This window comes from Ferruginibacter sp. SUN106 (assembly GCF_050611765.1).
GTDB lineage: Bacteria > Bacteroidota > Bacteroidia > Chitinophagales > Chitinophagaceae > Ferruginibacter.
Genome location: NZ_JBODJC010000005.1, coordinates 563502 through 621172, shown reverse-complemented (window position 1 = coordinate 621172; position 57671 = coordinate 563502). Strand labels below are relative to the sequence as shown.

Here is a 57671-nt window from a genome sequence, read left to right as displayed (position 1 = left end):
AATCTACTAACAACAAATTCATTGTACAGCTGGTTTATTTAACGGCTTTTGCTACCTGTGCAGAAATCCAGTTGTAAGTTTTGGTGATACCATCTTTTAAAGGTGCAGATGGAGCCCAGTTCAACTTTTCTTTAATTAATTTATTGTCAGAGTTTCTTCCTCTTACGCCTAATGGGCCAGGAATATTGCTGATGTTGATCTTTTTACCAGAGATACCTGCTACCATAGCAGCAAGATTATTGATAGAGATCATTTCATCAGAACCAATATTTACCGGTCCGCTGAAATCAGAATGTGTTAGTTTTAAAATACCTTCCACACATTCGTCGATGTATAAAAATGAACGGGTTTGTTTACCATCACCCCATACTTCAATAGTACCGCCGTCCTGTGCTTCTGCAACTTTTCTGCAAAGAGCAGCCGGTGATTTTTCTTTACCGCCTCTCCAGGTACCTTCTGGCCCAAAAATATTATGGAACCTTCCCACACGGGCTTCAATACCATGGTTACGCTGGTAAGCTAAATACAAACGTTCGCTGAATAATTTTTCCCAGCCATATTCACTATCAGGATTTGCTGGATACGCTGATTCTTCGCTGCATTTTGGATTATCAGGATCTAGTTGGTTATGTTCCGGATACATACATGCTGATGAAGAATAGAAAACTCTTTTTACACCAGCTTTATGCATTGCATCAAGGATATTTAAATTAATGGTTGCAGAGTTATGCATTACATTAGCATCGTTATCACCGGTGAAGATATATCCTGCACCACCCATATCTGCAGCTAACTGGTACACTTCGTCTATACCACCTTGCATAACCAATTTACAAAGACCGGCGTCAGTTAAGTCGCCAATAATAAATTCATCGGCGGCTGTTTGTGAAAATTCCGGGTGTTTTAAATCCACACCACGAACCCAAAAACCGTCTTCTTTTAATTTTCTTACCAGGTGGCTGCCTATAAAACCACCAGCGCCGCATACTAATGCAATTTTCTTTTTCATAATCTAATTTTAAGTATAAAGTTTTACTGTTTTATTTTTATTACAATCAATATTATTGCTTGTAAATAAACTTACTGTTAAGTTGCCGTATAGTTTTTATACCGGCAATTTGGCTATTTCTTTACAAGGGCTTCCTGCTGCCACCACATTTGCAGGAATACTTTTAGTTACTAAACTATTAGCGCCTATCACAGTATTCTCCCCTATTTCCACACCCTTTAAAACCACCACATTAATACCCAGCCATACATTATCACCAATGATCACCGGTTTGGCTTCTCCTACTCTTGTATCACCCGGATGCCAATCAGAATCTGTAATTAAAGTATTGGCACCACAACGAACATTTTTACCAATTTTAATAGAACTGAATGCACCTATTACCGTACCACTAAAGCCGGCATTATCTCCTATTTCAAGTTGCGCCACTTCTGTAAGTGTGGATACCATACAAGGCCTGTCTACCCCTATAAGATTAGAATTAGGCCTTGACAGAAATTCGCAATTATCGCCAATTGTAATAGATGATTTCGGATATCTTTTAAAATAACATTTACCATCAAACCTGGTGTTGCTTCCTATCTTTACACCCCACCACCATGCAGACAATAGATTGCGCTTTCCAAAAAGAAAATGAATTCTCCGGAAAATGGTATCTGTTGTATGAGATAAATTCCTAAATTTCATCCTATGTTAAAATCGGTGGTATAACGACTTAATATTAAAAAATATTGTTGCACTACTTGCTAAATTCAATTCAGCAGGAAGCATTTTCTAAACTCTTCTCTTATTACTACACTATCTTCCCGCTCTACTGCAATTTGTTGAGCCGTAGTTGCTAACTGCTTTCTCAACTCAGTATTGTTGTATAGCTTATTGATGGCATTAATAAGAGTATTCTTATTTTTTTCGGATACAACATAGCCCCATTTGTCTTTAACTGCATATTTTGTTACTGCCGTTTGTGGGTCTCCGTAAACCAATATCGGAGTACCCGAAATCATGTATTCGCTTACTTTAGTAGGAAACGAATACTTTAAGAATTTGATACTTTCCGCATCAAAATCCTGTGGAAGCAATAACAAGTCAACACCTGCAAACTTAGCCGGCAACGCTGCATAATCAATGGGTTTCATCCATCTTACGTTTTCTTTAATTGCAACCAGTTTGTTCAAAGTTTCTGTATCCGGCGTTTGAATTTCAAATACAATGCTTTTATTAGTTGCTGCAATTTCATTTACCGCCCCGGCAATATCTGCAACAGAAGTTCCTATTCCACCACCAATACGTCCGGCATACAGTATGGTGAATTTATCTTTTACAGTATAGTCTTTAGCTACTGTGGGTTTCCAGTAATTAATATCGATAGGGTTATGGAAAGGAATAAAATCTTTACCATACCTTAACTTATATTCATCACTCATGGCCTCGCAAATACTCATCAGGATGGTCGATTTATCCAATAACTTTCTGAATTCTTTATCAATTACATTTTGCCAATAGTTATAGAAGATGCCGGGTTTGTTTATCGTAAGCGGCCAATCGTCCATGATATGTATGGCAATTGGTTTTTTTGTTTTTACCTGCAGGTCATCCACAAAGCGTATCAACTCCAGTGATGCTAATTGCGTATAAATAATATCAGGCTGATACTCACTTATCCATTGCTCAAACTCCGGCGTTACTTTTAATTTATAAAAAAAATTGTACAGGCCAAAAAAGTGCAGCAGTGCAAAAAGTACTTTATATATCGATTGATGATTACCACTTTTTAATTTTTCGGGTGCCGGTGCTGCTGTTGTGGTATGCTCTTTTTTTACAACAGGAATAATACCGCAATGGATCTTTGGTAAAATAATATTTAATGGAAAGGGATGCAGTTTATTATTGTACCCTAACTGGTAATACATTTCACAAACGGAATCATCCAGCCCCTTAAGCAGGTTATCGTTTGAAGCTACTGCCAGCCTGTCTTTTGGCCAGCCTTTAAACAAATTGGATATGGTTACACCGCCGCCGCTTCGTTTATTAAAAGATTGCCCTATGATTAATATTTTAGGATACTGCATTTCTTAATTTCTTTTTGCCACTAGGTGGCTTTACATCGCTTAAATATTTTGTAATATCCTCGTCGGACATGTTCCTTATTTTTTTGGAATAACAAATACCTACAGAGAGCCAAACCCATATATAGAATAACCCGAAACCTGTAACAATTGTAGGATAGGTATACACCATGGCCAGCAGAATATATAAAGCCCCCGCCTTACTGAGAATATTGGAGGATCGGAAAAACCCAAGAAATATTGCCGGTAAAAAAATAAGACAGAATAATATGATATGCACCAGTCCGCCTTTGAGTATGATCTGCAGGTAGCCTGTTTCTATGATATCTCTTTTCATTGAAAGATCATTAGGGTCGAGGATAACAGGGCAATAATATTTACCATTAATACCTTTCCCAAACAACCATTCATTTTGAGTAAGGTCTTCTTTCATATATTTTTCCATAATACTCCTGGTATCTTCATCGCCACGAGACATTAAGAAATCGAACATACTGGGCAATTTTACGTTGGAGACAAAAACACTACCAACAAAAATAAAAATAACTGAAAGCGTTATTACTAAAACCGTTCTTTTAGTATGTACCAGGTAAATCATTCCTGCGCCTGCCAGTGAGGTCAGGCACAAAAACATTGCTCCCCTTCTTGCCCTGAATATTAAAAAGTAAAGGCCAATGAACATTACTGCAAAAGCCAGTCTTTTTATTTTTTTAGGATGATATAAAAAAGTAAGTAAAATAAAACCTGAAGGAAATGCCAGTACCCCAAAAAAGTTTTCAATATAAGACAAAGCTATCAGGCTCTTCCAATTAGAGTCGTGCACAATATTGAAATACACAATGATGTATACGAAAAATAAAATGCCAAAAATAGCAACAACTTTAAATGCTTTTTTATATACCGCAATACTTCTTGGAAATAACATTACCAGGGGGGTTAAATAGCCCATCATACCCATCCCCGGATCAAACATCACTTTTTTTGCAATATCGTAAGTATAGTTAGGGTCACGTATTACTATTGTAACAGAATAAATAATAAAAATAATAAAAACAACTTCCAGGTATTTGTTATCAAACTTAAATTTTACCAGGTTTATCCATGCAAAAATGATCATTGCTAATGCAATTGCCTGAAAACCCTGGCATGCTGCAGGGCTTAGTACCGGGTTATTGGTAACAGCAGTAAGATAACTGAGACAGTTAATAATAAAAGCGGCAAAGAAAAGATTTACACTTGATTGTTGTTTTTTAGATAACACAAATTCATTGCTCACATTTCTGCTGCTTTTAGTTTGCCGGTACAAAGCGGCCCTGTTCATATTTACCTGTATACTCAAAATGATCTATTGTTTACCCGGCGTAATCTTTAGTTTTTAATTAGTTATTATTTTGTTTGATATAGTCAAATAGTTCACTATGCTTTTTCATAATTACTGCAGGTTCAAAATCGGGCAGCATATAACCCCTTAATTTATTTTGCAGGCAGTATTTTACACCGTCAGCAATATCGGCCGAATCTTTATACTTTGCCAGGTACCCGTTTTCTTTATGCCTGATCATATCGGGAATGCCACCAACATTAAATCCAACAACCGGTGTGCCGCAGCATAAACTTTCCTGAACAGTTGTGGGTTGATTATCGGCCATTGAAGGCACGATAAATACATCAGCTGCATTATATACCAGCATAGTAGAATATTCATCGCCCAGGTACCCCATAAATTTTATTTTAAAAGGAATACTATCTGCTATTTCTTTACTGTAACCACTTCCAAAAATAACTACCGATATATTTTTATACGATGCATCCTGCTTTAAAATTTCCAGCGCCTTTTGTAAATAGGGCCAGCCTTTATAAGGACTGCTTACTGATACTGCTCCAAATGCAATTACTGTTTCGTTAGTATCAATATTTAATATTTGTTTTGCTGTTACTTTATCAAAAGGTTTAAACAAAGTATTATCAAGTGCATTGGGTATGTAAAACACTGGTTTGTTTTTTGTAAGCAAGGCTTCTTTAGCACAATTGTACAACCACTGGCTGGGCGACACAAAGTATAAATTGCTAAAACCGGAATACAGTTTCATCTTCTTTTTAAATTCCACTACAGACAAATCGTTTTCTTTATTGCCCATAAACATCTGGCAATTATGGCAACCGGTTTTATATTTATCGCATGTAAAGCTGTAATGGCAACCGCCCGAAATATTCCACATATCATGCATCACAATAATTACCGGCTTACCCAGTGCAGCTACTTTTGTAAAGGATTTAAAATTCATAAACCCATTTAATACCCAGTGTATATAAATAATATCTGCTTCTTGTATTTCGGGCAAATGCGTAACATCGCTACCCAGCAATGGATAAGAAAATAAGCCAAATTCCTTATTCATTTTTTTCAAAAAGAATTTTCTTATTTTTTGATCAAGCCTCGAAATGAAACGCCCTTTTTTTCCCAGGTAACTTACGTTGGGAATACTTGCTGATCCAATTTCAAGTGATACGATCTTTGATGACACATTATTTTTCACAAAAGCATTCTGAAGCCTTAACGCAGAACGTGCGGCAGACTCCATTGAATATTGTATTTGCACAACTTTTGTCATCTTCAAAATTTCTCCTAGTATTTTTTATTTACCTAGTATTAAATAAATAAAATCTCTCCAGAAGCTGGTATTCTTTAAATTAACGTAATGCCTTGCCCATATGGCAGGGTTTTTAGTTTTAGTATATTTTAAACTGTGCATGTCATCAACCTGTATAAAAATTTCTTCCTGCTTAAAATATTGCTGCGGATTAAAATAATTATTTAACACTGCAAACGATGTTTGCTCAGTTCTATGGTCGGGATGTAAAGACAGGTACTTGCACAATTCGTTCCACTGTGGAAATTCTGCAAATTTTCCTCCAGCATAAATCAACCCGGCATTTAATGGTGCATGGTTAAGAATATGCTTTTGGTTTACTGCATTAAGTAATGGTTCGCTATAATGATAGCCTACATCCTGGCACATTTTTACTACCGACCTGCTTTGTAAATCTTCCAGTACCGGTGAAGAAAACCATAGAATATCGGTATCAGAATACAGTATGGTATATTTTTCGGCGCAATAACATATGCCAACAAATTTTTTACCCCATATATCTTTTGCAGCATAGTCGTTTAAATCAGTTTTGCCTTTTGCTTTAAAGTATTCACCACAAAATTCCCAGGTAAAAATTTCTAATTGTTGTGGCCATTTAATCAGTTTTTTCTTAATTACATCCGCAGGTGTGCCGTCAGTAATAATTATTATTTCGGGTACCGTGTCCCAACTTTTATATACCGAAACCATTGATGCATTTAAATATTCAATGCCGGTTTTACCACAAAAGAAAACTAATTTAAAAGGTGATACAGGCCTGTTATCTTTTTTTATTTTACAAAACCGGGAAAGATTTAATTTACATACCAGGGCATAAAATTTGATATACAAACTGTTTTTTAAATTTTTAAAAGCCATACCTGAATCAGTTATTTTTTTATTTTTTTAACCACCATCATCCATGCTGCATTTACAAGAGATACCTCATCAATTTTAAATTTAAATGCCAGCCAGGCATAAGAAGCAACACCCAGCATTAATTCAAACCCTAACTTTAAAAATAGTGGTATGCTGATACCCGAAAAATGTAAAGCATAGTCTGTTGCCAGCACTACGCCGCTCATTATAGCGGTGATGAGTATGTATGGTTTTAGCCATTTAATTTCATCAAACCAGTTTACTTCCAATCTTTTTGACCCTATAACCAGGTAAGTAAGGTACTGCCCTGCACGGCTGATTAACGAAGCAAACACAACGTATAGTATGTCAAATTTAATTACGGCAAATATCAGGGCCATTTCAATAAGTGACGTGGCCACAAAAATCTTAAGCAACAATTTTGCTTTTCCTTGCGACAATAACAGCTCCCGCTGCACCGTAATAAATGGTTCAAATAATTTTACCACACAAAACAACTGAAGAAAAATTATCGAGCCTCTCCATTTTTCTGTAAATAGAAAAATGGTTACATCCTCAGCTTTTACCAGTAATAATATCAGTAAAGGAAAACTTACAAAAGCAATGATCTTATCTGTTTTTTTTACGGCGTCTCTCAGCCTTGCCGGCTCGTCCTGCAACTTTGCAAAAAGCGGCAACGACATTTTCAATACTACACTTTGAATGATGTTCACTATCAATTCAGGAAACTTGTTTCCCCTGTTAAATAAGCCTAATTGGGCTTTGGTATAAAACTTTCCTACAATAAAATTATTGAACTGCTGGTTCAGGAAGAAGAAGATACTACTGGCCAAAATATTCATCCCGTAGGGAATCATCGACTTTACAGAAGCAAATGAAAATTGCAACTGCGGGTACCAGGTAGCCTGAATCCAGAAAAATAATACATTGGTTACCTGGAAAGATAATCCTGAAAAAACAAGTGCCCAAACACCAAAACCATTGTAGGCTAAAAGTAGTCCGGTAGCGGCACTTACAATTGAACTGGCAATCTTAGCGTAGGATATTTTTTTCAGCTGCAGCTCTTTTATTAAAAGGGCTTGCTGGGTTTGGCCGAATGCGGTAATAAGTATACCTGTAGAAACAACCTGCAGTATTAATGTTAACTTGGGCTCGTTAAAAAATGCTGCAATAAATGGCGCCAACCCTATGAATATAACTGTAATGAATAGCCCAAGAAATATATTGATATAAAATATCGTGGTGATCTGGATATCTGTCAGATCTTTTTTCTGTACCAGGGTTTTTTCAAACCCTGCATCTGTAATAGCAGCCGATATAGCTGTAAAAATACCAGTTAGTGCTATCAAACCGTAATCGCCGGGGCCTAATAATCTTGCCAGAATTACCCCTACTATAAATTGAACAATCTGAGTAGAAAAGGTTTCAATTAAAGACCAGATAGAACCAGATAAGGCTTTTGATTTTAAATTCTCGGTATCAGTGGGTTGCAATTGTAATTATATTTTCCTTTTAATAAAAGTTATGCCGTCAATAATCACAGACTGCAGAATATTTATTTAAGTTTTTTATTGGCTGTAACTTTTTGCAGATCGCCTGCCACCATTTCCTTTACCAATCCTGCCAAATCATATTTTGGCTTCCATCCCAATTTTGCTTTTGCTTTAGCAGGGTCTCCAATAAGCAATTCCACTTCCGTAGGACGGAAATAAGCAGGATCAACTTCAACAACAACCTTGCCTACCGGTAACTGGTATTCCGGGTTGTTACATTTAGCCACAGTAGCTTTTTCTTCCACATCTTCTCCTGTAAAATTTAACTCAATGCCTACCTCACCAAATGCCAGTTTAACAAAATCTCTTACACTGGTGGTAATGCCGGTGGCAATTACAAAATCTTCCGGCTTTTCCTGTTGTAAGATCATCCACATAGCTTCAACATAATCTTTGGCATGCCCCCAATCTCTCTGTGCATTAAGGTTACCTAAATACAAAGTGTTTTGCAAGCCATGAGCTATAGCGGCAACCGCCATTGTAATTTTCCTGGTTACAAAGGTTTCGCCGCGTAGCGGGCTTTCGTGGTTAAACAAAATACCATTGCATGCATACATATCATATGCCTCACGATAGTTTACCACTATCCAGTAAGCATACAATTTAGCAACGGCATAAGGACTTCTTGGATAAAACGGGGTTGTTTCTCTTTGTGGCACTTCCTGTACCAATCCGTACAATTCAGATGTGGAAGCCTGGTAAATACGTGTTTTTTTCTCCATACCTAAAATACGTAATGCTTCCATTAAACGTAAGGTACCAATACCATCTGCGTTGGCAGTATATTCAGGTGTGTCAAAACTTACTTTAACATGGCTCATTGCCGCAAGATTATAAATCTCATCGGGCTGTGTTTCCTGGATAATGCGGATTAAGTTAGTGCTATCTGTCATATCACCATAATGCATGATAAACCTTTGTTTATTTTCATGCCTGTCCTGGTAAAGATGATCAATACGGTCGGTATTAATTAAAGACGAACGTCTTTTTATACCATGTACTTTATATCCTTTTTCTAAAAGTAATTCGGCCAGGTAAGCGCCGTCTTGTCCGGTTACACCAGTAATTAATGCAGTCTTCATTTCTTATTTTATTTGGAATATGCCTTTTATCAGGCTAACGAAGGTAATTGTTGTTTCGTTAAATAATCCTGGTAAGCTATTTTTAATCCTTGTTTCAGTAGCGTTGTATGTTGCCAGCCCAATGAATGTAGTTTAGAAACATCCAGTAATTTTCGTGGCGTACCATCCGGCCTGGTGGTATCAAAAACAAGATTGCCTTCATAACCTGTAGCCTCTTTAACCAATTCTGCTAATTCTTTAATACTGATATCTTCACCACAACCAATGTTTACAATTTCTTTTTCGTTGTAATTATTCATCAGGAATAAGCAGGCATCTGCCAGGTCATCTGCAAATAAAAACTCCCGCTTAGGCGTTCCTGTTCCCCATATGGCCACTTCTTTAAGGCCCAACATTTTTGCTTCGTGAAACCTGCGGATCAACGCAGGGAGTACATGGGAATTTTCAGGATGATAATTATCGTTTATGCCATACAGGTTAGTAGGCATTACACTTATATAATTAGCGCCATATTGATCCCTGTAACTTTCACATAATTTAATGCCGGCAATTTTTGCAATGGCATAAGGTTCGTTGGTATACTCTAATGAACCCGTTAAAAGGTATTCTTCTTTAATAGGCTGCGGTGCCATTTTTGGATAAATGCATGAGCTGCCTAAAAAAAGCAATTTGCTTACGTTGTTATTATAAGCAGCATGCACAATATTAGAAACTATCGAAAGGTTATCGTACAAAAAATCTGCCCTGTAAGTATTGTTGGCCATAATGCCTCCAACTTTTGCTGCGGCAAGAAAGACAAATTTTGGACTTTCTTTTTCAAAAAAAGCAGTTACCTCTGCCTGGTTGCGCAAATCCAGCTCTCCGGATGTTTTATATAGCAGGTTAGTGAAACCTCTTTGCTCTAATACCCGCACTATAGCAGAGCCTACCAGTCCCCGATGGCCTGCGATATAGATTTTGTCTCCCAAATTCATCATGACTGTGCGAATGTATAGTTTTGTAACATAGAACGTTCTTTGCCAAAAATGCTGTCTTCTTTCAGCCTGGCAATCATCGCATACCCTAACGAAGGAAGGTTGATCTTTATTGTTTTATTCTTCACAGCAAGGATATTCCCTTCCATCTCATAAGATGAGCGGTAAATATTTCTTTCAATAACATTACTGTTTACGGCAAGCTTCTCCAGGTCAATATTCTGGTAGTCGCTGGTAAATTCTTTAATAGCGTTAATTTCTGTTTCATTTATCACAGCGGGCTTACCCAGCCAGTGTAATAAGTTAATAACGCCATCAGTTTGCATCAATAATGCCGCCTGCTGTTCTGTAGTAAATACAAAAACATAAGATTTAAATAAGGGCCTGTACATTGCCTTATGCCTCCAGGATTTTTGTGCTTCTATACACACAAGAGGAATAAAATGCTCAACCTTCTTCTTTGTCAATAATGTGGCAACCTTTTTCTCGGATTGCGGTCTGGTGTAAAGGACGTACCAATTTTTCTGCATAACCATTTTTTTAAAATTAGAAATGTGCAGTTAATCGGATAATGGAGAGGATGGTTGGTCAGATAATTGGAACAGTTAGTTATTTACAGATAGTGGAGCAATCGTTAGTCTCGTTCATTCATTCAAGCAGGGCTTCGCCAATCTCAGTCACAGCTTAAAATGAATTGAGTTAGTTTGTTTTTCATACTTATTGGATAATTATTTGTTAGTTTGATTAGGATGCTTTTTTTGTTTTACTACCTCTTTCTTTATTGCCATACACATAATCATATCCGTAGCCGTAACTACTTTTAAACATCCCTTTTGTTTTAACACCGTTAAAAACAATTGCAGGATTATTTATTGGATTGATCTGGTTATTTTCATCAATGCGTTTTACCAGCATTTTTGGTGTGTAATTATGCCTGATCACATATAAGGTAGCATCACAAAGTTCGGATAAAATATAGGCATCTGTTACTAATACAATAGGCGATGTATCGATGATAACCATATCAAAATGGCTCTCCAAATAATCAATCAGCGATTTTATTTTACCTGCTGCCAAAAGCTCCGAAGGATTTTCGGGTAAACTACCGGCAGATATAAAATAAAGATTTTCGTGCTGGTCAATCTTATTGATGATCTCAGGTGCTGTTTTTTCTCCGGTTAAAAATTCAGTGGCTCCATCTTCAAAATTCACATCTAATATTTTCGACTGTGTTGGATTGTTTAAATCCAGGTCTACTAATACCACTTTTTTGCCTGTAAGCGATAAGCTTACTGCCAGGTTTGCGGCAACAAAACTTTTGCCTTCGCCTGATATGCTTGACGTAAGCAATATTTTTTTGTGTGAGCTATCAATACCTAAGAAAGATAAAGAGATCCTTAATTTTCTGAATTCCTCTGCTACAAAACTTCTTGTTCCCTTTTCGATAACGATTGGCTGAGTTGTTTTTTCGTAAGCAATTTCGCCAATGATCGGAATAGTGGTCATTTTTTCTATTTCATTCCTGTATTTGATCTTACCGGTTAAAAAATCTTTTCCGATAATGATGCCAACGAAAGCTCCCAATGCACCTATAATGGCTGCTATATAGATCATTTTAGGTTTTGGGCTTACCGGATCCTGCCCGGCAAACGCTTTATCTACAACCCTGCTGTTTGATAATGTTGACGCAAAAGAAAGTTCGCTCTCCTGCTTTTTTTGCAGCAATGATTGATACATAGCGCTTTTATTCTGATGCTCTCTGCTTATCACCAATAACTCACGTTCCTTTTGTGGCACCCTTCTCAGCATTGAATTATACTGGTCGCTGCTGGAATAAACGCTTTGCATAGATGCACTAAGATTAGCCTTTTGACTCTTGATGTTATCTAAAATACTTGGTTTTAGCTTACTGATCTCTTCCTGCAAAGCTAACATACGGGGATTATTAACACCTACCGTTTTACTTAGCTTATCATATTCCGATTCAGAATTATTTAACTTGGTTACTAAAGTAGTAAGTGTAGGATCATTAATGCCTAATGAAGACGGAACAAGACCACTGGTTCCGTCACTTGTTTTGTTGGTTACATACTTTTCCATCTGGTTAAGTACTGCAGATTGCGTACTTAATTCACCCAGTTTTTGTGCAGCCCCTGCAACGCCGTTTAAATATACTGTCCCCTGTTCACTTACATTAACCGCATCGCTACCAGATTTAAATTGTTGTATCTTTTTTTCAATAGAATCCAGGTCTTTACCCAGGTCTGCCAAACTCTCGTTTATAAAAGCCAATGTATTTCTCGACAATACATTTTTATCTTCAATTGATCTTTTTTCATAAAGATCAATCAGGTTATTTAAAACATTCACCGCTCTTTGTGGTATAGGATCTTTATAACTTAAACTTACAAGAGCAGAGTTGGTAGTAACCACAAGACCTCTCAGAATACCTACAGCCATTCCACTTGGATTTACCAATGCAAACGATAGTTGTTTAGAAGATTCAACCGAAGGCTGGTACCAGCGATTAGGCGAAAATTTAAGCAACCCGTATGGCGTACTTACAAACTGGTTTAGCGGATACCTGTCTTTGTTATTTAACAATACAGTTTGTGTAGCTTTATCATAAGCAAAATCAACATGCTGTACTTCCACCATAGAATCCGTATTACTGGCTTCTACTACTATAGGAGACAGCATATACGCATCACCGGATTTGATCTTTCCTTTCTGAGATAAAGGAGCATACAACAATAATTTTTTCACCACACTTTCCATCAATGCCCTTGATTGAATAACCTGTATCTCATTTTCAATATTCTTGCTGGAGGCGATAAGGTTCAGTTCGTCAGTTATTTTTGAATCAGCACTACCTCTTCTGTCATCTTTAATAATGATAGTGGCAGATGCAGCATACATAGGCGTGGCAAAATGCAGGTATATGTAAGCCGCAGTTAATGATAAAAGAACAAATAACAACAATAGAGGCCAGTAAGGCAAATAATGTGATGCTACCTTTTCAATTATATTAGAGTCCTTCTCTTCAATCTCAACATATTTTTGATCTTCTTTCCGCATTTAAGGTTCTTGTTATTCTTTTACTTTATTATTTTATCGAAAACTAAAAACAGAATTGAAATACTGCTGAAAATTAATGGAATTGCCTGCTGAGACCTTCCGTTAACTGCTACTTTAGTTTTATTAGGCTCCACGTATATCAGGTCGTTAGGTTTTAAGTAATAATATTCAGAGTTTAAAAAATCACTGGAATTAAGGTTGATGCGTCTTGTTTTTCTTACCCCATCTTCTTCTCTTACCAATAAAACGTTATCTCTCTTGCCATATATGGTCATGTCTCCGGCAAGCCCCAATGCTTTAACTAAAGTAATTTGCTCGCTGGGCACATTTATTACTGTTGGATGGCCAACTTCTCCCAGTACCGTTACTTCAAAATTAAGATACCGTATCTCTACCTGTGGGTCTACAAGCACCTGTTTATCTAAAATGATCTTGGTTATTTTCTCTTTAAGTTCTTTTTTTGTTAAACCCTCTGCTTTAATGCTGCCTAACATAGGTATTTCTATATTTCCCTCTTTACTAACCAGGTATCCTTTAGGCTCAGTTTTATTATAATCAGCAGAAGCATCCTTGCTACGGCTGGTAATTGCTATCTCTAAAAGATCATTTTTTTGAAATGGGGCGTCGATTGTTCCAAGCGTTTGTCTGTAAGTAGTATCCTTAGCATTTTGAAAATATGCTATTTTATTAGGCGTGGTACAGGATGCACAAAACATTAGACAAATAACAGAAGCGAACAACAGAAATCTAGTTCCCATATTGCGTGATTTTAGAGTTAATACTTACAAATATCGACCTGGGGGGACGTGGCTTTAGCACGAAATATTGAACGATAGTGGTTTTGGCACGGATGACGAATCTCAATTAAGGTAAGCTGATAGACTACTAGGTGGTCTGTTTCAGGTTGTAAATGTACTACAAAAAAAATAATATCAAAATAAAATTATTGTTATCAGCATATTTTTTATGTCACATTAAATAAAAACATAATACTATAGCTTGTTTATCAATTTTTATAGTTTATACTATTATTATACCACAATGTTCAAAAGGTAAATACCCGGATAATACGCTACAGTTCAAGACAGTAAAGATTTTCGGCTATTATTTAATTATTTGTAGAGGGTGCGTTTAAGCTCGTTGATGATATTGATACGTTCTTCATATTCGTTTCCATCTTCCAGGTACCAGGCTTTTCTCTCCTTTATAATTTTTGCAGGAGATCCCCCCACTAACAGATTTTTCCCTTCAATACTTTTATTTACAAAAGAGTTGGCGCTAATGGTAACACTATCACTAATATCAACATTGCCAGCTATAATTACCCCTGTGGAAATATAGGTATTATCACCCAAATTAACCTGTTGTTTTACATTAATACAGGTAGAAGTATGTAAAACACAATTGGCACCCACCTTTGCCAACCTGTTGATAACAATGGTGCCATAATGAGGAATAGTTAAACCCGGGCCAAAAACATTGGGCGGAATACTAAAGCCCAGCTTAAGACTGAGTTTATAAAGCCTGTATTTATAATAGTTGGCTTTTAATTTACCTGATATGCCGGAACTACAGTTAAGATGATATTCTGTTGCTCTCAAAAGAATCAGAAAATTTCCGATATGATCGGGGTTAAAAATACCTTTCAAACGGGTGGCTAACGTTTTCTTAGGTCTCCCCGAGATAATTCTATCGGCCTCTTTATAAAAATAATAATCTGTTTTATTTTGTATCATACAATCAATGCAGCTGGTTTAAACAGGCAGTTCCGTCATCTGTAAAACTCCTGGTATCAAATATACATTATTAGATTATGGCTTATAATCATTTGATAAAAAACTTAAACGCTTCTTTACCTTTAATTGTATTTTTAGTACACAATTTATTTTATGAAGCTATTTTCTTTTACGCTCCTTTTTCTTTTCAGTTCAACATTGCTTGCCCAAACAATTATTCAGAGAGATCCGGATATTGAACAAATGGTGAAAATGGTGTCCCCCGATTCGTTGCAATCTACTATTAAAACATTGGTGTCTTTTGGCACCAGGAACACCTTAAGCAACCAAACTAACCCGGTAAGGGGTATTGGCGCTGCCAGAAATTGGGTATTGCATAAATTTCAGGAAGCTGCAAAACAATCTGCAGGCAGGTTAACCTGTTTTATTGATACTACTACCCTGCCACCGGATGGTAAAAGAGTAGACAGGAAAATTATATTGGGCAATGTGGTAGCTATACTTAAAGGCACCGACCCTGAGGATAAACGTATATTTTTAATCAGCGGCCACCTGGATAATATGCGTAGCAGCCCTACGGATAGTATTGGTGATGCACCGGGTGCTAATGATGATGGCAGTGGTACAGCTGCAGTTATTGAATGTGCAAGGATAATGAGCAGGTACGCTTTTCCGGCTACTGTAATTTTTGTAGCTGTAAGTGGCGAAGAGCAAGGGTTACTGGGTGCAAATTTTATGAGTGAAAAAGCCAAACGGGAGAACTGGAATATTGAAGCTGTTTTAAACAACGATATCATGGGCAGCAACAACAGCAACGAAACAAATATTACCGACAACACCAGGATAAGGGTATTCAGCGAAGGGCTTCCTGCATTTGAAACAGAAAAGAATGCCATTAATATAAGAACGCTTGGATTGGAAAATGATGGCAAATCCCGCCAATTGGCCCGCTATGTAAAAGAAGTTGGAGAGCGATATGTAGACAACCTGCAGGCGGTGATGATCTATCGCAACGACCGCTTTTTACGGGGTGGCGATCATACCCCTTATGTACAACGTGGGTTTGCCGCTGTGAGGATTACCGAGATGAACGAAAATTATACCCGGCAACATCAGAACATACGAACAGAAAATAATATTGCTTATGGTGACCTGGAAGAGCATATTGATTATGAGTACCTGAGAAAGAACACCGCTATGAATCTTGCCAATCTTGCCAATCTTGCAAAAGCACCATCAATGCCCGACTCAGTAAAAATGGATGTGAAAAAGCTTGGCAACTCTACCTATCTTTTTTGGAACAAGCCACAGGTTGGTAAAGTAAAAGGCTACTATATTTTAGTAAGAGAAACTACCAGTGCTGTGTGGCAAAAGAAAATATTTACTGCCGAAACAACTATAAAATTACCCTACAGCAAAGACAATTATTTTTTTGCCGTACAAACTGTAAATGAAAGCGGCAACGAAAGCCTGCCGGTAGTGCCTGCTGTATCTAACCGGTAAATTCTGCAATAAATTGTCGATATAAAAAGATAAGACCCCCGTAATACGGAGGTCTTAATAGCCCAAAACCCTAACAAACTATTTTTTAGTTTTATTTTCTACAACAACATCACCGTTGCTGCTGCATTTAAATCTTACAACTTGTTTACTGTTTTCTGCAGTGATGTAATAACTGGTTTGTCCATCAAATGTCAACTCTGTTGCAGTTTTAGCAAGGGTATAATCATCATACTTACTTGCAAGCGACAAAGAAACATTCAGCGGCAGCTGTGCACTTGTAATTACACGGGAAGTGCCCACCAGTTCGCCATTTTCGTTGTAAGCAGCAGATACTGCTTTTGAATTCAATTCGAAATAGGCAAAGTAAAAGCTCTCGCTTTTTTCCCAGTTAACATTTACTGCACCGGTAAAATTTTTTTCAAATGCTGCTTTTACCTGTTGAGATACTTTTTCAGGACCACTTGTGGCAAATGAGCTTGTTGCAAGCAGCAATGCTGCGGCAGCAAAAATTGTTCTTAACTTTTTCATAACTATACTTTTTTTTGGTTTAAATAAACTGCCTTCATGGCTGGCAGTGGTTAATGATAAAACAAAAGTAATTAGCCTCTGTTGCTTATTAAAGTACTTCTTTACCAATAACGTTAAACAATGTTAAACCCTGTACAAGCGGTAAGCAGCAGCTTTGCAAAAAAATAACCATATCTCATGAAACCCTTTGTGGCAAAGGCATTGCTCTTTTTTCTTAATAATATCTTAAAACTTGTTTTGGTTCTGTTAAAAAGTAAATATGGTTTTCCAAACCCGTTATGCAGTTATAAAAACTACCTTTAGTACTTAAGTAACCGATATGAATTTCCTGGCCCATGCACATCTTTCTTTTAATCAACCGCCGATAGTTGTAGGCAATATGATCAGTGATTTTGTAAAAGGGAAAAAACAATTTGATTATCCCGAAGCGGTGCACAAAGGCATTATGCTGCACAGGGCAATTGATACTTTTACAGATACCCATGCGGTAACACAGCAACTGAAACTTTTTTTTAAGCCGCAATACCGTTTATATGCAGGTGCTTTTACCGATGTGGTGTACGATCATTTTTTAGCTAACGACACCAGCATATTTTTAAACGATGATGCTTTAAAACAGTTTGCCTTATCAACATACACAATACTTAATGATAATTTTGCAATGCTGCCTCCCGGGTTTCAAAGAATACTGCCGTATATGAAAGAATACGACTGGTTATTCAATTATAAAAGCACATCGGGAATAGAAAAAAGTTTTACAGGCCTGGTAAGGCGCTCGGCCTATCTTAAAGAAAGTGCCATTGCCTTTGCAATTTTTAATGAACACTATGAGGCTATGAACCTGCTGTATCATGATTTTTATCCCGACTTAAATAGGTTTGCCGCACATCATTTGCAGCAATTATTAAATGCCTGATTGAATTATCTTTGAAAAAAATATTGGTATGAAAAAATTAGTTCCCGTTCTGGCGTTGTTTATTACATATTCTCTGCTGGCGATTGAGGTAACCGCTCAAACTAAATTCCCTCCCATAGACAAGTCTCCTATGGATATGAGCTACTATCCCAATGGCTATCCTGTATTAAAAATTCAGGATAAAGCCACTGACCCTTTGGTAGCAAGAGTAATTTACAGCAGGCCGCAAAAAAACGGCAGAACCATATTTGGCGATTTACTGGAGTATGGCAAAGTGTGGCGCCTGGGCGCTAATGAAGCTACTGAAATTGAATTTTTTCAAAATGTAAAGATCAATAATACTAAAGTTAAAAAAGGCCGTTACACTTTGTATTGTATTCCTTATGCTGATAAATGGACCATCATTGTTAATAAAGAAAATGATACCTGGGGCTCATTTAAATACGATATGAAAAAAGACCTTTTGAGAATTGATGTGCCCGTTCAAAAATCAACAGAAATTAATGAAGCCTTTGTAATGGCATTTGAAAAAGCAGTAACAGGTGCGTCTTTGGTGATTGCCTGGGACGATGTAAAAGTAAGTCTGCCAATAGTTTTTTAACTTCATATTCGCTATGCAAAAAAATAAAGCCGTTTGTTGGTTAGGTATAATTACCACTACATGTATTTTAATGTCATGTACATCAATTAACAGCAGCAATCCTCCCGAACTTCAAAAACCGGTGATTGAACCCGTTAATCCTTATGCTGCAGTTGACAAGTCACCAATGGATATCAGTTATTACCCCGTAAATTATCCCATGCAATTAATGAGTGGCAACGACTCTGCAGCTTTGGTAGCCCGGGTAATTTATAGCAGGCCGCAAAAAAATGGCAGAACCATATTTGGAAATGAATCGCCGCCAAAATATGTACAACAATATGGCACTTACTGGCGCCTGGGCGCTAATGAAGCCACCGAAATAGAATTTTTTAAGCCTGTAACCATTAATGATAAAAAAATTGCAAAAGGCAGGTATATCATTTACTGTATTCCTTATGCAGATAAATGGATAATTGTTTTTAACAGCAATCTTTTTTCGTGGGGATTACATACTGATACCACAAAAGACATTGCCCATGTAGAAATACCGGCAGAAAAAACAGACCGGCCCATTGAATATTTCACCATGGTATTTCAGCAATCGCCAACCGGTGCCAATTTAATTATGACATGGGATAATGTAAAAGCAGTTTTACCAATTTCATTTTAATCAGCAGCAGAAATATTTATTATTTAGCCTGCACCCGCCCTCAATTTTTTTATTGATATTTACAATATGTGCGGCATTGCAGGAATACTAGCTACTTCATCTGAAATAATACCAGAAGTTCATTTACAAAAAATGACCCGGTCAATTGCACACCGTGGGCCTGATGGTGAAGGTATTTGGAAAAACGAAAAAGGCAATGTATTACTTGGTCACCGCCGTCTTTCTATTATTGATCTGAGTAATGCAGCTGCTCAACCCATGCAGTATGCAGCCCGGTATATCATTATTCATAATGGCGAAATTTATAACTACATCGAATTAAAGGAGGAGCTGGCAGAGCATGGTTATTCTTTTCGTTCAAAATCGGATACAGAAGTAATTGTAGCCGCTTATGATTTTTGGAAAGAAGATTGCCTGAAACATTTTGATGGCATGTTCTCCTTTGCTATCTGGGATGAAAAAGAAGAACAACTTTTTGCGGCAAGAGACCGTTTTGGAGAAAAGCCTTTTTACTACTACCAAAATGAAGGGTACTTATTTTTTGCCAGCGAAATGAAAGCTCTATGGTCTGTTGGAGTGGAAAAAATAATTGAAGAAAAAATGCTGCTCAATTATCTTGCGCTTGGCCATGTTCAAAATTCAGCAGATAAAGAGCAGACTTTTTTTAAAGATATTTATTCACTTCCGCCAGCGCATTATCTTCTTTATCAACCACAGCAGCAAAAGCTTATGGTAAAAAAATACTGGCGTATTGATAAAGAAATATGCATTGATATAAACGCAGCAGATGCTATAGAAAAGTTTAATCAGTTATTCAATACTTCAATAAGCAGGCGATTACGAAGCGATGTAACAGTAGGCACCAGTTTAAGTGGCGGACTGGATAGTTCTTCTATTTTAGCCACCATGCAGGAATTGAAATTTAAACCCGGTGAAATCAAAACTTTTTCAGCCATTTTTCCGGGATTTGAAAAAGATGAATCCTCCTACATCAACCTGCTGAGCAGCGGATTAAATGTGCCGAATTTTACCACGCAACCTGCTGCAGATGGATTAATCAAAGATTTTGAAAAGCTTTGCTATCACCAGGAAGAACCTTTTCAATCCGGTAGCATATATGCTCAATACAAAGTATTTGAACTGGCCAAACAGCAACAGGTAACTGTATTGCTCGATGGACAAGGTGCAGATGAAACCCTTGCAGGTTACCACAAATACATTCAATGGTTTTTACAGGAAGTATTGAGCAGGAACAAACTGGGAGCTGCCCAAAGAGAGAAAAAAGCACTGCATAAAAATAATATCGCTTTCAACTGGAGTATAAAAAATTATTTTGCTGCTTACCTTCCCATGCATGCCGCCATGCAGCTGGAAAAAAATGAATACCTTAAAACCATTCATCAACCCGATATTAATCCTGATTTTTTAAGATTGCAAAGAGGGAAAGAATGGGAAGGCATTCACAAACCGGTGGTGACCAAGTTGAATGATATTTTACATTTTAATACCAGCGAAGCAGGCCTGGAGGAATTATTACGTTATGCCGATCGCAACAGCATGGCTCATGACCGGGAAGTGCGATTGCCCTTTTTAGATCACAAGCTGGTGGAATTTATTTTTTCGCTGCCCTCTACTTTTAAAATTCATGATGGCTGGACAAAATGGCTATTACGAAAAGCAATGGATAAAAAATTACCCCATGAAATTGTATGGCGAAAAGATAAAGTAGGCTACGAACCTCCGCAACAGGTATGGCTGGAAAATAAAACCCTGCAGGAATACATTCATGAAGCAAAAAAGAAACTGGTAACCTCAAAAATTTTGCGGCCAAATGTTTTGCAAAAAAATATAGTGCCTAAAACTGCCCATGCAGATAATAATTTTGATTGGAGATATTTATGTGCCGCTCAGATAATTTAGCCATCTTTGCAGTCTGATTTTTTTCAAAATATAAGATATGAAACTTGCCACAAAATTAATACATGCCGGCGCAGAGCCCGACCCGAGCACCGGAGCCATCATGACGCCGATCTATCAAACATCAACTTATGTGCAGGAAGCACCGGGAGTAAACAAAGGTTATGAATATGCCCGTAGCCAAAACCCTACCCGCAAAGCATTGGAAGATGCTTATGCTATTATTGAAAATGGAAAATATGCCCTGGCTTTCAGCAGCGGCGTTGCTGCCACTGATAGTGTAATAAAATTATTGAATCCCGGCGATGAAGTTATTGCTGCCAATGATATGTATGGAGGCAGCTACAGGTTGTTTACCAAAGTATGGGAGCGCTATAATATCAAATTCATTTATGTGGATACTACCAACCCGGAAAATGTAAAAGCAGCTGTAACAGCTAATACCAAATTGATCTGGGTAGAAACGCCAACTAATCCATTGATGAATATAACTGATATTGAAGCGATGGCTGCTATTGCAAAACAGGCAGGTGCATGGCTTTGTGTAGACAATACCTTTGCTTCTCCCTATTTGCAAAATCCATTAGACCTGGGTGCCGATATTGTAATGCACAGCGCAACCAAATATTTAGGCGGCCATAGTGATGTAATACAAGGCTGCTTAATGATGAATGATAAAGAGCTGAGAGAAAAATTATACTTTATTCAAAAAAGTTGTGGCGCAGTACCCGGTCCGCAGGATTGTTTTTTAGTTTTAAGAGGCATAAAAACTTTAGGCGTACGCATGAAAGCACATTGTGAGAATGGCGAAAAAATTGCCCATTGGTTACGCAATCATGCAAAAGTGGCTAAGGTATACTGGCCCGGCTTTGAAGATAATACTGGTTATGCCATTGCAAAAAAACAAATGCATGGTTTTGGTGGTATGATAAGTTTTGAATTGAAGAACGATAGTGAAGCGGAAGTAAAAAGAGTGTTGTCATCTACCCATTTCTTTTCATTAGCCGAAAGTTTGGGCGGCGTAGAAAGTTTGATCAATCACCCGGCAAGCATGACGCATGCCAGCATACCACGTGAAGAAAGAATTAAAAATGGTTTGAGTGATGGATTGATCAGGCTGAGTGTAGGTATTGAAGATGCAGATGATTTAATAGAAGACCTGGATAAAGCTATTGGATAAACATAAAGATTGTTTAATTCACTTCGTAAATAAAGTTTGCCACGGATTACACAGATTTACACGGATTGGTCTGGCCCATATCTTCTGTGTTAATCTGTGACGATATTATTTTGCTGTAAGCAAAATTTGTATTCATCCGTGTAAATCTGTGTAATCCGTGGCAACAAAAACTACAACGTAGTTTATACGATGATTGAAAATAATTTGAAAGCATTTTTAGATAGTAAGGTTGATTTTTACAATCAACCTTCTTTTATTTCTCTTGATCCCATTTGTATTCCGCACCAGTTTACTAAAAAGCAGGATATAGAAATAGCCGGCTTCTTTGCAGCTGTTTTTGCCTGGGGCAACCGTACTACCATCATCAATAAAAGTAAAGAGCTGATGCAGCTGATGGATAATGCGCCACACGATTTTTGTATGCATGAAGATCTTAAACGGTTAAAAAAAATGCTGGGGTTTAAACACCGCACTTTTAATACCACCGATCTGTTGTACTTTATTGAGTTTTTACAATTTCATTATACACATCATAACTCTTTAGAAAGTGCTTTTACTAAAGGATTACATAAAAAAGATATTACCATCGAAAACGGGCTCAAAGGATTTTACAATTACTTTTTTTCATTGCCCGATGTACCCGAAAGAACAAAAAAACATATTGCATCACCGGAAAAAAAATCTTCCTGCAAAAGATTAAATATGTTTTTACGATGGATGGTACGTAATGATACAACGGGTGTGGACTTTGGTATCTGGAAAAAGATATCTCCTTCTCAACTGGTGATACCAATTGATGTACATGTGGCAAGAGTAGCCAAAAGATTTAATCTTTTACAAAACAACAAAACCGATTGGCAGGCCGCTTTGGAATTAACCGCCTATTTACGAACTTTAGATGCCGCCGATCCGGTAAAATACGACTTTGCTTTATTTGGCACAGGTGTAATGGAAAAGTATGATTGAAAATACAGCGCTTATACAAGACATTAATAGTACACTGGCAATTGCTTTGCCCGACAAAATTTCTTTTGAAGAACTGCAGCGCCAGTTAGCCAATCATATCAATCAGCTAATAAAGAATAATTTTGAAAGCCTTGTAGCTTTACTGTATAAAATTGATGTTGATGAGAACAAACTAAAGTTGCACCTGATTGACAATCCCAACGACGATGCCGGCAATGTGATTGCCCTGCTTATTACTGAAAGGTTACAGCAAAAAGCCGTATTTAAAAAACAATTCTCTGACAAACCTTCTGCTACTGACAATGAAGAAAAGTGGTAATTTTGTACTTTCTATATTTATCCATTTATGTTTCACATTTCAGAAGTTACCGGGGCTGATGAAAATCAGTTCATCGGGTTTCCGCATACATTATATAAAAATGACCCTTCATTTATAGCCCCGCTGCAGGTAGAAATCAAAAAAATATTCAACCCGTCTACCAATTCATTTTTTCAACATGGCCATTGCACCAGGTGGCTTTTGTACGATAATAAAAAATTGATAGGCCGTATTGCTGCATTCGTAAATTTAGAAAAAGCTAACGCTACCGGCACACCAACCGGAGGCATTGGATTTTTTGAATGCATCAATAACCAGGAAGCTGCCAACACTTTATTTAACACGGCAATAAACTGGCTTAAAGATAAAGGCATGCAAGCGGTGGAGGGCCCAATAAATTTTGGTGAGAATGATAGCTGGTGGGGTTTATTGATCCAGGGCTTCAGGCCCCCGTCTATGGGCATGAATTATAACCCGCCTTATTACCAGCAATTGTTCGAAAACTTTGGCTGGCAAAAAGCTTACGATCAGTTGACCAATGTTATCGACCTTAGAAAACCTGTACCGGAACGCTTTACAAAAATTGCGGAATGGGTGGTAAAAAAACCTGGCTATAGTTTTATACATTTCAGAAAGAGGGATTTTGAAAAATTTTCAGAAGATTTTAAAGCGATATACAACGATGCCTGGCAGGATTTTGAAGGCTTTACACCAATCACTTCTGCTTCCATCTCCGATACATTTAAAAGGATGAAACCCATTGTTGATGAAAAAATTGTTTGGTTTGCCTACTATAACAACGAGCCTATCGCATTTGTGCTTTGTTTGCCCAATACCAACCAGATCTTAAAATACGTAAATGGCAAGCTTGACCTTTGGGGTAAATTAAAATACCTGTGGTACAGCAACATTAAAACGGTTGACAGGGCTAGGGCAATTGTGATGGGTGTAAAAAAACATTATCAGAATAAGGGCATCGAAAGTGCTTTGATCTATTTACTTAAACAGGAGGTGTTACCCCGTAATACATTTAAAGAAGTAGAACTGGCCTGGGTGGGAGATTTTAATGAAAAAATGCTGGCGGTGCATTATGCTACCGGTGCTACATTAGAAAAAGTACATCGTACTTACCGCTATACTTTTTAAAAGACTATTGCAAAATCATTTGAACATCAGTTCCTGCACTTTCTCTTTGTCTTCTTTTTCTTTTTTCAGATCGAACATAGTGCCAAACACATGATCCCATAAGGTAGAGCTGACGCCAAAACCCATATGATCATTTTTATAATGGTGCAGGTGATGATTACGCCACAAAGGTTTCATCCATTTAAAAGGAGGATTCCATGCATGAATGGCATAGTGCATGGTACCATACATTAAATATCCTAAAATAAATCCGGGAAAAAATGCAAACACATAAGCACTGGTGTTAAACAAACTGAATACCAGGTACTGCAGTGAGAAAACCACGGAAGCAAGAATTAAACTAGGTACAGGTGGCATAAACAACCGTTCCCTGTCACGGGGATATTCATGATGATTGCCGTGTATGAGATAAACAAATTTTGTAGCTCTTTCACTTTCCGCCACAAAATGAAAAGCAAAACGGTGAATGCAATATTCAAAAAAGCTCCAGAAAAACATACCACTTAAGAAAGTAACAATCAACTGTACAATTGCAATATGCATTACCGCACTGGTGTAATAAAGCATTAAACTGATGATGGGAATATATAATCCCCAGATAACTAAGGGATGTGTTTTGGTCAGGTATTCAAGATATTGATTCTTAAATAGCCGGGCTTGCCCTTTATTATGAATCTTCTCGAACTTCATGATATACTCTTTATTATACAAAATTAATGTTTCACTCTAAAAAACAATACTTCAATTGTTAATTTAATCGGTATTTAATTATCTATTTTTGGAAATAATTTTTTTTTCATGCAATTAGTAACTTATTTAAAAGAAGAACAGCCGCAATTGGCCATTTTAGTTAATGGTGTTTTATACGACACTGATTCCCTGCACCCCGACCTTCCCGTAAGTATGAATATGTTTTTAAACTACTGGGACGATGTAGCACCTGTGGCAAAAGCTGCTGAACAACGTATTAAAGACGGTTCTGGCAGAACAGCTTTTGGTACACCTTTCACAGACGCAATAATAATGGCGCCCGTTCCACACCCCAGCAGCTGCAGAGATGGTTATGCGTTTCGCCAGCATGTGGCAGCAGCCAGGCGTAACAGGAAAGTAGACATGATTCCGGAGTTTGACCAATACCCGATTTTTTATTTTACCAACCATAATAGTATACAAGGGCCGGGTGACATTATTTGTATGCCTGATCATTTTAAAAAACTGGATTTTGAACTGGAAGTAGCAATTGTTATAAGTAAATCGGGAAGAAATATTAAAGCCGAAGAAGCTGATGACTATATTGCCGGGTTGATGATTATGAATGATATGAGTGCAAGAACATTGCAGATGGAAGAAATGCTGCTGAACCTTGGCCCTGCTAAAGGAAAAGATTTCAGCACTGTAATTGGTCCCACACTGGTAACTTTAGATGAACTGGAACAATATGAAGTACCCTGTAAGGAAGGCCATACCGGCAAGGCCTGGAATTTAACCATGAAGTGTTGGGTTAATGGTGTTCAGGTAAGCGAAGGTAATGTGAGCGATATGGATTGGACCTTTGCAGAAATCATCGAGCGTGCCAGCTATGGTGTTAATCTTTATGCAGGTGATATTATTGGTAGTGGTACGGTTGGCACAGGTTGTTTTTTAGAACTAAATGGTACCGGAAAATTAAACGACCCTGGTTACCAGGAGCAATGGCTGCAGGAAGGCGATGTAGTGGAAATGGAAGTGGATGGATTAGGAAAACTGAGTAATACTATTGTGAAGGAAGAAAGTGATTTTTCGATATTGGCGTTAAAGAAGATTACTAGTTAGAAAAGTTACGGGTTAAAAGTGTTACGGGTTTGTTGATTGTTTGCGGATATTTTGACGCAACCTTTAAGTGGTTATCTACAACTAACAAAACAAACCCTTAACTCGTAACTTTCTTAACCCGTAACAAAAACGTATGGCCACAATAACATCATTCGAAGATTTGGACATTTGGAAAAAAGCAATTGATTTGGGAGTAATGGTTTATGAACTATCAGATAACAATTCAAAAATTGCAAAAGATTTTTCTTTTAAAGACCAGGTAAAAAGAGCAGCACAATCTGTGTCAAATAATATTGCAGAAGGTTTTGAGTATAGCAATAACAATGATTTTTGGAGATTTCTGAGAATTGCAAAAGGTTCATGTGGAGAAGTGAGAAGTTGCTTACTATTTTCAGTTAGAGTTAAATACACTACCAACGAAGAAGTAAATGTTATGATTGAGTTTGCCAGGTTATTGGGCAGCCAGATCGGGAATATGATGAAATACTTAAGAGCAAATAAAGCACAACAATCAAAAAACAAAACTAACCCGTAACACGTAACTCGGAAATTGAAATGCTACTAAAATTAAAAGATCTATCCTCTGCAGATATTCAAAATTACCTGCAGCACGCCATTGCCCCAAGGCCGATATGCTTTGCATCAACAATTGATAAAGAAGGAAACATTAATCTATCTCCATTTAGTTTTTTCAACCTATTTTCCTCTAATCCGCCGATCGTTATTTTTTCTCCTGCAAGAAGAGTAAGAGACAATACTACCAAACACACTTTACAAAATGTTGTAGAAGTACCCGAGGTGGTTATCAATATTGTGGATTATGACATGGTACAGCAAACATCGCTGGCCAGTTGCGAATTTGCAAAAGATATTAATGAATTTGAAAAAGCCGGCTTTACAATGGAAACCGCTACAGTTGTAAAGCCCCCCATGGTAAAAGAGAGCAAGATAAAATTAGAGTGCAGGGTGAATGAAGTAAAACCATTAGGCACAGAAGGTGGTGCAGGAAATTTAGTAATTGCCGAAGTGCTGGTAATGCATATTGACGAAAGTATTTTAAATACCGAAGGAAAAATTGATCAAACCAAAATACACCATGTGGCAAGGCTGGGTGGCGATTGGTATTGCAAAGTAGATGCAAACAATTTATTTAAAGTAGAAAAACCAAATACACAATTGGGTATTGGGGTAGATGCTTTACCAGCATCAATAAAAAACAGTACTATACTCAATGGTAATAATTTAGGCCAGCTAGGTAATATACATGAAATGCCTTTTGTTGATCCTGCATTTAATGATGACAAACTTAAAAATATCATTCAATACTATTCCATTAACCCGGAAGAGATGGATAAGGAACTGCATCGCTATGCAAAGGAGTTGCTGGATGCAGGTAAGGTAAAAGAAGCATGGCAGGTATTGCTGGCGGATTATTAAAGAATTATTTCAATCCTAACCTTGCCATCAGCATTTCTTTTTTGGCTTTGCTTACAGAAAGTTTTTCGCCGGTTTTTAAAACCACATAGCCGCCATCTGTTCTTAAAAACTGGGCAATACAAGTTACATTAACCAAAGTGGAATGATGTATTCGCTGAAATATTTCAGAGGGTAGCAATTCTTCCACATCTCCCAATGTTCGGGAAATAAGCATGGTTTTTTTATCGCTGATAAAAACTTTTGTATACGCACCTTCGGCCTGGCAATAAATAATAGCCGATACATCAATAAACTCATACCCTTCCCGCTGTGGCAGCGCAATTTTATGCTCAGCAAAAGGTTGCCGGATATTACGCAGCAGGTTGCTGATATGGTGACCACTGCTACCCTCATTCATTTTCCATTCCACTTTTTGCACTGCATCTTTCAGGTCGTTGGCATCAATGGGTTTTAATAAATAATCAACAGCGCTGATGCGGAAAGCCTTGGCTGCAAACTCATCATGTGCGGTGGTAAAGATGATAGAAAAATTTATCTCCCCTAAAATTTCCAGCATTTCAAATCCATTCATCCATGGCATTTCCACATCTAAAAAAACCAGGTCAGGATTTAATTTCTTTATCGCCATCATACCTTGTTTTGCCGAAGCGCATGCTTCTGCCACTTCTATATTGGGGCAATGTTGTTGCAGATCGCTTAATAATGCCCGGATACAATGTTGTTCGTCGTCGATAATTACTGACCGTATCATGTTAGTTCTTCTTTAATTGTGATTATAACAGTAGTTCCCACCGCAGTGTTATGCTCATTTTTCTTATCAATAATATACAGTTGTGCCTGCCGTTGCTGCAACAGGTTATTCAATTCCAATCTTGATTGGGTAAGATTAACTCCTTTGGATTGATGCGCTATTCCGCTGGCAGATTTATTCTGTAACGATGATGCTCTTCCAATACCATCGTCATCAATGATCACTTCAATAAAAGTTTCTTTTTTAATTACCTGTAAAGACACATGGCCCCCATTATTGTGCGGTACTATACCATGCCATATCGCATTTTCTATAAACGGCTGAATGATGAGTGCCGGAACCTGTATCGATTTTAAATCAATATCTTCATCTATATGTACTGCATAAGAAAACTGCGTATCAAAGCGCATGGCTTCCAGTTGCAGATAGTACCTGCAGGTTTCAATTTCATCAAACAGGCTGATATCTTTTTTATCGGCATTATTAAATAGTGTTCGTATTAATTTGGAAAACGTAGTAAGATACATTACCGATTTTTCTTCCTCATGTTGCTGAATAAGAGATTTAATAGAATTTAAGCAGTTAAAAATAAAATGCGGATTCATTTGTGCACGAAGGGCTTTTGCTTCCAGCTCCATCAGCGCTTTTTCGTGTACTCTTGTTTGTTGCTCTTTTTTCCTGATCCCTTTTATCCTTCTGCGGTTAAAATAAAAAAACAAGCCAAACAGCAATACCCCACAGGCAGCTTTAAAAAAAATTGTTTGCCACCATGCCGGAACAATTGCGATAATATATTCCACCGGCTTTACATCCCAGCTACCACCCTGTAGTTGCGCTTTTAACAGAAACCGGTATTTTCCCGGATCCAGTTTTGTATAAATGATCTTGCGGTTAAAATAATTGGTATAATGCCATTCTTTATCAACCGGTAATAATTGGTAGGCATACTCGATCCTTTCCGGAAAGAAAAATTCAGGAGCCGAAAAAGAAAAAGTTAATGTGTTTTGCTCATGGGATAATTTTATATTTTGTTGATCCTGAAAGCCGGTGCGGATAAAAACTGTAGCTGTATCAACAGTAATAGTATTAAGATAGGCTGCAACTATTGAAGAGTAATCATCCAGGTTAGACAGTTTAAAATATTCAAACCTGCTGCTTTGGCCTATAAACATATAACCATGGCAGTATAAAAAAGATTTATTATCGGGGCTTGATAATCCATTGGAATGATCGAACAGAAAAGATTGTTGTTTTAAATAATCATAAACTACAATGCCATTTTGAGAACGCAATAAAATGTAATGACCTGATGCACCAATAATAGCTGTGTAATCTCCCCTGATAAGGCCCCGGCTGCCATACGGCATAGAATCTACGCAGCTGAGTGATACCGGGTCAATAATACGCATCCCATATTTAGTGGTCATCAACCACAACCTTCCTGCTGCATCCAGCGCAGGTGCACAAACACCCTGGTGAGAAGGCAATCCTCCAAATAAAGACGAGTATGGTATAATTCTCATCCTCTTTTTATCCAGATTAAATTGTGCAACCCCTTCCTTACTGGTTAAATACAGCAGGTCTCGTTCATTATCATACCAGGCAGATGCACTTTTAATCTCAACCCCATCAGCTTTAATAGCCGGGCAACGGATAGTGTCAACCGCCAGCGTAAAATGATTGATAAGATAAATAACCCCATCAGTTTTCTTTATCAGTATATTGCCAGTACGGGTTGTAGCAATATCCGTAAACCTGTCTTCTGCTCCAAGCCATGCAAGTGCCGGTATTTTTTTTTCTACTTTGGTGAAAAATTTTTCTCCGGGTTGCAGCACATGTACTTTCCACCCTGCTGTCCATAACCTGCCGCTGCCATCTTTGGTAACTTTATTATCAATGCACGATCCGTAATTATAAAAATTGTTGATCAAAGAAGTATTGAGTACTGCTTGCTGTATAAAATTAGTATCGTACACATGAATACCAGTTGAACCTAAAAAAGCAGCATTAAAAAAATCACTGCTGCTATCAAAATACATACCCCTGATTTTTGGTGTATGAAAATTATATTGGGTAAGGTTAGGTACATCTACTGTTTGCAGACGGAATTTTTCCGGAACGCTTACATAAAGTATTCCCTTTTGAAGCAGCCATATATTATTATGCTGATCCGTTGTTGTGTACCTTGTTTCGTCTTCCGGATAATTAACTCCCGATGCATTAAAATAAATCACACCATTTGTTTTGGTATCAAACAGGGCTGTTTTACCGTTATAAATACCAATCAGGTATTTACCGGTTGTTAATTTTACAAATTCGGGGATGATGTAACCATAATATACATTTCCTGATTTGTAAACTGCATCCCGTCCAAAAACAATTGCAGCCTTTCCTGTTTGTGAATTATACTTCACAAATCCACCGCTCCAGGAATTAAACCAAATGATACTGTCATTTGCCACATCCATACGTTGCACATCAATCTCGTTTTTATTGGTGGTAAAATTAGGATTGTATTTATGTGTGATGTCAGTAACGATGTCAAAGTTGCGGCTAAATGTTTTATTTATTTTATCCAGTAAATAAATACCATTGTATGTACCCACCCATAATTTAGCGGTATCTGTAGCATGTGCTGCAAAACTTATTACGGAGTTTAAACGATTGTCTTGCCAGCTATCTGGTTTTGTAGCATCCAGGTTGTAGTGAGATAGTATATTTTTATACGGATCATATATCAATAACCCTCCAAGTCCGGATCCTGCATAAACAATACCATTATTATCAAGATACAAAGCATTAGTGCCCGGGTTAAACAGCTGGTTATTATCCAGGTAAGTATAAGTAAAACTGGTATAGCTTTTTGCCAGCCTGTTATAGTAATAAAAACCTGTTGGGGTGCCGATGTAAAAATTATGTTGCTTGTCTTCTGCCATTGCCGATATCCTGCTTAATCCAAAACCATTTGCCTGTGGCAATGAGGGGTGATAAATAATATCCGATCCATCAAAGGAAGTTAAACCCCTGCCGGTAGAAAACCACATTAATCCATCTTGCGAAAAAAAGAAATATTCTGAAGTAATGGGCGGCATAAAAGGATGCGTTACCTGCTTAAACACGGGTAATTTATTGCCCGGAAAATTATCCTGTGCCTTTATAAAAAAAGCAAACAATAAAAATATTGCTGTGGCAACGTATCTCATCAATTAAATTAAGTCTCTAAATCTACTTTATTCCTGTTGCTTTTTATAATTCAGTTTGGCTGTTGGCAGGTTTGTTCTGATAACCAACACTATTGATTATACAACCCTCAGCCTGCAGCAGCTCATCCTTATTTTTTTCTGCTCCCATTTTCCGGCAACGGCTTAATATTTACAATTGCCAACTCATAAAGGCCAACTGCAAATTGTCTGTTTGAATACTATACTATTAAAAATAGTTTAGAGGAAGAAAAACCTGGCCCGAGTACAACAATAATTAACAACATTCTCTTTAACCTTAAACCGCTTTTATGAAAAAGCTACTGTGTATAACACTGCTTCTTTTTTTTAACTCCGGCGTATACTGTCAAAAGATAAACACCTTAAAATTTGCAATTCAATTGGGAGCTGCCTTTGCAAACAGCAGGCAGGATGAAGTAAACCAGTCTTATAGCGTAACAGAAAAAACAAAAACCGGTTTATTGGCAGGTTGCTTTTTAAATTATACTGTACGCAAAAGCTTGTTATTGCAACCTGCATTATTGTATGTACGTAAAGGCGCAAAACAACATTTTCAAAATACGTATGCCAACCCATTGGTGTATAATTATATCGAGATACCATTGAATATAGTTTATACAACCAAAACCGGTAACAGCATTTTTGGTTTAGGTGGCGGGTTATCTCCTGCTTTTAAACTTAATACTATACTAGCAACAAACGAAACAAAAAATTTCGACCTAGGAGTTAATGCACTGGCAATGTACCAATGGGCAATCGGGTTTTCAGCAAATGTGCGCTATACTTACAGCCTTCTTAATACAAGTGCTGTAAAAACTAATATCAGTAAAATACAAAATTCATATTTCAGCATTACTGCCGGTTACGAGTTTTAGAAATTTTTCAACAATGAAATAGCATACAGCAATCATTTTTTAACCGCCTAAATATTTTTTTATGCCCGTCTTCAAAAACAACTTGTCTTGTTTACTGGCCGCATTAATCTCAATCGGTTTATTTGCCGCCTGCCACAATTATTACAAAGCTGTGCCTACACCAGCCACTAACAGCAATGAAAAAGCTGCAACTGTTGACAGCCTTAAACTGCAGAGCAGGTATTTTGTTTTACGCAACGGCAGTTTATCTTACCTGATGAATAATATTGTAATAAGTGAGGATAAAAAATCACTTACCTGTAACCTGCAAACACTACCAGAGAATCACCAGCTACATTTAGTAAAAGGCAGAAGGGGAAAAATGCAATACAATAAAAGCAATACCAACGACCTAACGGTTTTAAATGAAGTGCATTTTTATATTGCATCAAACGAAGCCACTGCAACAGGCAATTATACCCTGCAGCTGGATAAAGTAGAAAAAATAGAAGTGATTGAAAAAGATAAAAAAAGAACTACCAGCAGTTATGTAATTGGTGCCCTTGGATACACTGCAGGCGGATTGGCAATAGCATTTATTATAGCTGCGGCATTAAAAAGTTCCTGCCCGTTTGTAAGCGCATACGATGGTAACGATTTTACATTACAGGGTGAAATTTATGGTGGTGCCATCTATCCGCAATTAGCAAGGCATGATTATATGCCATTGAAAATGGCGCCGCTGCAGGATGGTTCTTTACAACTTAAGATAAGTAATGAATTACATGAGCATCAATATACCGACATGGCAGAGCTTTGGGTGATCACCCATGATAAAAACAGCAAAGTATTTGCTGATGAAAAAGGAAATTTATTTACTGTTACTTATCCGCAAGCGCCTGTTACCGCAAGCCTGAATACAAAAGCAGATGTTACCGGGGCTTTACAAAATGCAGGTGACAATGCCTTATTGCATATGGATGATACTGCAGCCAACGCCACTAACGAAGTGATAATGCAATTCAATAAACCGGCAGGCGCAAAAAAAGCAAAGCTATTATTGAGCTTAAAAAATTCCTATTTTCTCGACCTGCTGTATGGTGAGCTGGCAAAAGGTTTTGGAAATTATTATGGCACTTACATTAAACAACAGCAAAAAAAACCTGTAGCCGAATTATTACAATGGACCAAAGAGCAAAAAATACCTTTAGAAGTTTCGGTAAAAACAACTACTGGCTGGAAAATAATAACCGATATCACTACCATTGGCCCACTGGCCACCAGAAATATAGTGGTACCTGTTGAACTACCTGAATCTGCTGAAAATTTTACTGCAATAAAATTATCCAGTGGATTTATGTTTTGGGAAATTGATTATGCAGCTATTGACTATTCGCAGGAAAATACTTTCAGTGTACAAAAAATAACAGCCCAAAAAGCAACTGATGAATTGGGGAAAAATGTTTTGCCCGATCTGCAGAAAGAAGATGCAGTGTATTTAGCACAACCAGATATCGGCAATACCGCTACTCTCACTTATACAGCTACCCCTTTAAATGATGCTGCCAAAACACGTACATATATCCTGCACACAAAAGGTTATTACGAACATGTAAGAGATTTTAAAAACAAACCCAATATCAGTTTCTTAAACCAGTTTAAAAAGCCTAACGCATTTCCTTTATTTGGTATGCAGTTGTATAAAAAAATAAACATTGAGAATATGAAGACACTGGCAAAATCTAACTAAACTGTTTTACTACTAACAAAAAACATTCAGCCGATAAACATTAATAATTATGGAAACAGCCATCAGTTTACAACAAATACCAGGTACAAAAACATTTAACCTTACACCAAAAATTATCAATCAGCCGGCAGTGGATTCTTTTCAGCCGGGCAGTATTGAAAAAGGGTTGATATGGATGCTGATAAAACTGCGGATCTTTTATTTTGCCTGCATTATCTTAAAGCAGCCCGGTAAAGTATGGAATACCTTTACAACAATGATCCGCCTGCGTAATAATGTTTGGGCAGGCGATTTAAAAAAGATCTATAAGATAGATGGCAAATATTATTTTAACCAGTACACACCCGGCTGGCCATCTAAGGCTTATGATAATCTTATAAAAAGCGAATTACGGCGGCATGCTTCGCCGCTTACGGTTACAGAAAAACTGTCTTTTGTTTTTCTTGCCATTACAAGAAAATGCCCCATGCGTTGCGAACATTGTTTTGAATGGGACAACCTTAACCAAAAAGAATCTTTTACCAAAGAGAATCTGTTTAAAGTAGTGGACCTTTACCAGCGTGAAGGGGTATTGCAATTTCATTTCAGCGGTGGCGAGCCTATGGTTCGTTTTAAAGATCTGTTACCATTGATTCAATATACCAGTAAAAAAAGTGAATGCTGGGTACTTACTTCCGGTTTTAATTGTACAGCCGAAAATGCAAAACTATTAAAGAACGCAGGCTGCAAAGGAGTGGTAATAAGCATTGATCATTACATACCCGAACTACACAATATGTTCAGGGGCAATGCTGCTGCATTTGATAGCGCCATAAATGCTGTAGCAGCTGCACGCCGGGCAGGCATGGTGGTATCACTTAGTGTATGTGCTACAAAAGCATTTATAGATGGTGGCCATTTAATACCATATATGAATTTTGCAAAAAAGCAGGGCGTGCAATTTGTTCAGGTGCTGGAACCAAGGAGCGTAGGCCACTACGAAGGAAAAAATGTATTGCTTGATGAAAAGCACATTACAGAGCTGGAACAAATATTTAAAATGGTTAACCACTCTCCCTTATATACAAAACACCCTACCATGCTGTATCATGGTTATCATCAGAGAAGAGTAGGTTGTTTTTCAGGAAGCCGTAGTGTGTATGTTGATTCTGCAGGTGATGTGCATGCCTGCCCTTTCTGCCATACCAAATCGTACAACATTATTCAACTCATTCGTTGCAATCAAAAAAAATTACCGGCTAAAGAAAATAAATGTCCGCAGTTTGATAAGATCGCTTAAAAGAAATCCCTGCCTTCAAACTACTGCTATTGCTTCTTAGGCAGATTAAAAAATTAATCTGCCTTTAACTTTTATTGCAGCCGCAATTTTCTATTTTCACCAAATGAAAAAACTAATCGCTGTACTTTTATTTCCTGCGCTTTGCTTTGCCCAAAAAAAATATGATTATAAAAACCTGGTGCTTGAAGGCGGGGGTGTACGGGGATTGGCCTATGCAGGTGTATTCAGCGTGCTGGAAGAAAAAAATATTTTACAACATATCGAAAATGTAGGCGGTTCTTCTGCAGGTGCTATTGCTGGCATGATGGTGAGCATTGGTTATTCTGCCGAAGAGATTGACAGCCTTATGATAGAACTGCCTATACAAAAATTTAATGATGGCAAAGGAGGCGTTGTAGGTAAGTATAAAAGATTTAAAAATGCATACGGTATTTATAAAGGAGAAGAATTTGAAAAATGGTTACAGCAACTGGTAGCCCATAAAACAGGCAAACCCTTATTAACTTTTGGTCAATTACATCAACTGCATTTAAATAACAACAATTATAAAGACCTGTACTGTACCGGCACCAATCTTAGTAAACAGCAGCTGGAAATTTTTTCCTATGTTACTGCTCCGGATATGCCTGTTACACTTGCTGTAAGAGTAAGTAGTACCATTCCCATTTATTTTGAACCGGTAGCTTTAAACAATAATTTGAAAAAAATAAAAAAATCAGATTCAAGTTCGTTTGTAAATTTTTATGTGGATGGAGGCATGCTATGTAATTACCCCATCAATTTCTTCGATACTTCCGAAAGCAATCTCAATCCTTTATTATCTGATAAAGTAAGATTCAATACACAAACTATTGGTATTAAATTAGAGCGCCCGCAGCAAATAGATTCTTTAAATAATAACAATACTCAAATACCGGCTTATGATATCAATAAGCTTTCAGAATATTTTTCAGCCTTGGTTAACCTTCTTATGGAAACCATTAACAGAAGATATCCTAACCTTGAGAATGAAAAAGGCAGAACAATATATGTGAGCCAGGGCAATATCTCATCCAAAATAAAAAAAACAAAGCAGCAGGATAAACTGCTGCTTTATAACAACGGCGTTAAGGCCGCTAAAGATTTTTTTTCAAAACAAAATAAATGACCGTATTTGCGAAAAGGCTAACTCCCGCTTAGCAATTCACAATTCACATTTTTACTAATTCCACTTTTGCCCAAATACCTTCTTTAAAATATCCGTTGTTCTTGCGGCAATATTGGTGCGGATATTTTTTTCTTCAATAGCTACCAGGTCAAATAATGCATCTGTTGCTTTTCCGGTTACAAAATTGGCCAGGTCGGGATTTATTTTTTTAATAGTAGTAGGGAAATTATTGTACTTGGTAATTACATCGCCGTAATATTTGGTAGCATCTACTTTATCCAACGAAGTTTTTATCACCGGTAAAAAAGCTGCTGTCAATTGATCTAAAGTTTTCTCCCTGAAAAAATGTGTAGCACTGGTATCGCCATTTTTTACTAATCCAATTGCATCCTGCAAAGTCATACTTTTAATAGCATTAACAAAGATGGGTTTGGCATAACCTGCTGCATCTTCTGCGCCACGGTTAATTTGTAAAATAGCTTTATCCACCAGGTTATTAAAGCCCAGGCTACGTAATGTATTTTCTACTTTTTTGGCATCAGGTGGCATTAAAATTTTATACAGGGCATCTTTAAAAAAGCCATCTTCCTTATTTAGTTTCAATACCGCTCCCGCCAATCCCTGGCTTAAAGCTTCTTTAATACCCTGGCCAGCTTCTGCTTCGGTAATGCCGCCAAGCCCGGTTGCCTGGGGTAATTTGCTTAAAACATCACAGCCACTTAACATTGCCACACTCATTAATACAAGTAATAATTTTTTCATTTTTTATAGAATTTTATTTTTTAAAGGTAAACCAATATAGTGCCAGTTTACTTATTCTGCTATTACAGACAGCAAATATGGACGATTGGGTTGCATAAAGTATCTTTGCCGCCCTGAACGGTTTATAACCGGCAGGTATATTTAAAATAAATTATGAGCACACAACATTTATCAGAACAGGAGATCATCCGCAGGGAAAAATTAACAGAACTGAAAAAACTGGGTATTGATGCCTATCCGGCACCATTGTATCCAGTTAACGCTACTTCAGTTTATATAAAAGAAAATTATAAGGGGGAAGAAAATAAAGCTGACTTTGCTGACGTGTGCCTGGCAGGCCGCATTATGAGCGTACGTGATATGGGCAAGGCCAATTTTGCAGTAATACAGGATGCCGTAGGAAAAATTCAGTTGTATATTAAACAGGATGATATTTGCCCCGGTGAAGACAAAACTATGTTTCAAACCGTTTGGAAAAAATTGCTTGACCTGGGTGATATCATCGGTATTAAAGGATATGTATTTACTACCAAAACCGGCGAAACATCGGTGCATGTAAAAGAATTCACCTTGCTTTCCAAATCATTAAAACCTTTACCGGTAGTAAGAGAAAAAGAAGGCGAAACTTTTGATGAAGTTACTGATCCCGAATTCCGTTACCGCCAGCGTTACGCCGATTTAATTGTAAACCCGGGTGTAAAAGAAACTTTTATCAAGCGAACTAAAATGGTAAATGCCATTCGTGAATTTTTAAACGAACGTGGCGCATTGGAAGTAGACACACCAGTATTACAATCAATTCCGGGTGGTGCTGCAGCAAGGCCTTTCACCACACATCATAATGCATTAGATGTACCTATGTACATGCGTATTGCAAACGAATTGTATTTAAAAAGATTGATCGTGGGTGGTTTTGAATGGGTGTATGAATTCAGCCGCAACTTCCGCAATGAAGGTATGGACCGTACGCACAATCCTGAATTTACTGTGCTGGAATTTTATGTGGCCTACAAAGATTATGAGTGGATGATGGATACTACAGAACAGATGTTGGAAAAAGCTGCCCTTGCTACCAACGGTGCTACCAAAGTTGTTGTAGGCGATAAGGAAATTGATTTTAAAGCGCCGTACAAAAGAATTACCATGTACGATGCTATTAAAGAATATACCGGTTTTGATATCAGTGAAATGGATGAAGCAGGCATTAGAAATGTTTGCAAGGAATTAAAAATTCATGCTGATGAAAAATGGGGTAAAGGAAAATTGATTGATGAAATTTTTGGTAGTAAATGCGAGGGCAATTATATACAACCTACTTTCATTACCGATTATCCTGTGGAAATGAGTCCGCTTACAAAAAAACACCGTAGCAAACCCGGATTGGTTGAACGTTTTGAGCTGATGTGTAATGGTAAAGAAATTGCCAATGCCTATAGCGAATTAAATGATCCGTTAGAACAAAGAGAACGCTTTGAAGAGCAGGTAAAATTAATGGAACGTGGTGATGATGAGGCCATGTTTATTGATCATGATTTTTTACGTGCATTGGAATATGGTATGCCACCAACAAGTGGTATCGGTTTTGGTATCGACAGGATTGCGATGCTCTTAACCAATCAACACTCTATACAGGATGTATTATTTTTCCCAATGATGCGGCCTGAGAATATGGAGTAATACAGCTCATAATTTACCACTTGTAAAAGCCGGTTTTAAGTATTAATTTTCATATAACTAAAAACAAGCTATATGAAACAGTTAATATCTTCCAGGATAGCCGGCATTATTTATGCCCTTGCCATTGGTAGTTTTGGTGTATTGCATTTTGTAAATGCTGAAGAAATGAAAAGTGGTGTTCCTGATTATATACCTGGCGGAATAGTGTGGATCTATATAACAGGCACTTGTTTAATTCTTGCCGCTATTGCCATCATTATAAATAAAGCTACCCGCCTGGCCTGTTATTTATTGGCAGCTATGTTATTGATATTTGTTTTTACCATTCATTTAAAGCATTTGGTAAACGGCAATTATACTAACATTTTAAAAGATACAGCAATGGCTATGGCTGCAATTCTGGTTGGTAATACTGCCTCGGAATAACTTATACAACCAGCCTTGTTTATTTTTATTATGTTGCTTCATTAACCAGAATGCGATAGGGTATTTTTTTGCCGAAGATAAAATCTGTATGCTGCTGTTATATTTGCCTTGCACAAATACACTAAAACTCTTGCAAAGCCCGTTATTAAATACTATTTTTCTATTTGAACCAAAAAACTATATAATGAAATCAATTATTCCAACAAGAATTGCAGAAATGATTTATGGTCTTGTAATGATTGCCTTTGGCCTTTTACATTTTAAATATGGAAAAGGAGGCATGGGCGTTCCATCCTTTATGCCCGGCGACCCATCAATATGGATGTATATTACCGGCGCAGGATTTCTGCTTGCAGGAATTGCAATTCTTATAAATAAATTTAAAAAGCTGGCCTGTTATTTACTGGCATTAATGCTGTTTATATTTATTCTTACTATTCATCTTATGCCTGCTATTAATGATCATAATTTTGCCCAGCCTTTAAAAGATGCAGGATTGGCAATGGCGGCTATTATGATAGGCAACGCTTCTAAATAAAGTCATTTTATGTTATAAAAAAGGGGCAATTAAAATTGCCCCTTTTTATTCCTATGCTTTTTTATGATGCCTGTTTTTTACCGTAAGATAATCCAGGAAATAAATTACTCTTAGAGATAAGCTATTAAACTGTGTGGAGTTATTATAGTTATTTCCTTTTGCAGTGTAATTCAGGTTATCAAAATAATTTTTTTCAAAATCCCTGCGGAAGTTTTCGCCAATATTTTTCCAAACCACATTAATAAAACTGCCTTGTGCAAACTGCCAGGTATACACCAGGTCGGTACTTAAGTAATTATAATTTTGATTGCAGTTGTTGTGATAGTCAAAATTAGGGGTTTCCAAATCACCATTCAGGTTTAACACATAAAATTGCAATGGTGCTACTTTACTCCAGGAATGCCTGCTGTTTAAAGTAATACCCATTTTATTGGTAAAATTGTATTTAACTGTTAAACCGGTGGATACATTGCGGTTATCTCTCCGGCTGAATATTACAGTATCCATTGCTGAAGTATTGGATGCATATAAAGTTTCTGCCCAGCCTGGTTGATTGGTATTATTTTCATCATTTGCCTGTATGCTTACAGAGAATTTACTATTGAACCTGATCTTACCAAACAATCCCCAGGCAAAAGTTTTACGTTTGGTAACAGCGCCTTCGCCTACATAAAAGTTACCACCCCATGATAATTTTTTGGCCTCATTACTATTCCATTCTCCGTTAGCACCTACCCTGCCTTTATTATGAAATACCCTTCCATAAACTCGTGGTTCATAAAAATCATTATAGTTTGAAGCGGCATTTAAGTTTAAGCCAAACTGCCAGAGATTTTTAAGCTGCCCGTATAAATTATAATTAAAACGAAATGATTCAAACATCATCGATTTACGTTTTAAGATATCAATCGGCGAAACTAAGCTCAACACATGTGCATTGATATTTGAACCCAACCTGTTGTACCATTTAGTAGGTTTGGTCCAGTTATAACCCATCCAGATACCATTATGCATCTCATTATTGTTGGTAAAATAAGCAAGATCACTGTTATCGTATTTACTGTTGCTTAAATCCTGCCAAACATTAAAATTAAAATGGCCACTTGTTTTTCCGAAATAAACGCTGTGGGCATAGCCGGTTTTTGTTTTACCGTTTTCAAAAATTTTACTCATGCTCACATTACCACCCACGTTCCATTTATTTTTTTTGTCGTTAAAATCAAATAACAATGCGCTTACATTAGCGTCTCTGTCTTTCCCACTCCTTAAAGTGCTGGTATTAATAAATGAGATGCTGCTGTTGTGTTTAAATGTTTGGTCAAACACTAAAACATTATAATTAGTTAATGGATTGGTTTCCACCTTACGGGTTTTTTTACTATTTAAATTTTCAATTTCGGCAAATTGCGGACGGGTGATAGCATTAAGCATACCAATACCTAATCCTTTTTGTGTGCGGCCGCTGATCTTTGTAGCATTATACAATTTACTTTGAGATGGGTTTTTATTAATCTGTTCATTACCGCCAACACTAAAATCGTAGCGGTGTATCGGCTCCCCGCCAATGCGCCTGCTGTAAAATAAACCACCCTTATTAAACAACTCGGTGCCTTCTGTAAAAAATGCCCTGTTCTCTGTAAATTTTTGTTCAAAAGGAGTAAGGTTTAGGGTAAGGTTATCCGATTGTACCTGTCCAAAATCGGGTATCAAAGTCATATCTAATGTAAAAGCCTGGTTTAAGCCGTATTTAATATCCATACCACCGTTGATGCTGGTAGAATTTTTTGAGGTTCCGGGAATTACCAGGCCATCATGATTTTGATAGGTTGAAAAATAAGGAGAAAATTGTAAGCGCATTGGAGGTTTAATATCCTGCAACCCCAATAACATACCTTCCTGCGTTAAAAAGCCATTGGCATTAGGGTCAATAGATTGCCAGAATAATTGTTCGCCACTCTTTTGTCTGCGTCGAACAATATTTAAACCCCAATCCTGTATTTTTTTATTACCGAAGCGAATGGCTGAATAAGGCAGGAACATTTCAAAACTCCAGCCATCGCTGTGAATCTGTGCACCGCTTTGCCAAACGGCATTCCAGCTAAAATCTTCACTGTTACCGTTGGGGTTGGGTGCTTGTTTGGCATCCATCTGTTCGCCAAGTGGTGTAATAAAATATTCAAAGCCGTTGATCTTATCGTTATAGGTATCAAAGATCACGCCTACAAAATCGTTATTACCAAAACCGTCACGGCCGGTCAATTCAGAGGCAATACTGTCTTTATATTTTTCATGAAAATAGCCGCCGATATAAAGGCCTTCGTCATTGTACAAAAAATACACTTCACTCCGGTTATCGGAATTTTCGGGTTTAAACGGTGTAGGACGTAACGCTACAAATTTATCTGCTACCTGTGCGGTCTTCCATTCAGGCTCATCCAGGTTACCATCAATTTTTAATGATTTTGAAATGCGTTGTGCAGTAATTTTTTTCTTTTCAGTCTGGCTGAAAGCGGTAGCTGTAAAGAGCATGCAGCAGCACGCTACTTTAATGTTAAAGAAGTTCATGGCTATACTTTGGTTTTGTTGAGCGAAGCACTATTCATGGCGAAATAATGCCGGTACGAAATTAAACGTACAACCGGGCAGAAATGTTACCGCTCATCAAAACAAAAAAGTATTTAGGCTTTTTTTAACAGGAAAAAGGGGAAGAGGGGGAAAGCTGCAAGGGCGAAGCAAACAGGTACAAACAGCATGCTCATCCCTTGCAGCTATTCCCCTTGAAGCTATTCCCTTGTAGCTTGTTTATACAAACAAATCATTATACAATTGTGCGCCAGGCACTACTGAGTATTTACTTAAATCTGTAATACCTTCTTTGGCAAGCACTTCTTCATCAATAAAACTATTGCCACTACAGGTAGCAGCTGCTTTACTTAAAATGTAAAAAGCAGCATCGGCAATAATATCCGGTGTGCGGCTCATCTTCATCAGCATTTCACCACCCAATAAATTATTTACTGCTGCTGTAGCTATAGTGGTACGTGGCCATAAAGTATTAGCAGCTATATTATATTTTTTTAATTCGGCAGCCAGGCCAAGTGCAATCATACTCATATCATATTTGCTGATGGTATAGGCCAAATGGTTAGCAAACCATTTCATATCCATATTTATTGGTGGCGATAAATTTAAGATATGTGCATTGGTAGATTTTTTTAATAGTGGAATACAAGCCCTGCTTACCATAAATGTTCCTCTTACATTTATATCATACATAAGGTCAAAACGCTTGGGTTCTGTTTGTTCTGTAGGTGTCAGGTTAATTGCCGATGCATTATTGATCAGTATATCAATGCCGCCAAATTTTTCCACTGTTTTATCCACCACATTTTGAATCTGGTCTTCAAACCGGATATCGCATTGTACTGCTAAAGCCTTTCCCCCTGCAGCTTCCATTTCTGCTGCTGCAGAAAATATAGTGCCTCCCAGCTTAGGATTTTCTTCCACGCTTTTACTGGCTATTACAATATTGGCGCCGGCTGCGGCTAACTTTAAGCCAATGGCTTTACCAATGCCTCTTGATGCACCGGTAATTATTACTGTTTTATTTTCAAATGACATGCTTCGTTAATTTCCTCAAATCTAATTAAATAAGGCATTGCCTCAGCTAATCGCTGCCATTAATACATTTTTTTCTGCTTTGCAGAAAAGTTGGCCACGAATTACACTAATTAGCACGAATGAAGCAATTACGGTTTTATCACTAAAAAATTTATGGGTTACCAAATCTGTGATAATCAGTGTAATCTGTGGCGGAGGAAAAAAAAGTTAAACAAATGTTTGATTAATATTAAACGGTTGTTTAACTTTGTGTTTTAATACAACAAACATCATGGATTTCAACGATAAGCAAATACAGATAATGGAGACTGCAGAAGAGCTTTTTGCTGAAAAAGGTTTTTCGGGTACTTCAGTAAGGGATATTGCCGATGCAGCCGATGTAAATGTGGCAATGATCTCGTATTATTTTGGTTCCAAAGAAAAAATGCTGGAATCGCTATTCAATTACCGCTCGGCCAGCACCATGTTAAAGCTGGAAAGCATGTATAACAATACTGCACTTAGCCCGATGGAAAAAGTGCACCAGATGATTGACTATTATATTGACAAGTTTTTGAACCAGCAATGTTTTCACAAAGTGATGATGAGGGAACAGGTGGGTAATCACAGGCACACCATAGCTGGCCTGATACAGGATTATAAAAAACGTAACCAGGGTTTAGTAAAACAATTGATACATGAAGGGCAGAAAACCGGAGCTTTTGTAAAGAACGTAGATATTCCTTTATTGATGACCACACTCGTTGGTACGGTAAGCCATATGGTAACCACACAGCATTCTTACAAAGAGATCAATAACCTGCAGGCTATGCCTGATGACCAGTTTCAGAAACTGATAAGAAAAAAATTAAGCACACACCTAAAATTTATTTTTAAAGCCATCTTAACTCATGAAGCATAAACTAGTATTAATTATTCTAAGCCTGCTGAGCCTGCAAACATTACAGGCACAGCAAAGCAAAACACTTACCCTTAAAGAAGCTATTGACCTGAGCATTGCCAACAGTAAGCAGCTTAAATTAAATGAAGCCAAAATACTGGAAGCAAGTGCCAGTATAAAAGAAGCTGAAGAAAAGCGTTTACCCGAAGCTGGTATCAGCAGTTCTTATTTGTATTTGCCTGTAAAACCAAATATCAATCTGAAAAGCGGTTCCGGTAACGGCAACGGCAGCCCCAGTGTATCGCAGGCATTTTATGGTATTGCATCAGTATCTGTGCCTTTGTATAACAGTGGCAAATTAAAATACGGTATCGAATCGGCCCGGTATCTGCAACAGGCTTTAAAACTGGATGCTGATAATGACCGCACGGCCGTAATCATGAACACGATCAATGCCTGTATCAATTTATTTAAAGCAAGGGAAGCTATCAGCCTGGTTAAAGAAAACCTGGAGCAATCTAACCAGAGAGTAAAAGATTTAAGCAACCTGGAGAAGAACGGTTTGCTAGCCAGAAACGATCTGTTGAAAGCAGAACTGCAAACTTCTAATATTGAACTGACCTTATTAGATGCAGAAAGTAATTACAGGCTGGCATGTGTAAATATGAACCTGATGATTGGTTTACCTGAGCAAACAGATTTGATACCAGACAGAAATGGTTTAGCATTACCCGAATCAGTAAAAACAATTGAGGAATACGAACAGGATGCTTTACAAAACCGTAATGATATTGCCGCCATTGCTATCCGTAAAAAAGCTGCAGACCTCAATATCAAAACTATAAAGACAGATTACTATCCCAGCGTTGCCTTCACCGGAGGGTATATTGCTGCTGATATTCCAAAATTCTTAAGTATTACCAATGCAGTGAATGTAGGTATTGGCGTAAAGTATAATCTTTCTTCGCTTTGGAAAACAAAAACCAAAATACAAAGTGCCGAAGCAAAGGTGAAACAAATACAGGCCAGCCAGGAAATGCTGGGTGATAATATCCGCCTTCAGATCAACCAGGCATACCAGGGTTATTTAGTAAGCCGCAAAAAAATTGAAGTGTTGGAAAAATCGGTACTGCAGGCTACGGAAAATTACCGCATCACTAAAAATAAATATGATAACAGCCTTGCAACAACTACAGAACTGTTAGATGCTGATGTGGCCTTATTACAAAGTAAATTAAGTGTAACCAACGCAAAAGCAGATTCCTTTTTAGCTTATAATAAAATTTTATACGCTGCAGGATTATTAAAAAATTAATTCATTACCACAACAAACATAAAAGCGACTGATATGGCACAGAACGAAACACCAACCCCGCAAGTAGCTACGGCACCGGAGGCTCCAAAAAAGAAAAGTAAAGTATTCATCATTGTACTGGCATTATTAGTTATTGCCGGTGGATGGTTTGGCTTTAGTAAATACAATCATGGTAAGCACCACGAAGAAACTGATGATGCACAACTGGAAGCAAACATCAGCCCGGTAATACCACGTATTGCCGGCTATGTAAAAGAAGTTCGTGTAAAAGATAACCAGCTGGTAAAAAAAGGTGATACCCTTTTAATACTGGATGACAGGGATATGGCATTAAGGGTACAGCAAGCCGAAGCGGCTTTAGCAACAGCAAAAACCAATTTAGGGTCTGCTGAAGCCAACACTACGGCTTCCAGAGCTACCATCAATAGCTCTCAGGCTAATATTGGTATTGTAGATGCACAGATAGAAGCGGCTAAAGTAAATGTGTGGCGCACAAAACAAGACTACGACCGCTATGCCAATTTAATAAAGGACCATTCTATTACACAACAACAATTTGAACAGGCACAGGCTGCAAAAGAAACAGCAGAACGCCAGTTGAATGTATTGGTACAACAAAAAAACCAGGCGGCGCAACAAACGAATACTGTAGCATCTCAAAGCAATGCTACTTCTTCACAAATTGGTGTAGCCGGAGCCGTTATCAAACAAAGGGAAGTAGAAGTTGCAGAAGCAAAACTGAATCTTTCTTATGCTGTGGTAGTTGCACAAGAAGGTGGATTGGTATCTAAAGTAAATGTACAGGCCGGCCAGTTTTTACAGGCAGGGCAACCTGTTTTCAGTATTGTATTGAGCCAGGATATTTGGGTGATTGCTAATTTTAAAGAAACGCAATTAGAGAAAATGAAGATCGGCCAGCATGTTACCGTACACGTAGATGCTTTTCCTGATCATTCTTTTGAAGCTACATTAAGTTCCTTTGCTGCTGCAACGGGCTCACGCTTTGCTTTATTACCTCCCGATAACAGCAGTGGCAACTTTGTAAAAGTGGTACAACGTTTACCTGTAAAAATTGAATTTAATAGTACTGATGCTTTGGTTAAACAACTAAAAGCGGGTATGAATGTGAGCGTGGATGTGCATCTGGATTAAAGCCGGGCACACGGATTACACAGATTAAACGGAGTATCGGGATTTTTTATTTTGATTTAAAAATCTTTAACGCTCTTTTTACCAGAGCAATGAAATATTATATATGCAACAGATGGAATCTTTAGTGGAGTATGGTTCAAGACGGGTAATTATTACCATAACTGCAATTATATGCGCCTTGCTGGAAATTGTAGATACCACCATTGTGAATGTAGCGCTTAATGATATGCGTGGCACATTAGGTGCCACACTTACCGAAGTAGGTTGGGTGGTTACTGCCTATGCCATCGGTAATGTAATTATTGTGCCTATGACAAGTTGGTTATCGCAACAATTTGGGCGAAGCAATTATTTTGCGGCTTCTATTATTTTATTTACCGTATGTTCTTTTTTATGCGGTAATGCTACCGGCATTGTAGAGTTGGTATTATTCCGCTTTTTGCAAGGTTTAGGTGGAGGTGCTTTACTGGTAACTTCCCAAACCATTATTACAGAAAGTTATCCTCCTGAAAAAAGAGGCATGGCACAGGCCATCTATGGTTTAGGTGTAATTATCGGTCCTACACTGGGGCCGCCATTAGGTGGTTATATTGTTACCCATGCATCATGGCCATTAATATTTTATATCAATATTCCAATTGGTGTAATTGCCACTTTACTTACGTTACAGTTTGTACGCAGTCCTAAATACGGCGAAAAAACTGCTGTGGCAGATGTTGACTGGCTGGGTATTGCCCTACTGGCAGTTACAGTAGGTTCGTTGCAATATGTTTTAGAAAAAGGGCAGGATGATGATTGGTTCAGCAGCGGCCTTATCGTTACCCTTGCCATCACTTCTTTTTTAGGTTTGTACTTTTTTATATGGCGTGAACTGACGGTAAAGAAACCCATTGTTGAACTGAGGGTGTTGAAGAATGGTAATCTGAGGGTAGGTACAATTCTTTCTTTTATTATGGGCTTTGGCTTATACGGATCCACATTTATCATCCCCCTGTACACCCAATCTATTTTAGGGTGGACGGCACAGGAGGCAGGCATGCTGATGGTGCCGGCAGCATTAACCACAGCATTTATGATGCCCATTATTGGTACACTTTTACAGAAGGGTGTACCACAACAATACCTTGCTGCATCCGGTTTTATTCTCTTCGCTGTGTTTACTTTCTGGGGGTATGTTATTCTTACGCCTGATACCAATGCGGATGATTTTTTCTGGATGCTGATTGTACGTGGCGTTGGTATGGGCATGTTGTTTATACCTATTACCACACTTTCATTATCTACTTTAAAAGGACAGGAGATCGGGCAGGGTGCAGCCTTCACCGGTATGATGCGCCAGCTGGGTGGTTCTTTTGGTATTGCTTTGATCACCACATTTATATCAAGACAGAATGTGGTACACCGTACCAGCCTGGTAAGCCATTTAGATATTAATAATCCTTCGGTACAGCAAACTGTGCAGACTATACAGCAAGGATTAATGAGACAGGGCAGATCAGCTGCCGATGCACTTAAAACCGCTTACGCAGCACTTGATGGCAGGGTTAGCAAGCAGGCGGCCGTGTTATCTTATATGGATGTGTTCCTTTACCTGGGTATTGCATTCCTGCTTTGTGTACCTTTTATAATTATGGCAAAGGGAACTAAAAAGAAAAAAGTAGATCTGTCGGAAGCCATGCATTAATTGATTCTTATGCTAAACTAAAATACAAAAGCCGTCGCCAGCAAGTTTGGGGACGGCTTTTACTTTACAGCTGAAAATATTATTTTAAAGTTGCTTCGTGTGTAATGTTTGTGTTCAGCAATTTTGAAATAGGACAATTTGCTTTTGCATCTGCCACACATTCTTCAAATTTTTCTGCACTGATACCGGGTATACTTGCAACCACAGTTAAGTGTGATTCAGTAATGGCACCTGCGGCCGGATCTAAAGTAATTACGCATTGTGTTTCTATACTGTCTGGCGTAAAACCTGCGCCGCCCAAAACAAAACTCAGTTTCATACTAAAGCAACCGGCATGTGCAGCAGCTACTAATTCTTCAGGATTGGTACCTACGCCTTCTGCAAAACGGGAGTTGAAGGAGTATTGTGTTTTGTTTAAAGTGGTGCTTTGTGTGGTAAGGCTACCATTACCTTCTTTACCAGAGCCGTTCCAAACGGCAGTTGCGTTACGTTTCATAAATTTTAAATTGTTTTGATTGAGTGTACTTAATTTATTTTAAAGCCCTTTATAGTCTGTTTCGTTAAAACCTACAACCAGTTTGCCTTCTTGTTCAATGATCGGCCTTTTTATAATGCTGTTGTTGTTCAGCATTACTTGTATTGCTGCAGCCTGGCCTGTTACTTTTTTTTGCTCTGCTTCCGGTAATTCCCGCCAGGTGGTACTTCGTTTGTTAAAGATAGTCTCCCATCCTTTTATATCGCACCATCCGGCTAATTTTTTGTTGGTTATTCCCTGCAATTTATAATCATGAAAGGTAAAAGCAATATTATTTTTGTTTAACCAGGCCATGGCTTTTTTAGTGGTATCGCAATTGGGGATGCCGTAGAGGATTGTATTTTTCATAATTAAAATTCCGGTAAGGTTGGTTTTGTTTTCATAATACCTTCAATCTTTTCCATTACATCAGGTGTTAATTTTTCCAATGCTTCCAAAGCTTTTAAGTTATCTAACAGCTGTTGTTTTTTTGTAGCACCTAAAATGGCGGTACTTACATTAGGGTTTTTAATACACCAGGCAATACTTAGTGCAGCAGTAGTAACGCCTGATTTAGTGGCCAGTTCGCTTAGCTTTTTTACTTTCTTTACTTTTTCATCCATCACCCAACGCTCTTTAAGCCAATCAAATCCTTCCAATGCAAAGCGGCTGCCTTTAGGAATACCATCATTGTATTTACCACTTAAAAGCCCTGATGCCAGCGGGCTCCAGATGGTAGTGCCCATACCAACTGTTCTGAAAATATCCAGGTATTCCTTATCTACTTTTTCTCTTTCAAATAAATTGTATTGTGGTTGCTCCATGGTAGGGCCGATCAATCTTAATTTTTCTGCTACACGGTGGGCTTCCATAATTTCCACGCCACTCCATTCGCTGGTGCCCCAGTATAATACTTTGCCTTGCTGTATCAAATGGTTCATGGCCCAAACGGTTTCTTCTATGGGAGTGTTTTTATCGGGGCGGTGGCAGAAGAACATATCGAGGTACTCCACCTGCAAACGTTGCAAAGCTTCGTCACAAGCTTCCAGTAAATGTTTGCGGTTGTTACCGGTCTGGTTGGGTTTATTGGCCTTGCCTCTCCAGCCCCAGAATGCTTTGGAAGAAACCGTGAAAGAAGTACGGTCCCATTTTTTCTTTTTAATTACCCGGCCCATCATTTTTTCACTTTCGCCCAGTGCATATACTTCTGCATTATCGAAAAAGTTGATGCCGTTATCGTAAGCGATGCCCATTAATTCATCGGCTACCTTATCATTAATTTGTTTACTGAAACTTACCCAGCTGCCAAAGCTTAGTACGCTAACCTGTAAGCCGGATCTTCCGAGGCGACGGTATTGCATAAAATGTAGTTTAAAAATTGAGGTGTGAAGTTAGTATAAGAGAAGGAAATGAAATTTTCGAGATTGGTTAAAATAATGGGGTGTCTTTGTTGGAAGTTGTCTGATACAATACCACTTTATACCACTACACTATTATTTTATCTACTTCCTTCTCAAAAAAATGCAGCGTGCCCCTGCTATCCAATTGATACAATTTTGCATTATCAATCCTGGGGCCCTCAGATAAAGTAGTCCATTGCCCCTGGCTGTCATCAAACACATATTTCCAATCTATTTTTAAAGTTTGCCGGTTAATGGCTACAATTGCGCCTATGTGGTGATCAGGTTCATCTGGTATTTTCATATCTGCAGCGCAGAAAAAATGAGCATCAGTTACACCATATATATTCAAATCATTTATACCTCTTACATTCTGCTTCATTAATTCTTCTGAAAGGTAAGTTATAGTTAGTTCATTAGTCTTTAAGTCGATTTCCCAATAACCTATGCCGCCTAATCCTACAAGTTTTTCCTCTGCCGAAAAAAGAAGTGTTGTACCAGGATTTATTTTATCCCATTTATTTATCACTTTTCCGTTTGTAATATCCAAAGAAACAATTAAGCTTTCCGACAACCCTACAAATAATTGCCCTCTCCACTCACCAATAAATTTTTCGAAACCATATGGAGTCTCAATGGAAAGCACATCTTTATAAGTGCCCAATTCTTTTAAATCAAATTGCCAGAGCAACTCACCATTAATTTTATTGTAACAAAAAATTATAGATAGCTCCTTTATAATATCAATGAAACAAATAAAAAATTGATTTTTACCGATATAGTTAAAGCCAGATGATTTATCTACACGCCATATTATTTTATTTTTCCTGAAATCGAACTTAATAGTACTTTTTTGATTAGTCACTTTATCCCTTTCCATACAATAAGCAAGGTATTGTCCATCTTCAAAAGAAATAACGTTAAAATACAAATCAAATCCCTCTATTTTTTTATTGTCGATGACTATTTCTTTTCCATGCAAAGTGTTTACATAAACAATATCATCAATTGAATATACTTCTTGAAATTTATCTTCATCAGACAAAATACATAACGAATTATAATTCTTGTCTACATAAAAAAGATCATTTTTATTTGTGTCTTTTTTTATATAATAAAGGTTTTCATTAAAACAATAGCTTTTGATTGCATTTATTGAATGCTTTTTTAAATACATGTTATTCAACTTTTACAATATTGTTAATAATATTACCTCTTGTCGCAAGTGTTCTTCCGAAGGAAGGCCACTTCTGTCTTCTGATCTTAGCGTTGCTGAGCGAAGTCGAAGGACAAACGCAGTATAAACTTACTTAAAATAAAAGCACCAGTGATTTAAAGCAGCTTCACTACTCTCCCCTAAGATATTTCTCAGAAAAATAACCCCTTTGTGTATTGTCTGAATAATTATAAATAGTCCAGTCTTCTATATCTTTTTGATTCACCCTTACCGTATCGCCTGTTTTTACATTTTGTACATTGTAAGCACTATCAACAAAAACGCAGGTGAACACACCATTTGTAAATGCAATGGGTGCCGACCACATGTGTTCGTTAATCTCTTTATCGGAGTAATTGGATTTTATGGTAAAGGCATAATTGTCGTTGTGACCGTTTATTTTAAACCCGGTAATAAATTCATCCATATATTTTTGAGCAGTATCTTTTAACGCTAAAAATTTTGCATCGCCGGCAGGAAGTGTGGTAATATGCTTTTCGTGGTCCACAATTCTCTGATCTTTAGGTTTACACGATGCTGCCAGTAAAAGGATACAACAAATAGGATACAACCTGGTTTTCATAATAAATTTTTTTTCCTCATTGAAAATACAACTTTTACTATTGCTAAAACCGGGGCAATAGCTATCTATATCGAAAATAACAGGAAAAAGTAAGTTGAAAAATTACAGCACTGCACTGCCCTGTATTGAAATTTTATACATCTTTTGCAGGTGCACTATTCTTTCCAGCAGAATAGCTGCATCATGCTTTGTTATCACAAATTCCTGCTTATGCTTTACATAGGCATTGGCCTGCTGCAATAACTGAAAGAGCCGCAATTCCTTCTCGTTATCTTTAGGAAACAGATCGGTTATTCTATGAGTAACCAATGAACAATAGCGCAGCAATTTATCCAGGTTATGCGTAGGCATGTGCAGGCCCGAGTGTTTTTTAAAAATACTGCACAGTAACAGCACCGCTGCCTGCTGCAGCATAAACAGGGCCATTTTATTCTGCCGCCTCAGCAGGTACCATTTTGTGCCTTCTATAAACTCGTTTGCCCGGTTATAGACCTCCGTCCAGTAATCATCATTGCCTTTTTTTTCACCGGTTTCGTTCAGGGTATTCTTTGTTGTTACCATCCAATCGTCAACGCCGTACAACAATTCGGCATTTGCCAGTACAGTGGCAACAAAACGGTGCCCTTTAGCATGCCAGCTGGTGAACTGGTTGATACTTAAAATTATTACCGTAACAGGAACAACATTGCGACAGGTATTTTCTATTCTGTCCTGCAGATCGTTATGGCCATAGCAGGTATCTTTATTTACCAGTACCAGCAGGTAATAATGCCCTGCCCTGTTACAGCCTGCTGCAGGATGCCCGAAAATACTTTCTGTGCGCTGCCGGCACATGCTTGCGCCAAGCAGGTAAATCTTTTCCACAGTACTGATTTTCAATATCAGTGCTGTCAGTACTTTTTTGTGGTTGCCGCAATTTTCTATCGTTGGTAAATTCATGCTATCCTTTTAATAAAGCAGCGGTTTATTTTTTGCGTCTTTGTTTTCCATGCCCCTGTTTTTTCAGAACCTGTATCCGCACTTCGATAAGGTGGCAGGCCTCTATTAATTGCAACAGGCAGAGGCGTATTTTTAATAACTGTCCGCTGGTATACTCCCCGTCAATAGCGTTCCTGCTTAGTGCATACGCCTGTATATCGCCAATAATTTTTGTACATAAAGCCACAGGCATCCGGGCAGCAAATTTTTCAATCACTTTGCAGGGATCCTGATATTGCTTTATCGTAAGGCTGCGTGGGAAACAACTCCAGCCATTGCCGTGCTGCAGGCTGTTTACAAAATCGCTTTGCCGTAAAATACCAGGTGCCGGTTGCTTTTCTGGTTGCTTCACCACAACAGCTGCATGTATAGTGTAATCCTTGCTGATAGTTACAGCTGCCGTACATAATTCCTGCAGCTTTTCCATAAACAACAGCAAATGATAGGGAGCTTCCTTATCCCAGGGCTTTTTATTGCCTGCGGCTTTAATAATAGTTTCCCAATACCAGGTAGCATCAGGCAGCCCGTAACAATCAAAAAAATCGTGTATGGTGCTGCAGGCAAATTGTATTGCTTTATCTTCGGAAAGACAAGTCATCATAAAAAAGATTTCGGGTGATGATTATGGGAGTGTCTTTTACTGGTACAGATCGTAGTTTAGTGCAGCTGAAGTAGATTGATGTATATTTTTACTATACCTTTGTTAAATAGAACTCCTGCACAAATATTTCAAAATATTTTTGAAATAGACAAATTATTTTGATTCTTTTTATGCACAACTGTTGATATTTATGAGTTTCTTTTCAAAAAACATCTTGTTCTTACGCAAAAAAGGTAAACATACCCAGGCCGCAATGCCAGGTTTTGTTGGTATTGGGCGTGCCACATGGTCAAATTATGAGAATGGGCTTACCGAGCCCGATTTTGACAAGTTAATTGGAATTGCTAAATTCTTCAAGGTTTCTATTGATGATTTGCTGACTACAGATATAGAGCTAAATGCCGCCCATGGCGAAAATAACGTGGTAAATGACCCACAGGCAGATTATGCAAAGAAGGAACAGGTAAACTGGCTTATTCTGCAGGGTTTAAATACTTTAGGAGAGGATATTGGTAAGATCAAGGAAAAGCTGGGTGTGTAAGGTTTTATCCGCACCTGTTTTAAATAATAAAAGCTAATAGTATTGCAATTAATTTTCCGGAAACTGCGATGACGGCACTTTTATAATAGTGTTGGTAGGATTGATCACATGCTTGTCTTTAAAATCCTGGCTGGTTTCGAAACCGGTACCATTGATGATCTGCATTTTGGTTCTTATCTGCACCGGCTTGTCGGTATAAAACTGGTAGGTAGGGCGGCTTCTGTCCCAGTATAATTCATCGCAGTACAGTGTATCGCCGTTAGTGAGGCCAATAAAACGTACACTATCTCTCAATAAAATTTTACTCTGGCTTTCGATATACTTAGCGTATTTGGCATCCAGTATACTTTCAATCTTTGCAGTCTCGTTATAAAAATCTACGTGTAATGTTTTAGGAAATTCTACATAAGGTAAGGTATCCTGTACTCGAAGCATTAATGGCGATTGCAGTATGGCCTTGGTTTTGCCATTGTTGGTGTAGTTAACATTTACTTTTGCAGCTTCTTCTACACCCAGTTTTTTTTTGGTAAGATCGTCAATTTCTTTGGCGCTGTTTTCGCAGGCCGATAAAAAAATGCAGCCTGTAAGGAAGACTGCACTTAATAATATGTACATTTTTTTAAAAAACATTCTTAATTGTACTTGCGTTTAATAAACCAACTGGCATTCATAGAAACACCAATACTAAAGCGTACGGTAGTTTCTTTAAGGTTGGCATTTTTGTCGCCCCTGTTGCCTATTTCCAAAGCCGTATTCAGCACCACGTATTCAGTAGTATAATAACTTACTCTTTGCAAAGAAGTTAATGGCATACCGGTTCCTAAAGTAATAGCATACTCGGGTCGGCTGTTATTGGTTTTAATATAATCAGGGCCATAATAAAAACCTGCCCTGTATTTTACATAATTAAAATATTTTTTTACAGGAGTGTTTATTTTGGCAGGATAGTATTGTCCGCCAACTCTTAATGTCCAGTTACTCTGCACCTGGTCGGCCTGGTCGTAGTAACGGTATTTGTTCCAGTTGGTCCTTTCAAAATCGGCACCTAATATCCAATGCTGATCCTGGTAGGTAAAACCTGCACCAACGGAAGCCGGGTATTGTATCGTTCCTTTTACGTTTTTATTTTCATACACACTATCAACACGGAAGCTGGCATTGTTGGCATCATACTCAAAAGTTTCCCTGATATCGTCTCGTTTTGCTTTCAGGCTTTGCTGTAAGTTACCGTAGGCGCCTATACGCAAACGGGGAAACAACTGGTCCTTATCTTTATTTAACGGAATCTCGTATTGAAAACCGCCGGTTACCAGGATACCGCCAAAAGTGGTTTGGTTGGCAGAATTAGATTTATAGTAAGTAACGGTATCGTTAATAAAATTCAATCTTGTGCTGTAGTCTTTATTACCAAACATGTAGCCGGCATTAATACCTATACTAAGGTTTTTTATCTTTATACCGGTACCGATAAACGCTTCGTTGGTGCCCCCGCTACCTTCGTATAAAGTATTTAAACTATCAATATTATTCAGGCGGCCAAACTTTTCAATTTTGTAGTTTACTTTGGTAACCGGTTTAAGGCCCAGGCTCATGCCCCAGTATATTTTCTTCTTGCGCATTTTTTCTGTAGTAAGCGGAAAGCCTAACTGCAGGTAAGAGAATATGGTGTTGGTGGAACTGAATTTTTTAACCGGGTTGGTACTTTTTAAATTCCGGATATCTACCTCACCGCCAATATCAAAAATGGTAAGCGGCAATGTACCCAATGTTGCAGGGTTTACAAAGTTGATACTGCCAAAGCCTTCCAGGCTGCTTTTGATATCTAAAAGACCGGCCGCAATACCACCCATTGCCCGGGATGCAATATTATGATTGGGTGCCAGATCGCCTAAGCCATATCTTGAATAGGGAGAATTTTCCTGTGCAACAACCGCTGTAGAAAAGCCACATGCCACAAAAAGTACGGGTATAAATTTAGTCATTGTTAGTTTCGCTGAGTGCATAAAGTCCTTTAAATAAAAAATTACTGTCGGCAAATATCCTGTTTTTAAGCCGACGAGCAAAATAGGCCGCATCACCCCCGGTTAAAACGACGTTAAAGTTGCCGTATTTTTGGGCATATTCATCAATAAATCCGTCCATTTCATAGGCAATTCCGGCTATTACGCCGCTTTGCATATTTGTTTTGGTATCGTAGCCAATTACCGGAAAATTCCATTCTGCCTGCACTAAAGGCAGCTTTGCTGTAAAAACCTGCATGGCTTTAAAGCGCATTTCCATACCAGGTGATATGCTACCGCCTATAAACTGGTGGTATTGATTAATAAAATTATAAGTAATGCAGGTGCCCAGGCCTATTACCAGGTTATTCATCCCGGGATAAAAATGCACTGCAGCAGCACTCAACGCCAGCCTGTCTGCCCCGATAGTTTCCGGCTTACCCACAGCCGTGGTAAAATTGGCCCTGGTAAGATGGGATAGCTTGTGAAATTTTGTTTTGGATGCCAGGAAAGTTTCCAGTGCCGGGTTATGATTAATAACCGAAGACAATATTGTTTTTTCTGGTTGATGAACAGTCATTAGCCTTTCTATAGTAAACATCTCATCATTAGGCAGCACAATTTCTTCTTTAAAGTTATCTCCTTCAAAGATGGCTGCCTTAAGGCGGGTATTTCCAAAATCAAGACACAATGTTTTCATTTTTTTTGGTTTAGAGGTTCAGGAGTTTAAGGTTTAGAAGTTTAGGGTTTAGTTGCTGGTAGTTTAGTTTGTTATTACCTTGCAACGCAAATATTTT

The 57671-nt window shown here is 37.8% G+C and carries 55 protein-coding genes (1 of these 55 only partly in view); 24 read left to right on the top strand and 31 right to left on the bottom strand.

Going from position 1 to position 57671, the window contains the following annotated elements:
* The 14 genes from ACQ334_RS22190 to ACQ334_RS22125 form a co-directional block, all read right to left on the bottom strand.
* Positions 1 to 22, bottom strand: the beginning of a protein-coding gene (locus tag ACQ334_RS22190) for a glycosyltransferase (protein ID WP_430990471.1). It extends 1214 nt beyond the left edge of the window; the window shows 22 of its 1236 coding nt (coding positions 1-22); it begins with the start codon at positions 20 to 22; the stop codon falls past the left edge of the window.
* Between the two features lie 12 nt (positions 23 to 34).
* A complete protein-coding gene (locus tag ACQ334_RS22185; protein ID WP_430990470.1) occupies positions 35 to 1009 on the bottom strand; it encodes an NAD-dependent epimerase/dehydratase family protein in 975 nt (324 codons plus the stop codon).
* Between the two features lie 96 nt (positions 1010 to 1105).
* A complete protein-coding gene (locus ACQ334_RS22180) occupies positions 1106 to 1696 on the bottom strand; it encodes an acyltransferase (RefSeq protein WP_430990469.1) in 591 nt (196 codons plus the stop codon).
* A gap of 65 nt (positions 1697 to 1761) precedes the next feature.
* Positions 1762 to 3078, bottom strand: a complete 1317-nt coding sequence (locus ACQ334_RS22175; RefSeq protein ID WP_430990468.1) for a glycosyltransferase — start codon at positions 3076 to 3078, stop codon at positions 1762 to 1764.
* A complete protein-coding gene (locus tag ACQ334_RS22170) occupies positions 3065 to 4414 on the bottom strand; it encodes a hypothetical protein (protein ID WP_430990467.1) in 1350 nt (449 codons plus the stop codon). The genes ACQ334_RS22175 and ACQ334_RS22170 overlap by 14 nt, the downstream gene beginning before the upstream one ends.
* Positions 4415 to 4454: 40 nt before the next feature.
* On the bottom strand, positions 4455 to 5687 hold the full coding sequence (locus tag ACQ334_RS22165; RefSeq protein ID WP_430990466.1) for a glycosyltransferase: 1233 nt from the start codon (positions 5685 to 5687) through the stop codon (positions 4455 to 4457).
* 24 nt (positions 5688 to 5711) lie between these two features.
* Complete coding sequence (locus ACQ334_RS22160; protein ID WP_430990465.1) at positions 5712 to 6584, bottom strand: hypothetical protein; 873 nt, start codon at positions 6582 to 6584, stop codon at positions 5712 to 5714.
* A gap of 11 nt (positions 6585 to 6595) precedes the next feature.
* Positions 6596 to 8077 (bottom strand): lipopolysaccharide biosynthesis protein, encoded by a 1482-nt coding sequence (locus ACQ334_RS22155; RefSeq protein ID WP_430990464.1) that lies wholly within the window; start codon positions 8075 to 8077, stop codon positions 6596 to 6598.
* 62 nt (positions 8078 to 8139) lie between these two features.
* On the bottom strand, positions 8140 to 9219 hold the full coding sequence (gmd, locus tag ACQ334_RS22150) for a GDP-mannose 4,6-dehydratase (RefSeq protein ID WP_430990463.1): 1080 nt from the start codon (positions 9217 to 9219) through the stop codon (positions 8140 to 8142).
* 29 nt (positions 9220 to 9248) lie between these two features.
* On the bottom strand, positions 9249 to 10196 hold the full coding sequence (gene fcl, locus ACQ334_RS22145; RefSeq protein ID WP_430990462.1) for a GDP-L-fucose synthase: 948 nt from the start codon (positions 10194 to 10196) through the stop codon (positions 9249 to 9251).
* Positions 10193 to 10723 (bottom strand): transcription termination/antitermination NusG family protein, encoded by a 531-nt coding sequence (locus ACQ334_RS22140; protein ID WP_430990461.1) that lies wholly within the window; start codon positions 10721 to 10723, stop codon positions 10193 to 10195. Before ACQ334_RS22140 ends, fcl begins: the two co-directional genes overlap by 4 nt.
* 214 nt (positions 10724 to 10937) lie before the next feature.
* Positions 10938 to 13271: a GumC family protein gene (locus tag ACQ334_RS22135; protein ID WP_430990460.1), complete on the bottom strand. Its 2334-nt coding sequence runs from the start codon at positions 13269 to 13271 to the stop codon at positions 10938 to 10940.
* A 20-nt stretch (positions 13272 to 13291) separates the two neighbouring features.
* A complete protein-coding gene (locus tag ACQ334_RS22130; protein ID WP_430990459.1) occupies positions 13292 to 14029 on the bottom strand; it encodes a polysaccharide biosynthesis/export family protein in 738 nt (245 codons plus the stop codon).
* 354 nt (positions 14030 to 14383) lie between these two features.
* Positions 14384 to 15007, bottom strand: coding sequence for a hypothetical protein (locus ACQ334_RS22125; protein ID WP_430990458.1), 624 nt, complete (start codon positions 15005 to 15007; stop codon positions 14384 to 14386).
* Between the two features lie 153 nt (positions 15008 to 15160).
* Between ACQ334_RS22125 and ACQ334_RS22120 the strand changes: the two genes are divergently transcribed.
* Positions 15161 to 16510 (top strand): M20/M25/M40 family metallo-hydrolase, encoded by a 1350-nt coding sequence (locus ACQ334_RS22120; protein ID WP_430990457.1) that lies wholly within the window; start codon positions 15161 to 15163, stop codon positions 16508 to 16510.
* A gap of 78 nt (positions 16511 to 16588) precedes the next feature.
* Here the strand turns inward: ACQ334_RS22120 and ACQ334_RS22115 are convergent, their stop codons facing one another.
* A complete protein-coding gene (locus ACQ334_RS22115; protein ID WP_430990456.1) occupies positions 16589 to 17038 on the bottom strand; it encodes a hypothetical protein in 450 nt (149 codons plus the stop codon).
* A gap of 319 nt (positions 17039 to 17357) precedes the next feature.
* Here ACQ334_RS22115 and ACQ334_RS22110 point away from each other — a divergent pair, with 319 nt between their 5' ends.
* From ACQ334_RS22110 to ACQ334_RS22075, 8 genes are all read left to right on the top strand, one after another.
* Complete coding sequence (locus tag ACQ334_RS22110; protein WP_430990455.1) at positions 17358 to 17954, top strand: ACP phosphodiesterase; 597 nt, start codon at positions 17358 to 17360, stop codon at positions 17952 to 17954.
* Positions 17955 to 17982: 28 nt separating this feature from the next.
* Positions 17983 to 18555, top strand: coding sequence for a DUF2911 domain-containing protein (locus ACQ334_RS22105; protein ID WP_430990454.1), 573 nt, complete (start codon positions 17983 to 17985; stop codon positions 18553 to 18555).
* Positions 18556 to 18625: 70 nt separating this feature from the next.
* Positions 18626 to 19207: a DUF2911 domain-containing protein gene (locus ACQ334_RS22100; protein ID WP_430990453.1), complete on the top strand. Its 582-nt coding sequence runs from the start codon at positions 18626 to 18628 to the stop codon at positions 19205 to 19207.
* Positions 19208 to 19273: 66 nt separating this feature from the next.
* Positions 19274 to 21127: an asparagine synthase (glutamine-hydrolyzing) gene (gene asnB, locus ACQ334_RS22095; RefSeq protein WP_430990452.1), complete on the top strand. Its 1854-nt coding sequence runs from the start codon at positions 19274 to 19276 to the stop codon at positions 21125 to 21127.
* A gap of 37 nt (positions 21128 to 21164) precedes the next feature.
* Positions 21165 to 22304 (top strand): cystathionine gamma-synthase, encoded by a 1140-nt coding sequence (locus ACQ334_RS22090; protein WP_430990451.1) that lies wholly within the window; start codon positions 21165 to 21167, stop codon positions 22302 to 22304.
* 204 nt (positions 22305 to 22508) lie between these two features.
* Positions 22509 to 23270 (top strand): TIGR02757 family protein, encoded by a 762-nt coding sequence (locus ACQ334_RS22085; RefSeq protein ID WP_430990450.1) that lies wholly within the window; start codon positions 22509 to 22511, stop codon positions 23268 to 23270.
* Entirely contained in the window at positions 23263 to 23589 is a 327-nt protein-coding gene (locus ACQ334_RS22080) for a hypothetical protein (protein ID WP_430990449.1), read from the top strand. The genes ACQ334_RS22085 and ACQ334_RS22080 overlap by 8 nt, the downstream gene beginning before the upstream one ends.
* A 27-nt stretch (positions 23590 to 23616) precedes the next feature.
* A complete protein-coding gene (locus ACQ334_RS22075) occupies positions 23617 to 24735 on the top strand; it encodes a GNAT family N-acetyltransferase (protein WP_430990448.1) in 1119 nt (372 codons plus the stop codon).
* A 15-nt stretch (positions 24736 to 24750) separates the two neighbouring features.
* Here ACQ334_RS22075 and ACQ334_RS22070 read toward each other — a convergent pair whose 3' ends face one another.
* The gene (locus ACQ334_RS22070; protein ID WP_430990447.1) at positions 24751 to 25425 is read right to left on the bottom strand and encodes a sterol desaturase family protein; all 675 of its coding nucleotides are present in this window, start codon (positions 25423 to 25425) and stop codon (positions 24751 to 24753) included.
* Positions 25426 to 25533: 108 nt separating this feature from the next.
* On the opposite strand from ACQ334_RS22070, the gene ACQ334_RS22065 reads away from it, so the two are divergent.
* The 3 genes from ACQ334_RS22065 to ACQ334_RS22055 all read left to right on the top strand — a co-directional run bounded on the left by ACQ334_RS22065 (position 25534) and on the right by ACQ334_RS22055 (position 27984).
* Positions 25534 to 26547 carry a fumarylacetoacetate hydrolase family protein gene (locus tag ACQ334_RS22065; RefSeq protein WP_430990446.1) on the top strand — a complete coding sequence of 338 codons (1014 nt, stop codon included), beginning with the start codon at positions 25534 to 25536 and terminating at the stop codon, positions 26545 to 26547.
* 133 nt (positions 26548 to 26680) lie between these two features.
* A complete protein-coding gene (locus ACQ334_RS22060; protein WP_430990445.1) occupies positions 26681 to 27082 on the top strand; it encodes a four helix bundle protein in 402 nt (133 codons plus the stop codon).
* 20 nt (positions 27083 to 27102) lie between these two features.
* Positions 27103 to 27984, top strand: coding sequence for a flavin reductase family protein (locus ACQ334_RS22055; RefSeq protein WP_430990444.1), 882 nt, complete (start codon positions 27103 to 27105; stop codon positions 27982 to 27984).
* 4 nt (positions 27985 to 27988) lie between these two features.
* Here the strand turns inward: ACQ334_RS22055 and ACQ334_RS22050 are convergent, their stop codons facing one another.
* Both ACQ334_RS22050 and ACQ334_RS22045 read right to left on the bottom strand, forming a co-directional pair.
* Positions 27989 to 28735, bottom strand: a complete 747-nt coding sequence (locus ACQ334_RS22050) for a LytR/AlgR family response regulator transcription factor (protein ID WP_430990443.1) — start codon at positions 28733 to 28735, stop codon at positions 27989 to 27991.
* Positions 28732 to 31938 (bottom strand): sensor histidine kinase, encoded by a 3207-nt coding sequence (locus tag ACQ334_RS22045; RefSeq protein WP_430990442.1) that lies wholly within the window; start codon positions 31936 to 31938, stop codon positions 28732 to 28734. The genes ACQ334_RS22050 and ACQ334_RS22045 overlap by 4 nt, the downstream gene beginning before the upstream one ends.
* 308 nt (positions 31939 to 32246) lie before the next feature.
* On the opposite strand from ACQ334_RS22045, the gene ACQ334_RS22040 reads away from it, so the two are divergent.
* The 4 genes from ACQ334_RS22040 to ACQ334_RS22025 all read left to right on the top strand — a co-directional run bounded on the left by ACQ334_RS22040 (position 32247) and on the right by ACQ334_RS22025 (position 36986).
* Positions 32247 to 32831: an outer membrane beta-barrel protein gene (locus tag ACQ334_RS22040; RefSeq protein WP_430990441.1), complete on the top strand. Its 585-nt coding sequence runs from the start codon at positions 32247 to 32249 to the stop codon at positions 32829 to 32831.
* 61 nt (positions 32832 to 32892) lie between these two features.
* On the top strand, positions 32893 to 34560 hold the full coding sequence (locus ACQ334_RS22035) for a hypothetical protein (RefSeq protein WP_430990491.1): 1668 nt from the start codon (positions 32893 to 32895) through the stop codon (positions 34558 to 34560).
* Between the two features lie 49 nt (positions 34561 to 34609).
* Complete coding sequence (locus ACQ334_RS22030; protein ID WP_430990440.1) at positions 34610 to 35839, top strand: radical SAM protein; 1230 nt, start codon at positions 34610 to 34612, stop codon at positions 35837 to 35839.
* Between the two features lie 103 nt (positions 35840 to 35942).
* Entirely contained in the window at positions 35943 to 36986 is a 1044-nt protein-coding gene (locus ACQ334_RS22025) for a patatin-like phospholipase family protein (RefSeq protein WP_430990439.1), read from the top strand.
* Positions 36987 to 37040: 54 nt separating this feature from the next.
* Here the strand turns inward: ACQ334_RS22025 and ACQ334_RS22020 are convergent, their stop codons facing one another.
* Positions 37041 to 37748 carry a DUF4197 domain-containing protein gene (locus tag ACQ334_RS22020; RefSeq protein ID WP_430990438.1) on the bottom strand — a complete coding sequence of 236 codons (708 nt, stop codon included), beginning with the start codon at positions 37746 to 37748 and terminating at the stop codon, positions 37041 to 37043.
* 153 nt (positions 37749 to 37901) lie between these two features.
* Here ACQ334_RS22020 and lysS point away from each other — a divergent pair, with 153 nt between their 5' ends.
* The 3 genes from lysS (at position 37902) to ACQ334_RS22005 (ending at position 40389) form a co-directional block, all read left to right on the top strand.
* Positions 37902 to 39425 (top strand): lysine--tRNA ligase, encoded by a 1524-nt coding sequence (gene lysS / locus ACQ334_RS22015; RefSeq protein ID WP_430990437.1) that lies wholly within the window; start codon positions 37902 to 37904, stop codon positions 39423 to 39425.
* A 72-nt stretch (positions 39426 to 39497) separates the two neighbouring features.
* The gene (locus ACQ334_RS22010) at positions 39498 to 39851 is read left to right on the top strand and encodes a hypothetical protein (RefSeq protein ID WP_430990436.1); all 354 of its coding nucleotides are present in this window, start codon (positions 39498 to 39500) and stop codon (positions 39849 to 39851) included.
* A 184-nt stretch (positions 39852 to 40035) separates the two neighbouring features.
* Complete coding sequence (locus ACQ334_RS22005; RefSeq protein ID WP_430990435.1) at positions 40036 to 40389, top strand: hypothetical protein; 354 nt, start codon at positions 40036 to 40038, stop codon at positions 40387 to 40389.
* 51 nt (positions 40390 to 40440) lie between these two features.
* Here the strand turns inward: ACQ334_RS22005 and ACQ334_RS22000 are convergent, their stop codons facing one another.
* Positions 40441 to 42954, bottom strand: a complete 2514-nt coding sequence (locus ACQ334_RS22000) for a DUF5916 domain-containing protein (RefSeq protein WP_430990434.1) — start codon at positions 42952 to 42954, stop codon at positions 40441 to 40443.
* A gap of 237 nt (positions 42955 to 43191) precedes the next feature.
* Positions 43192 to 44010, bottom strand: coding sequence for an SDR family oxidoreductase (locus ACQ334_RS21995; RefSeq protein ID WP_430990433.1), 819 nt, complete (start codon positions 44008 to 44010; stop codon positions 43192 to 43194).
* A 271-nt stretch (positions 44011 to 44281) separates the two neighbouring features.
* Here ACQ334_RS21995 and ACQ334_RS21990 point away from each other — a divergent pair, with 271 nt between their 5' ends.
* The 4 genes from ACQ334_RS21990 to ACQ334_RS21975 all read left to right on the top strand — a co-directional run bounded on the left by ACQ334_RS21990 (position 44282) and on the right by ACQ334_RS21975 (position 49041).
* Positions 44282 to 44911 (top strand): TetR/AcrR family transcriptional regulator, encoded by a 630-nt coding sequence (locus tag ACQ334_RS21990; RefSeq protein ID WP_430990432.1) that lies wholly within the window; start codon positions 44282 to 44284, stop codon positions 44909 to 44911.
* Entirely contained in the window at positions 44901 to 46205 is a 1305-nt protein-coding gene (locus ACQ334_RS21985; protein WP_430990431.1) for a TolC family protein, read from the top strand. The genes ACQ334_RS21990 and ACQ334_RS21985 overlap by 11 nt, the downstream gene beginning before the upstream one ends.
* 33 nt (positions 46206 to 46238) lie before the next feature.
* Entirely contained in the window at positions 46239 to 47357 is a 1119-nt protein-coding gene (locus ACQ334_RS21980) for an HlyD family secretion protein (RefSeq protein WP_430990430.1), read from the top strand.
* 103 nt (positions 47358 to 47460) lie between these two features.
* On the top strand, positions 47461 to 49041 hold the full coding sequence (locus tag ACQ334_RS21975) for a DHA2 family efflux MFS transporter permease subunit (protein WP_430990429.1): 1581 nt from the start codon (positions 47461 to 47463) through the stop codon (positions 49039 to 49041).
* Between the two features lie 79 nt (positions 49042 to 49120).
* Here ACQ334_RS21975 and ACQ334_RS21970 read toward each other — a convergent pair whose 3' ends face one another.
* The 7 genes from ACQ334_RS21970 to ACQ334_RS21940 all read right to left on the bottom strand — a co-directional run bounded on the left by ACQ334_RS21970 (position 49121) and on the right by ACQ334_RS21940 (position 54333).
* The gene (locus tag ACQ334_RS21970) at positions 49121 to 49537 is read right to left on the bottom strand and encodes an OsmC family protein (protein WP_430990428.1); all 417 of its coding nucleotides are present in this window, start codon (positions 49535 to 49537) and stop codon (positions 49121 to 49123) included.
* Between the two features lie 39 nt (positions 49538 to 49576).
* Positions 49577 to 49924, bottom strand: coding sequence for an arsenate reductase (locus ACQ334_RS21965; RefSeq protein WP_430990427.1), 348 nt, complete (start codon positions 49922 to 49924; stop codon positions 49577 to 49579).
* 2 nt (positions 49925 to 49926) lie between these two features.
* Positions 49927 to 50916, bottom strand: a complete 990-nt coding sequence (locus ACQ334_RS21960) for a potassium channel beta subunit family protein (RefSeq protein WP_430990426.1) — start codon at positions 50914 to 50916, stop codon at positions 49927 to 49929.
* 124 nt (positions 50917 to 51040) lie between these two features.
* Positions 51041 to 52132 (bottom strand): hypothetical protein, encoded by a 1092-nt coding sequence (locus ACQ334_RS21955; RefSeq protein WP_430990425.1) that lies wholly within the window; start codon positions 52130 to 52132, stop codon positions 51041 to 51043.
* Positions 52133 to 52301: 169 nt separating this feature from the next.
* Positions 52302 to 52754, bottom strand: a complete 453-nt coding sequence (locus ACQ334_RS21950; protein WP_430990424.1) for a DUF2314 domain-containing protein — start codon at positions 52752 to 52754, stop codon at positions 52302 to 52304.
* 102 nt (positions 52755 to 52856) lie between these two features.
* The gene (locus ACQ334_RS21945) at positions 52857 to 53693 is read right to left on the bottom strand and encodes a HEPN domain-containing protein (protein WP_430990423.1); all 837 of its coding nucleotides are present in this window, start codon (positions 53691 to 53693) and stop codon (positions 52857 to 52859) included.
* 25 nt (positions 53694 to 53718) lie between these two features.
* On the bottom strand, positions 53719 to 54333 hold the full coding sequence (locus tag ACQ334_RS21940) for a hypothetical protein (protein ID WP_430990422.1): 615 nt from the start codon (positions 54331 to 54333) through the stop codon (positions 53719 to 53721).
* Positions 54334 to 54523: 190 nt separating this feature from the next.
* On the opposite strand from ACQ334_RS21940, the gene ACQ334_RS21935 reads away from it, so the two are divergent.
* Positions 54524 to 54874 carry a helix-turn-helix domain-containing protein gene (locus tag ACQ334_RS21935; RefSeq protein ID WP_430990421.1) on the top strand — a complete coding sequence of 117 codons (351 nt, stop codon included), beginning with the start codon at positions 54524 to 54526 and terminating at the stop codon, positions 54872 to 54874.
* Positions 54875 to 54922: 48 nt separating this feature from the next.
* Here ACQ334_RS21935 and lptC read toward each other — a convergent pair whose 3' ends face one another.
* Genes lptC through ACQ334_RS21920 form a run of 3 tightly spaced genes read right to left on the bottom strand, consistent with a single transcriptional unit; the run spans position 54923 to position 57574 of the window.
* Positions 54923 to 55489, bottom strand: a complete 567-nt coding sequence (gene lptC, locus ACQ334_RS21930) for an LPS export ABC transporter periplasmic protein LptC (protein ID WP_430990420.1) — start codon at positions 55487 to 55489, stop codon at positions 54923 to 54925.
* Between the two features lie 17 nt (positions 55490 to 55506).
* Entirely contained in the window at positions 55507 to 56856 is a 1350-nt protein-coding gene (locus ACQ334_RS21925; RefSeq protein WP_430990419.1) for a hypothetical protein, read from the bottom strand.
* Positions 56849 to 57574, bottom strand: a complete 726-nt coding sequence (locus ACQ334_RS21920) for a type III pantothenate kinase (protein WP_430990418.1) — start codon at positions 57572 to 57574, stop codon at positions 56849 to 56851. Before ACQ334_RS21920 ends, ACQ334_RS21925 begins: the two co-directional genes overlap by 8 nt.
* Positions 57575 to 57671 lie beyond the last annotated feature (97 nt).

Coding starts and splice junctions, on each gene's coding strand:
- ACQ334_RS22110 (WP_430990455.1), top strand. CDS start 17,358: ATGAATTTCCTGGCCCATGCACATCTTTCTTTTAATCAACCGCCGATA.
- ACQ334_RS22030 (WP_430990440.1), top strand. CDS start 34,610: ATGGAAACAGCCATCAGTTTACAACAAATACCAGGTACAAAAACATTT.
- gmd (WP_430990463.1), bottom strand. CDS start 9,219: ATGAAGACTGCATTAATTACTGGTGTAACCGGACAAGACGGCGCTTAC.
- ACQ334_RS22040 (WP_430990441.1), top strand. CDS start 32,247: ATGAAAAAGCTACTGTGTATAACACTGCTTCTTTTTTTTAACTCCGGC.
- fcl (WP_430990462.1), bottom strand. CDS start 10,196: ATGATGAATTTGGGAGACAAAATCTATATCGCAGGCCATCGGGGACTG.
- ACQ334_RS22035 (WP_430990491.1), top strand. CDS start 32,893: ATGCCCGTCTTCAAAAACAACTTGTCTTGTTTACTGGCCGCATTAATC.
- ACQ334_RS22165 (WP_430990466.1), bottom strand. CDS start 5,687: ATGACAAAAGTTGTGCAAATACAATATTCAATGGAGTCTGCCGCACGT.
- ACQ334_RS21975 (WP_430990429.1), top strand. CDS start 47,461: ATGCAACAGATGGAATCTTTAGTGGAGTATGGTTCAAGACGGGTAATT.
- ACQ334_RS22005 (WP_430990435.1), top strand. CDS start 40,036: ATGAAATCAATTATTCCAACAAGAATTGCAGAAATGATTTATGGTCTT.
- ACQ334_RS21990 (WP_430990432.1), top strand. CDS start 44,282: ATGGATTTCAACGATAAGCAAATACAGATAATGGAGACTGCAGAAGAG.
- ACQ334_RS22125 (WP_430990458.1), bottom strand. CDS start 15,007: ATGATACAAAATAAAACAGATTATTATTTTTATAAAGAGGCCGATAGA.
- ACQ334_RS21935 (WP_430990421.1), top strand. CDS start 54,524: ATGAGTTTCTTTTCAAAAAACATCTTGTTCTTACGCAAAAAAGGTAAA.
- ACQ334_RS22010 (WP_430990436.1), top strand. CDS start 39,498: ATGAAACAGTTAATATCTTCCAGGATAGCCGGCATTATTTATGCCCTT.
- ACQ334_RS22100 (WP_430990453.1), top strand. CDS start 18,626: ATGTCATGTACATCAATTAACAGCAGCAATCCTCCCGAACTTCAAAAA.
- ACQ334_RS22090 (WP_430990451.1), top strand. CDS start 21,165: ATGAAACTTGCCACAAAATTAATACATGCCGGCGCAGAGCCCGACCCG.
- ACQ334_RS22075 (WP_430990448.1), top strand. CDS start 23,617: ATGTTTCACATTTCAGAAGTTACCGGGGCTGATGAAAATCAGTTCATC.
- ACQ334_RS21960 (WP_430990426.1), bottom strand. CDS start 50,916: ATGCAATACCGTCGCCTCGGAAGATCCGGCTTACAGGTTAGCGTACTA.
- ACQ334_RS22000 (WP_430990434.1), bottom strand. CDS start 42,954: ATGAACTTCTTTAACATTAAAGTAGCGTGCTGCTGCATGCTCTTTACA.
- ACQ334_RS21955 (WP_430990425.1), bottom strand. CDS start 52,132: ATGTATTTAAAAAAGCATTCAATAAATGCAATCAAAAGCTATTGTTTT.
- ACQ334_RS21950 (WP_430990424.1), bottom strand. CDS start 52,754: ATGAAAACCAGGTTGTATCCTATTTGTTGTATCCTTTTACTGGCAGCA.
- ACQ334_RS22130 (WP_430990459.1), bottom strand. CDS start 14,029: ATGGGAACTAGATTTCTGTTGTTCGCTTCTGTTATTTGTCTAATGTTT.
- ACQ334_RS22025 (WP_430990439.1), top strand. CDS start 35,943: ATGAAAAAACTAATCGCTGTACTTTTATTTCCTGCGCTTTGCTTTGCC.
- ACQ334_RS22070 (WP_430990447.1), bottom strand. CDS start 25,425: ATGAAGTTCGAGAAGATTCATAATAAAGGGCAAGCCCGGCTATTTAAG.
- ACQ334_RS22065 (WP_430990446.1), top strand. CDS start 25,534: ATGCAATTAGTAACTTATTTAAAAGAAGAACAGCCGCAATTGGCCATT.
- ACQ334_RS21985 (WP_430990431.1), top strand. CDS start 44,901: ATGAAGCATAAACTAGTATTAATTATTCTAAGCCTGCTGAGCCTGCAA.
- ACQ334_RS22055 (WP_430990444.1), top strand. CDS start 27,103: ATGCTACTAAAATTAAAAGATCTATCCTCTGCAGATATTCAAAATTAC.
- ACQ334_RS22140 (WP_430990461.1), bottom strand. CDS start 10,723: ATGCAGAAAAATTGGTACGTCCTTTACACCAGACCGCAATCCGAGAAA.
- ACQ334_RS22050 (WP_430990443.1), bottom strand. CDS start 28,735: ATGATACGGTCAGTAATTATCGACGACGAACAACATTGTATCCGGGCA.
- ACQ334_RS22120 (WP_430990457.1), top strand. CDS start 15,161: ATGAAGCTATTTTCTTTTACGCTCCTTTTTCTTTTCAGTTCAACATTG.
- ACQ334_RS22175 (WP_430990468.1), bottom strand. CDS start 3,078: ATGCAGTATCCTAAAATATTAATCATAGGGCAATCTTTTAATAAACGA.
- ACQ334_RS22115 (WP_430990456.1), bottom strand. CDS start 17,038: ATGAAAAAGTTAAGAACAATTTTTGCTGCCGCAGCATTGCTGCTTGCA.
- ACQ334_RS21945 (WP_430990423.1), bottom strand. CDS start 53,693: ATGAATTTACCAACGATAGAAAATTGCGGCAACCACAAAAAAGTACTG.
- ACQ334_RS22060 (WP_430990445.1), top strand. CDS start 26,681: ATGGCCACAATAACATCATTCGAAGATTTGGACATTTGGAAAAAAGCA.
- ACQ334_RS22160 (WP_430990465.1), bottom strand. CDS start 6,584: ATGGCTTTTAAAAATTTAAAAAACAGTTTGTATATCAAATTTTATGCC.
- ACQ334_RS22045 (WP_430990442.1), bottom strand. CDS start 31,938: ATGAGATACGTTGCCACAGCAATATTTTTATTGTTTGCTTTTTTTATA.
- ACQ334_RS21995 (WP_430990433.1), bottom strand. CDS start 44,010: ATGTCATTTGAAAATAAAACAGTAATAATTACCGGTGCATCAAGAGGC.
- ACQ334_RS21920 (WP_430990418.1), bottom strand. CDS start 57,574: ATGAAAACATTGTGTCTTGATTTTGGAAATACCCGCCTTAAGGCAGCC.
- ACQ334_RS22020 (WP_430990438.1), bottom strand. CDS start 37,748: ATGAAAAAATTATTACTTGTATTAATGAGTGTGGCAATGTTAAGTGGC.
- ACQ334_RS22105 (WP_430990454.1), top strand. CDS start 17,983: ATGAAAAAATTAGTTCCCGTTCTGGCGTTGTTTATTACATATTCTCTG.
- ACQ334_RS22135 (WP_430990460.1), bottom strand. CDS start 13,271: ATGCGGAAAGAAGATCAAAAATATGTTGAGATTGAAGAGAAGGACTCT.
- ACQ334_RS21980 (WP_430990430.1), top strand. CDS start 46,239: ATGGCACAGAACGAAACACCAACCCCGCAAGTAGCTACGGCACCGGAG.
- ACQ334_RS21970 (WP_430990428.1), bottom strand. CDS start 49,537: ATGAAACGTAACGCAACTGCCGTTTGGAACGGCTCTGGTAAAGAAGGT.
- ACQ334_RS22180 (WP_430990469.1), bottom strand. CDS start 1,696: ATGAAATTTAGGAATTTATCTCATACAACAGATACCATTTTCCGGAGA.
- ACQ334_RS21925 (WP_430990419.1), bottom strand. CDS start 56,856: ATGACTAAATTTATACCCGTACTTTTTGTGGCATGTGGCTTTTCTACA.
- ACQ334_RS21940 (WP_430990422.1), bottom strand. CDS start 54,333: ATGATGACTTGTCTTTCCGAAGATAAAGCAATACAATTTGCCTGCAGC.
- asnB (WP_430990452.1), top strand. CDS start 19,274: ATGTGCGGCATTGCAGGAATACTAGCTACTTCATCTGAAATAATACCA.
- ACQ334_RS22080 (WP_430990449.1), top strand. CDS start 23,263: ATGATTGAAAATACAGCGCTTATACAAGACATTAATAGTACACTGGCA.
- lysS (WP_430990437.1), top strand. CDS start 37,902: ATGAGCACACAACATTTATCAGAACAGGAGATCATCCGCAGGGAAAAA.
- lptC (WP_430990420.1), bottom strand. CDS start 55,489: ATGTACATATTATTAAGTGCAGTCTTCCTTACAGGCTGCATTTTTTTA.
- ACQ334_RS22185 (WP_430990470.1), bottom strand. CDS start 1,009: ATGAAAAAGAAAATTGCATTAGTATGCGGCGCTGGTGGTTTTATAGGC.
- ACQ334_RS21965 (WP_430990427.1), bottom strand. CDS start 49,924: ATGAAAAATACAATCCTCTACGGCATCCCCAATTGCGATACCACTAAA.